A 54,834-nucleotide genomic window follows, 5' to 3' on the forward strand; every position below is an offset into this window, starting at 1 on the left:
ATGCCGCCGTCATGGCCAGATGATGCGTCTTCGAATTGCCCGCGAGCCTTGGCCGGCACGTGCTTGGTCTGGTGCGCATGGTTCGACGTCCACACCAGAAAGCCGACCGACACGCCCAACAGCAGCACCAGAACGCTCAGCACCGATTTCCTCAACGGCCCTCCTCGGCTGCCCAGTCGCGGCCCGAGTCTAAGTTCGGCAGTGCCGGTAGGGGGCGACAATGACGAACGGCGCCTGACCGATGCAACCGTAGGGAGGCCGGGAAGCCCCGAGCTGGTCCCGAGCGGCAAGCACCGACGCGCGGCCACATCGTCCGGCGGGCGTCGCTTTCCTCCCGAATATCTGCCTACGGATGTCAACAGTGCTCCCTAGCGGGTAGTGTGCATCCGCACGAATGTCTATGTTTATGACCGAATCGACTCTATTGGAGGTGGAGTGTTCTCTCGAACGGCCATGAGTTTCATTGGCGCAAGCAGCGCAGGAATCGGGATACTGCTCGCCGCGCCGTGCAACGCCGTGCCATCAACCGGTGCACTTCTGGTTCCGGACGACATCACGCCCGGCTACTACTGGGCAAACCCAACGGACTCGACGGGAGGCTACGTCGAGGTTTGTGCCGACTACACCTGCGATATCGGCGGCGGAATGATCGAGAATTACTCAGTCGACGGTCGGACGATGATCCCGATTCCCGACCACGCGAGAATGGTCAACGTCCACTACGCCACGCTGTCACCCGCTGGTGTCTAGAGCATCAGCAGCGGCCTCCAGGTCCGTGAAAACAAAAGGCGGTGGCGCTGCGGCGGTTGTTGTCGCCGCGGCCCTCCTCGCGGGCTGCGGCAGCCAAGCAGAAAGCTCGACCCCGACCGCGACGATCACACAAAGCGTGACCATTACTCAGGCTCCCGTCACGTCCGATTGGGCGGAAACCACGCCAGCTACCAGCAGGCCCGCGCCCGTCGCAATAGAGGTCACGATTCCTGAGGTGCAAGGCCAGAATGCCCGGATTGCGCGTAGGACTCTCGAACAACTCGGCCTTACCGACGTGTCGCTCTCGTCAGCGAATCCCAAATACCAGAACGTGTTCAACGCGGCAAACTGGACAGTTGTAAGCATCGAGCCTCCACCCGGGAGCGTTGTCGACGCTAATGCGCCGGTAATCATGAAGGTATACAAGGACTGACCAATGCGGCCCAACCGCGTCATACCGCCGTTACGCCTCGGCGCCGATTGGGTTGTCGCTCGGAGGAGAAGTCACCTTGTCTCAACTGAGGGGAATTGGATCATGGCGCTGTTTAGCATGAAGACCGACGAGCAGCGCGCAGCAGACGCCGCAAAAAAGGCCGAGGCCGCGTATTGGGCGTCCCCACAAGGCAAGGCCGCACAAGCGTTTGCGCGAGGCGATGAGTTCTTCCAGATCGAGATACCCCACTCATCGGTCACCGGCTTCACCAATGCGGCGTTCAACTCCGCCACCCAGGGAACGATTCGCCGGAAACTGAGCCGAACTGACCTGCTGGGTCAGATCGAAGAGACTGGCTGGCACCTTCTGCACGCCGACTGGGTCTACATCCAGACCGGACAGAACAGCCGCGACAAATTCCTTGCGTCTGGTCAACACGTGGTTGTGACCGGCGAAGTGATCGGCATATACCTGTTCCGGCGCGACGAGAAACGAGTCGACCGCACCACCTCACCAATGACGCCGGAGCCGCGCATCAGCGACCGCGATGACCTCGGAAGATGACAACGTAGTGCTGCTGAAGTGTTTCAAATGCCAATACTCGCAGGACATTCCCGTTGCGCAGCACTCCTTTGTCTGCGAGCCATGCGGCGAGAGGCTCAAGCGGAAGGTCGTCCCGACCTAGAATTGCGCTCCGCGCTTGTGAGCCTTGCGGAACGGAGCCAATCCTGACGTGCCGATATTCATGTCTGTAGCCCGGCTAGCTCGCTTGCCCAGATTTGTAGGCAGGCGCCAACGGTCCTTGATTCCTGCACGAACCCTGCGTTTACGTGAGCCCAGCCTCCACAGCAAAGGCTCCTGCGGACTTTTGGCGCCGAGTGGGTTGGCCGAGTTGAGCTCAAAATCAATCTGACCTGCTACTGGTGGTGCCCTCGGTGAGATTCGAACTCACACTGCACGGGTTTTGAATCCGTTTCCTCTGCCAGTTGGGATACGAGGGCCCAGCGCTGACGCGCGGCTTCCTACCTTAGACGATGCCCCTCGGGGTTGCCCCAGCCGGCAGCCACGACAGAATAGGGGGATGACCGAGCCCACGTCCGACAGCAGCCCACGCCCAGCCCGACGGGTGCTGATCGCCGAGGATGAGGCGCTGATCCGCCTGGATCTCGCCGAGATGCTGCGCGAAGAGGGCTATGAAGTGGTGGGCGAGGCCGGCGACGGACAAGAAGCCGTCGAGCTGGCCGAGCTGCTGCGACCGGACCTGGTGATCCTGGATGTGAAGATGCCGCGCCGCGACGGCATCGACGCGGCCTCGGAGATTGCCGCCAAGCGGATCGCACCGATCGTCATCCTGACCGCGTTCAGCCAGCGCGATCTGGTGGAACGCGCCCGCGACGCCGGGGCGATGGCCTACCTGGTCAAGCCGTTCACCGCCGGTGACCTGGTCCCAGCGATCGAGCTGGCGCTCAGCCGGGCCGACGAGATCACCGCCCTGGAGCGCGAGGTCAGCAACCTGTCCGACCAGCTGGAAACCCGCAAGCTCGTCGAGCGGGCCAAGGGCGTGCTGCAGACCGCGCACGGCTTCACCGAGCCCGAGGCCTTCAAGTGGATTCAGCGCGCGGCGATGGATAAGCGGACCACCATGCGGCAGGTGGCCGAAGTGGTGCTGGAAAACGTCGAGGCCCCGGTCAACCCACCGGCCTGACCGCCGCGCCACCAGCGCAGCTGAGCCCCGTTGCGCTGGTTCAACCAGTACGCTCGATGACGTGCAGCGCAGAATCATGGGCATTGAGACTGAGTTCGGTGTCACCTGCACCTTCCACGGCCATCGGAGGCTGTCGCCCGACGAGGTGGCGCGCTATCTGTTTCGCCGGGTGGTGTCGTGGGGGCGTAGCTCGAATGTGTTCCTGCGCAACGGCGCTCGGTTGTATCTCGATGTCGGCAGCCATCCCGAGTACGCCACCGCCGAGTGCGACAACCTGATTCAGCTGGTCACCCACGACCGGGCCGGTGAACGCGTACTCGAAGACCTGCTGATCGACGCCGAGCAGCGGCTGGCCGATGAGGGCATCGGCGGCGACATCTACTTGTTCAAGAACAACACCGATTCGGCCGGCAACTCCTACGGCTGCCACGAGAACTACCTGATCGTGCGCGCCGGGGAATTCTCCCGGATCTCCGACGTGCTGCTGCCGTTCCTGGTCACCCGCCAGCTGATCTGCGGCGCCGGCAAGGTGCTGCAGACCCCCAAGGCCGCCACGTTCTGCCTGTCCCAGCGCGCCGAGCACATCTGGGAAGGCGTCTCGAGCGCCACCACCCGGTCCCGGCCGATCATCAACACCCGCGACGAACCGCACGCCGACGCCGAGAAGTACCGGCGCCTGCACGTCATCGTCGGCGACTCCAACATGTCCGAGACCTCGACCCTGCTCAAGGTGGGCAGCGCGGCGCTGGTGCTGGAGATGATCGAGGCCGGGGTGTCCTTCCGGGACTTCTCGCTGGACAATCCGATCCGGGCGATCCGCGAGGTCAGCCACGACGTCACCGGTCGGCGGCCGGTGCGCCTGGCCGGCGGCCGGCAGGCCGGTGCCCTGGACATCCAGCGCGAGTACTACGGGCGGGCCGTGGAGTACGTGCAGACCCGGGCCAGCAATCCGCAACTCGAGCAGGTCATCGATTTGTGGGGCCGCCAACTCGACGCCGTCGAAACCCAGGACTTCGCCAAGGTGGACACCGAGATCGACTGGGTGATCAAGCGAAAGCTGTTCCAGCGCTACCAGGATCGCTACAACATGGAGCTGTCCGATCCCAAGATTGCCCAGTTGGACCTGGCCTATCACGACATCAAGCGCGGGCGCGGGGTGTTCGATCTGCTGCAACGTAAAGGCTTGGCCACCCGCATCACCACCGACGAGGACGTCGACGAAGCCGTCGACACCCCGCCGCAGACCACCCGCGCCAAACTGCGCGGCGAATTCATCAGTGCCGCACAGGCAGCCGGCCGTGACTTCACCGTCGACTGGGTGCACCTCAAGCTCAACGACCAGGCCCAGCGCACCGTGCTGTGCAAGGACCCCTTCCGGTCGGTCGACGAGCGGGTCAAGCGCCTGATCGCCAGCATGTAGCGCACCGGCGATGACTCGGCTCAGTGGCTTGGCCGCGCTTATCGGACTAGGCATCGCGCTGGCCGGGGCACCGGCCGCGCACGCAGACACCGTCGTCATCTGCCAGTTCAGCGTGGCCAAGCCGTTCGTCTACTCGGTCAACGGGGCCGACTACATGGGCAGCCGCGTCGACGTCAGCGATTGCCGGACCGATCTTCCCGGCACGCCATTGACCCTGCAGATGCACCTGACCGCCTCTGGCGCGCCGCTGGAGCTGGCCGGCCCGTCGCACACCCTCACCTACACCGAGACTCGTGCGGTGCACACCGAGGACAGCTTCTCAGTCGCGTTTCCCAACGACGACCGGCTGATGCCGCTGTACCCGGGCGTCTACGGCGCGAAGATGTCGGCGCGCACCGATCTTTCGGGCCAGCCACGCGCCGAAGACCCGGAATTCTCGGACTACCAGTGCAGCACCTGGGACTTCCCGGGGATGACATGCGCGCCGGCGACCCACATCTGAACAAACCCGCAACCTGCGAGCCTTATCCTGTCTTGTCATGGCGACCGCGAAAGTCGAGCGACTACTCAATCTCGTCATCGCGTTGCTGGCCACCCGCAGCTACCTCACCGCCGAGAAGATCCGGACCACCGTTGTCGGCTACGGCGACAGCCCCAGTGACGACGCGTTCTCGCGGATGTTCGAGCGCGACAAGAACGAGCTCCGTGACCTGGGCATTCCGCTGGAGACCGGCAAAGTATCGGGGTTCGACACGGTGGAGGGCTACCGGATCAATCCCGACACCTACGCCCTGCCGGCCATCGACCTGACCCGCGAAGAGGCCGCCGCGGTCGCGGTGGCGGTCCAGCTGTGGCAGTCCCCGGAATTGCGCGCCAACGCCGAGGGCGCGGTCGCCAAACTGCATGCCGCCGGTGTCGAGGTAGACCCGAATCAGGCCGATGTCCTGGTGGCGCCGCCGACGGCGCTGCCGGGCATGCACCGCGCCGAACCGGCGCTGGGTGCCTTGATGGATGCCGTGCAGGCGGGGCAGGCCGTGCAATTCGAGCACCGCCCCTCGCCGGTCGAGCCGTATGTCACCCGCACCATCGAGCCATGGGGAGTGGTCACGCACGCCGGACGCTGGTATGTGGTGGGCCACGATCGCGACCGCAACGCGGTACGCACCTTCCGGATATCGAGGATCGCGCCGCAGGTTCGTCCGATCGGCCCGACCGACGCCGTCACCCGCCCCGACACCGCCGATCTGCGCGCGATCGTCGCCGACGCCGTCGGCGATGCGCCCAGCGGAGTGCAGGCCCGCATCTGGGTCGCCGACGGCCGCGCGGTGGCGCTGCGCCGGGCCGGCACGGTACTGAGCCGAGAGACCCTGGCCGGCCGTGACGGCGACATCATCGGCGTCGACATGGGAACTCATGACCGGCTGGCCCGCGAGATCGCCGGCTACGGGGCCGATGCCGTCGTCGTAGACCCGCCGTCGCTGCGCGACGACGTGGTGGCGCGGCTGAGTGCTCGTGTGGGGGAGGTGCCGGTGTGACGCAGCTGTCGAAACGCCTGGTCCGGCTGCTGAACATGGTGCCGTATCTGAAGGCCCGGCCCGGGATCAGCAAGGAACAGGCCGCCGCCGAGCTCGGCGTGAGCCTGAGCCAGTTGCAGAACGATCTGGAACAGCTGGTGATGTGCGGCCTGCCGGGCTACGGGCCCGGCGAGCTGATCGACGTGACGTTCTACGAAGACCGCCTGGACGTGTTCGAGTCCGCCGGAGTGGATCGGCCGCTGCGCCTGACGTCGCGGGAGGCCACGGCCATGCTGATGGCGTTGCGCACCCTGGTCGATATGCCCGGCATCGTCGACCCGCGGGCCGCCCGCAGCGCGATCGCCAAGGTCGAGGAGGCCGCCGGAGCCGCGGCACCGGCGGCGCCCGCCTCCGCCACGCACGACGAGTCGGCCGCCGACGTGGTCCGCGACGGCGTCCAGCGACACCGCGCGCTGGCCATCGACTACTACGCCGCTTCGCGGGACAGCGTGTCGCAGCGGATCGTCGATCCGATCCGGGTGGTGTTGATCGGCGCGCACAGCTACCTGGAGGCGTGGAGCCGCGAGTCCGAGGGGGTGCGACTGTTCCGGTTCGACCGCATCGACGGCGCCCAGCTGCTCGACGAGCCGTCGGCGCCGCCGGAGCCGGCACGCCAGGCCGAAACCGACACCTCGCTGTTCGACGCCGACCCGTCGCTGCCGGTCGCCATCGTGCGGGTGGCGCCCTCGGCGGCGTGGATGTTCGAGTACTACCCGATGCAGGCCCTCGGCGAGCTGGCCGACGGCTGGCGTGAAGCCCAGTTGACGTACGCCTCGGAGGAGTGGCTGATCCGACTGCTGCTGGGCATGGGCGACGAGGTGCAGGTCATGGCGCCCGAATCGGTGGTGGCCGGGGTACGCCAGGCCTCGATAGCCGCGCTGGCGATGTATGAGCAGGTACGCCCTTGACGCTGTACAGCGTCGGAGCCCTGGTCGCCGACATCGCCTTCCTGGCCCTGATGGCAGGAGTGGTGGTGGGTATCGTTTTCCTGCTCAAGGCCAAGGCGAAGTCCGCTGGTCAATCACCGATCGCGCCGAACTGGTATCCCGACCCGGCTGACCCGGAGCGGCTGCGCTATTTCGATGGGCACAGCTGGACGGGGGCCACCCGGCCACGGGATGAACCGCCGGGTTGATGCGGCGGTTCCAGCTTCGCCTCTCCTTCGTCGAGCCTCGCTGAACCGCCGGGCTAAGGAGCTGCGGTAGCATCGTGGCGACGTCTGGAGGTAACCAAAGTGAACGCTTTAGGACCGTCGCACCTGGCGATCCTCGCCGTCGCCGTGATCATTCTCTTCGGCGCCAAGCGACTGCCCGATGCAGCACGCTCGCTCGGTAAGTCGCTGCGCATCTTCAAGTCCGAGGTCCGCGAGCTGCAGAGCGAGAGCAAGCCGGATTCGACTGCCACCTCGACCACCGTCCAGTCCGAGCGGGTCGATCCGCCGGCGGCCGGCGGCCAGTCGGCGTAACCCGGTCCCGCCGTCGCGGCGACCGCGCCCCATTCGACTGTGCGCACGTTCGGAGTTCTGCGGCGGCTGGATCCCCGTCAGCGGCGCAGCCGCACCAATCCCGACGGGACGATGTCTCTTGTCGATCACCTGCGGGAGTTACGTACCCGGCTGCTGATCTCGATGGCGGCGATCGTGCTGACCACGATCGTCGGCTTCGTCTGGTACACCCAGCCGCTCTTTGGGCTGGAAAGCCTTGGCGAGTGGCTGCGGCACCCCTACTGCGAGCTGCCGGCCTCGGCGCGTGCGTCGATCGCGCCCGACGGGCAGTGCCGGCTGCTGGCCACTGCGCCGTTCGACCAGTTCATGCTGCGGCTCAAGGTGGGGTTGGCCGCCGGAATCGTGCTGGCCTGCCCGGTCTGGTTCTACCAACTGTGGGCGTTCATCACTCCCGGGCTCTACCGCAAGGAACGGCGATTCGCGGTGGTGTTCGTCGTCTCGGCGGCCGTGCTGTTCGTCACCGGCGCCATCCTGGCCTATTTGGTGTTGGCCAAGGCGCTCGGATTTCTGCTGACAGTCGGCAGCGACGTCCAGGTGACCGCCTTGTCCGGCGATCGCTATTTCGGGTTCCTGTTGAACCTGCTGGTGGTGTTCGGGATCAGCTTCGAGTTCCCGCTGCTGATCGTGATGCTCAACATGGTTGGCGTGATCAGTTACGCCCGGCTCAAGGAATGGCGGCGTGGGCTGATCTTCGCGATGTTCGTGTTCGCCGCGTTCTTCACCCCGGGCTCGGACCCGTTCTCGATGATCGTGCTGGGTAGCACGCTGACGCTGTTGCAGGAGTTCGCCATCCAGATCGCCCGGCTGCATGACAGGCGCAAGGCCAAGCGGGAGGCGGCCACCGCGCTCGGCGACGACGAAGCCTCGCCCATCGAAGCGCCCACACCGGTTACCGCGCCGCATGATTAGTCCCGTCTTCCCGCGTGGTTGGGGCGCCCCCCGTTTTCCCGCGAGGGAGCGTGTTTGTACGGCGACACACCGGTGTGGCTGTACAACTGTGCACGCTCACCGGACCTCGGCACGCAACCTCGACGGCTCGCCGGCATGACTGAGCTGAGTCGGTTCACCGCGGAACTGCCCTTCGGGCTGGACGGCTTTCAGCGTCGGGCTTGCGAGGCCCTGCAGGACGGCCGGGGAGTGCTGGTGTGTGCTCCCACCGGCGCCGGCAAGACCGTCGTCGGCGAGTTCGCGGTCCACCTGGCGCTGGCCGGCGGCGGAAAATGCTTCTACACCACGCCGATCAAGGCGCTGAGCAACCAGAAGCACACCGATCTGGTGGCCCGCTACGGCAAGGACCGGGTGGGACTGTTGACCGGCGACCTGTCCATCAATTCGAATGCGCCGGTGGTGGTGATGACCACCGAGGTGCTGCGCAACATGTTGTACGCGAATTCTCCTGCACTGCACGGCCTTTCCCACGTCGTCATGGACGAGGTGCACTTCCTGGCGGACCGGATGCGCGGCGCGGTGTGGGAGGAGGTCATCCTGCACCTGCCCGAGGAGGTGCGGCTGGTCAGCCTGTCGGCGACGGTCAGCAACGCCGAGGAATTCGGCGGCTGGATTCAGACGGTGCGCGGCGACACCTCCGTCGTGGTCGACGAACATCGCCCGGTGCCGTTGTGGCAGCACATGATGGTCGGCAAACGGCTCTTCGATCTGTTCGAATCCCGACCAGATTCCGACGCCCGCGCCGCCGGGGGCCGGCCGCGCGTCGCCCCCGAGTTGCTGCGCCACATCGCCCATCGCCGAGAAGCAGACCGGCTTACTGACTGGGGCAGCACCCGGCGACCACGGCACGGTGGCTCCGGCCGGACAGACCGGCCGACGTACCGACCGCCGATGCGTCCGGACGTGATCGCGGTCCTGAACTCCGCGGGTCTGCTGCCGGTGATCACCTTCGTGTTCTCCCGGGCCGGCTGCGACGCCGCGGTCAAGCAGTGTCTGCGCTCCCCGCTGCGGCTGACCACCGAATCCGAACGGGCCCGCATCGCCGAGGTGATCGACCATCGCTGCGGCGACCTGGCCGACGACGATCTGGACGTGCTGGGTTACTACGAATGGCGCGAGGGGCTGCTGCGTGGCCTGGCCGGCCATCACGCCGGAATGCTGCCGGTGTTTCGCCACACCGTCGAAGAGCTGTTCGCCGCGGGTTTGGTCAAGGCGGTGTTCGCCACTGAAACCCTGGCGCTGGGCATCAACATGCCGGCCCGCACGGTGGTGCTCGAACGGCTGGTGAAGTTCAACGGTGAGCAGCACGCCGCGCTGACACCGGGGGAGTACACCCAGCTGACCGGCCGGGCCGGCCGGCGCGGCATCGACGTCGAGGGCCACGCAGTGGTGCTGTGGCACCCCGGAGAGAGCACCGCCGACCCCGACCAGGTAGCCGGGCTGGCATCCACCCGTACGTTCCCGTTGCGCAGTTCCTTCGCGCCCTCGTACAACATGACGATCAACCTGGTTCAGCACATGGGGCCCGAGCAGGCCCACCAGCTGCTGGAGCAGTCATTCGCCCAGTTCCAGGCCGACCGGTCCGTCGTCGGCCTGGTGCGCAGCGCCGAGCGCGGTGAGCGCACCCTCGATGAGATCGCTGCCGACTTCGGCGGACGCGACTCGGCGGTGCTCGACTACGCCAGGCTGCGGGCGAAGATCTCCGAACGCGAACGCGCCCAGGCCCGAGCCTCGCGCCTGCAGCGGCGGCGGGCGGCCAGTGATGCGTTGGCTGCGCTGCGCCGAGGCGACATCATCAACCTCAGCCACGGCCGCCGTGGAGGATTGGCGGTGGTGCTGCAGGCCGACCGGGACTCCGATGAACCGCGGCCGCTGGTGCTCACCGAGCATCGCTGGGCCGGCCGCATCTCCTCGGCCGACTACTCGGGCGCTGTTCCGCCGATCGGCACTATGAGCTTGCCCAAGCGGGTGGAGCACCGCCAGCCGCGGGTGCGCCGCGACCTGGCCTCGGCACTGCGATCGGCCGCCGCGGGCCTCGATGTACCCAGCTCACGCAAGCGCCGCGGCGACGCAGAAGACGGACCGGTGGATCCGGAGCTGGCGGCACTGCGCCAGCACATGCGCGACCACCCCGTTCACGATGCGCCGGATCGCGAAGCCCAGGTGCGGGTCGCCGAGCGCTACCTGCGGGTGGAGAACGACAACGCACTGTTGCGCAGAAAGGTCGAGGCCGCCACCAATTCGCTGGCGCGTACCTTCGACCGGATCGTCGGGCTGCTGTCTGAACGCGGCTTCATCGCAGACGCCGCGGGCGAGGGCGATCCCAAGGTCACCGACGACGGCCGGATGTTGGCCCGGATCTACAGCGAGAGCGACCTTTTGGTTGCCGAGTGCCTGCGTACTGGGGCGTGGCAGAACCTCAAGCCTCCGGAACTGGCTGCGGTGGTCTCCGCGGTGCTCTACGAGACGCGCGGTGCTGACGGCCCCGGCGGACCGCCGACCCTGCAGGCGCCCACTGAGGCGGTGCGCCGGGCACTGCAACAGACCCGCAAACTCTCGGCGGCATTGCGGGCCGACGAGCGCCGGCATGGCATCAACCCGACCCGGGAACCCGACGATGGGTTCGTCGCCGCGGTCTACCGATGGGCCCGCAGCGGCGACCTGGCTTCGGCACTGGCCGCATCGGACGCCGCCGGCGGGGGCACGCCGCTGTCGGCGGGTGATTTCGTGCGCTGGTGCCGACAGGTACTCGACCTGCTGGATCAGCTGCGCAACGCGGCGCCCAGTCCGGAGTTGCGGGCCACAGCAAAACAGGCGATCGACACGGTTTTGCGCGGGGTCGTTGCCGTAGACGCCGGGTAGGCTGGTCCGGGCGCTACGGTGGAGAGCCGGCGGTGATCAGCACCCGCTACGTGAGAGGACTTGAGGAACAACGATGAGCGGACCGCAGGGATACGACCCGACGCAGCCGTGGCAGCCTCAGCAGCCCGGACAGCCCGAGGACCAGGGCACCGGACAGGGTCCCGCAACCGGCGCTGAGCAGCAGTGGCAGCCTCCGGCCTACACGCCGCAGCAGTACCCTCAGTACCCCCAGCAGGGCGCGTATCCGTCGGCGCCGCAGCAGTATCCCGGCTACCCGCAGCCCGAGCAGTACGGCCAGCCGGGCCAATACGGTCAGCCCGGCCAGTACGGTCAGCCGTCGCCGTATGGTCAGCCCGGCCAGTATGGCCAGCCGGGGCAGTACGGTCAGCCGGGACAGTACGGCCAGTACCCGCAGCAGCCGGGCCAGTACCCGGCGCCGGGCACCGCGACCAAGCGTCCTTCCGGAATGGTCAGTACGGTGCTCGCCGGGTGCGTGGGCATTGCGGTCCTGGTGCTGCTGGTGCTGGGATTCTGGAAGCCTGGCTTCTTCGTGACCACCAAGCTCGACATCGACAAGGCCCAGGAAGGCGTGCAGCAGATCCTGGCCGACCAGACCAATGGCTACGGCGCCAAGAACGTCAAGGACGTCCGCTGCAACAACGGACAGAGCCCGGTGGTCAAGCAGGGCGACACCTTCAACTGCGAGGTCAGCATCGACGGGACCAAGCGTCAGGTGACCGTCACCTTCCAGGACAACTCGGGCACCTACGAGGTCGGCCGGCCCAAGTAGGCCGGGCTGGCCTAATCCGGCAGGGCGTCGAGCGCCCGCTGGAGCCGCGTGATCGAAGAGCCGACGCCCAGGCGCTGCGCCAGTTCGGCGACCCGCGCCGGGTCGGCGGCCACCCGCGGCAGGGTGTCCGACGGTGTCGACAGGGTGACCGGTGCGTCGGTGGCCACGCGTACCACCGGACCGGCAGCCTTGATGTAGTCCTGCCCGGCCTGCAGTTTGGCCCGAACTCCCTTAGCCATAGGCGATCCCGGGTCAGCGGCCGCGGCCAGCGCCGCCGCCAGCGAGCCATACTGGGTCAACAGGCCGGCCGCCGTCTTCTCGCCGATGCCGGCAACCCCGGGCAACCCATCGGAGGGGTCGCCGCGCAGCAACGCCATTTCTGCGTAGGCAGCGCCGGCCCGCTCCGGCGGCAGGCTGTAGCGTTCGGCCACTTCGTCCGGGCCGAACAGCGTCGCTTTGGCCAGGCCCTGGCCCAGGTAAAGCACCGACACCGGGACCGGCTGGTCTGTGACCACCTGAAGCAGGTCGCGGTCGCCGCTGACGACGATCACCGGGTCCTGACGCTCGGCGGCGGCCAAGGTGCCCAGCACGTCGTCGGCCTCGAAGTCGGGCGCCCCGCCCGTGGCGATCCCGAACGCGTCGAGCAACTCGGCGATCATCTCGACCTGCGGACTCAGCTCGTCGGGCACCTCTTCGACATCGGAGTCGTCGGGTACTTCTTCGGCCACCCGGTGGGCCTTGTAGGACGGGATCAGCGCCACGCGCCACTGCGGCCGCCAGTCCAGATCCAGGCAGACCACCAGTCGTCCGGGGCTCTGACGGGTGATCAGGGTGGCCACCGAGTCGAAGAACCCGCGCACCGCGTTCACCGGCCGGCCGTCGGGTGCGGTGATCGAGGACGGCACCCCGAAGTACGAGCGAAACCACATACTGGCACCGTCGAGCAGCAACACGGGAGCAGTCATGGGTGCCAGCCTATTTCCCGCCCGATAGCCTGATGTGCGTGACTTCCCGGTTCGAAAGCAGTGTCTACTCTCACCGATTGAGCGCCGCGGCCGCAGCCGCCGCGAATGCCGGCCTGGCCGGCCTGGTGATCACGCCCGGCTACGACCTGCGCTACCTGATCGGGTCGCGGGCCCAGACTTTCGAGCGCCTCACCGCGCTGGTGCTGCCGGTCACGGGTGCGCCCACCATGGTGGTCCCGCGGCTGGAGCTGGCGGCGCTGCGCGAATCCGCGGTGGCCGACCTGGGGGTGGCGGTGCGCGACTGGGTCGACGGCGAGGACCCCTATCGCATGGTGGGCGAGGCCCTGGGCGGTGCAGCTTCGTCGGCGGTCGCTGTCACCGACTCGATGCCCGCTCTGCACCTCTTACCGCTGGTCGATGTGCTCGGAACAACGCCCGTGTTGGCGACCGGAGTGCTTCGTGATCTGCGAATGATCAAGGACCCCAGCGAGATCGATGCCCTCCGCAAGGCCGGCGCCGCGATAGACCGGGTGCACGCCCGGGTGCCGGAGTTCTTGATCCCGGGCCGCACCGAAGCCGACGTCGCCGCCGATATCGCCGAAGCGATCGTGGCCGAAGGACATTCGGAGGTGGCCTTCATCATCGTGGGTTCGGGGCCACACGGCGCCGACCCGCACCACGAGTGCTCCGAGCGAGTGCTGCAAGCCGGAGACATCGTGGTCGTCGACATCGGCGGCCCGGTCGAGCCCGGATACAATTCCGACTCGACCAGAACCTACAGCCTGGGGGAGCCCAATCCCGAGGTAGCACAACATTATTCGGTGCTGCAGAAGGCGCAGCGCGCCGCGGTTGCCAGTGTTCGCCCGGGCGTGACGGCGCAACAGGTCGATGCGGCGGCGCGCGATGTGCTGGCCGAGGCCGGCCTGGCCGAATACTTTGTGCACCGCACCGGGCACGGCATCGGCCTGTCGGTGCACGAGGAGCCCTATATCGTTGCCGGCAATGACGAGGCGCTCCGCGCGGGGATGGCGTTCTCGGTCGAGCCCGGTATCTACTTCCCCGGCAAGTGGGGCGCCCGGATCGAAGACATCGTGATCGTCACCGCCGACGGCGCGGAGTCACTGAACGACCAGCCGCACGACCTGGTGGTGGTACCGGTCGGCTGACTACCGGTTGCCGCGGTCGAGCAGATCGGCAGAGCCCAGCACGCGTTCCACCTGCACTTCGATCACCACACGCTGCGGATTCACCCGCGGTGTGCGGTAGCGCTGGGCGTAACGCAGCTCGGCGTCACGAACCGCTGCGGGGGTGTCGTTGACGGTGGCGCTGCCTTCCAGCGAGAGCCAGCGCGCCCCGTCGACTTGGCTCAGCACGGCGACCCCGGCTCGTTCGGCGTTGACCGCCTTCTGCGAACCGCCGGTGGTGATCACGCGGGCGATATGGGTCTTCGGGTCGAAGGTGAAACCCACGGCGACCACGTGCGGCGAATTATCGGCCCGCAGCGTGGTCAGCATCGCCAGGTGGCGTTCGGTGAGAAACGCCAACGCGTCACTGGTCAGTCGAGTCGTCGCGTTCGCCATCACCGCCCACGCTAGCGCAGGCGATAATCTCAGCCGTGAACGACACGGTTGACGGGCCGGTAGTGATTTTCGGCGGACGCAGTGAGATCGGCCTCGAACTGGCGCGGCAGCTCGCGCCGGGGGCGACGGTGGTACTGGCGGCACGCTCCGCCGATCGGCTCGACGCCGAGGTCGCCGCGGTGCGCGCCGCGGGCGCTGTCGCGGTGCACGCGAAAGAGTTCGATGCCGACGACTTGGCCGGCCACGGCCCTCTGGTGGCGGCACTGATCGCCGAGCATGGCCCGATAGGTATCGCCGTGTTGGCGTTCGGCGTCCTGGGCGATCAGACCCGCGCGGAGTCGGATGCGGCGCACGCGGTGGCCATCGTGCACACCGACTACGTCGCCCAGATCAGTTTGCTCACTCACCTGGCGGCGGCCATGCGCACCGCCGGCCGGGGCCACATGGTGGTGTTCTCCTCGGTGGCTGGAGTGCGGGTGCGACGGGCCAACTACGTCTACGGTTCGGCCAAGGCCGGTCTCGAGGGTTTCGCCAGCGGACTTGCCGACGCGCTGCACGGCACGGGTGTGGGTCTGCTGATCGTGCGGCCCGGTTTCGTCGTTGGCCGGATGACCACCGGCATGGACCCCGCGCCGCTGGCGAGCACCCCGCAGCAGGTGGCGCTGGCGGCGTCCCGGGCCCTGCGCAAGGGCAGCCGCACGGTGTGGGTGCCGTGGGCCCTGCGCCCGTTGTTCGCCACGCTGAGACTGTTGCCGCAAGCCGTCTGGCGCCGGATGCCGCGTTAACAAGCCAGAGCCCGGCGCAAAGCCACTACGGGGCTTACGTAGGATGTCACGCAACAGGAGATTCCCAGGTTGTGGGAATATCCGAAGAATTTCTGTACAGTTTTCTAACGCCTTCCCGCCCGACAGGACTAGAGTCTAAAACCATGGACGATCGTAAAAAGGATCCGTCGGTCGTGCTGCCCTACCTGGTCGGTAGGCCACTTCCGGCGACCGAGGTATACGAGGCCTTCGGCTACCGAAAGTCGGCCTATTACAAGGCTGCACATGAGGGACGCTTGATCACCGCCGACAACCTGATCCGGGTGGCCACCCACTTCGGCTTGAACGCGGTTGATCTGCTGGTCCGCTACGGCCTGATCACCGTCGATGCCGTGGCCGCCTTCGTCGATGCCGAGCAGCCGAAATCCGAGCTGCCCAAGCTCGCCGACTTGCATCCCATCGCGAGCCGCCCACCGCTGTAGCCGTTCGGCTGTTCGGCGGGCGCACGTTGTGCAGGTACGCAGGCTCCGGGGCTCGGGGCGGGTAGGTTCGCGGTCATGGCCCCCACTTTCGCCCAGATCGCCAAGTCCGACTATTTGCTGCTGACCACGTTCACCAAAGATGGCCGGCCCAAGCCGACACCGGTGTGGGCCGCGGCCGACGGTGACCGACTGCTGGTGATCACCCAGGAGTCGTCCTGGAAGGTCAAGCGAATTCGCAATACCCCGCGGGTGACGCTGGCGGTCTGCGATGTGCGGGGACGCCCCAAAGGCGAGGCGATCGAGGCCGTCGCCACGGTGTTGGACAAGTCGCACAACGGCGCCGTCTACGCGGCGATCGGCAAGCGCTACAAGCTCATTGGCCCGGTGTTCAACTTCTTCAGCAAGCTGCGCGGCGGCATGCGCACCAATGTCGGGCTGGCGTTGACCCCGGCCGACGACGCTGCCGGGGTGTGATCGACTGGGTCACATATAATGGACTTTGCTCATTGAAATGAGCATTGTTGGATCGGAACCTCGACCTCTTAGGAGCCACCATGGCCACCGTCACTTCCGATCAGATCCTGGGTGACATCGTCACCGCCGACCCGTCGTCCACTCGCATCCTGAGCCGGTTCGGGATCGATTTCTGCTGCCACGGTCAACGCACCCTGGGCGCGGCGTGCGCCGCCGACGGCGTCGACGCCGACGAACTGCTGGCCGCGCTCAACGCCACCGCACCCGGCCGGCCGGCCGACTGGGCCGAGTACGACGACACCTCGCTGATCGCCCACATTGTCAGCACCCACCACCGATTCCTGTGGGACGAGTTCCCGCGGTTGGCGGAGTTGGTGGACAAGGTGGCGCGGGTGCACGGTCCCAACCACGCCGAGCTGCTGCGGGTCCGCGACGTGTTCCATCAGCTCCGCGGCGGCATGGAGCCACACCTGCGCACCGAAGAGACGCTGTTGTTCCCCGAGATCAGCCTGCACGCGGGGCGCCCGGACCGCCCGCTGCCCGACGAGGTGCGCACCGAACTGGCCGAGAACCAGCAGGAGCACGACAACGCCGGTCATCTGCTGGCCGAACTGCGTGAGCTCACCGACGGTTACACCGTCCCGGCGGACGCCTGCGCCAGCTACACCGCGATGCTGGCCGGCCTGGCGGACCTGGAGTCCGACATCCATCTGCACGTGCACAAGGAGAACAACGTGCTGTTCCCGCGGGTGCTCGCGGCGGCCGGCGGTCCGGGCTGACCTTTCACGATTCGGCGCGCAAATGCTCGCCGAAGAAGCCGAAGACGCGTTGCCAGGCATCGTCGGTCGCCGCCTCGTTGTAGCCGAAGCCGGCGATGCGGATCAGCGGCTGTGCCGGCAGCTCGTTGGCGAAGCTGTGGCCCGCTCCGGGGTAGACCTTGATGTCGTGTGCGATGGCCTTGTCCTCGACCACCCGGCGTAGCCGGTCGGCGGCACCGCGGCCCATCGGGTCGCGGCCCCCGAAACTGGCCACGATCGGGCAGGCGCCGTCGAGGGTCTGCTCGAGGTGGCGGGGCAGCGGCACACCGTAGAACGGCGCGGAGGCCCCGAATCCCTTGGGCGCCAGGATCAACGCAAATTGGCCGCCCATGCAGAAGCCGGCGATACCGACCGCACCCGAGCACTCCGGCATGCCCAGCAGGTGGTCACGAGCGGCCAGGATGTCATCGAGAGCGCGACCGCGCTGGGTGAGCAGCTCGCGGAACACCCTGGTGATACAGCGCGCCCGGCCGCCCCGGGAGTACAGGTTCGGTGACAGGGCCAGATAGCCCGCTCCCGCGACACGTTCGGAGATGGCCTGCATGTCCCTGCCGTAGCCGATCGCGTCGTGAATCACCACCACTCCGGGCCACGGCCCTGGTCCAGCCGGAACATCGAGAAGCGCATCGATGGGGCCGGCGGGTGCCTCGAGGTGGATCGTCGTCATCGCCTCAGTATTGCCGTTTCGGCACATCACCGCGACGGGCTGGAACCACATCACCGGCCCGAGCGTTGGAGATGGCATGGTGAGCGGTGTGCTGCGGATCTTCGGTCTCTACGCCCTGGTCGAGGTGGCGGCGGTTGCCGCGTTGATCTGGACGATCGGATTCGGCTGGACGACGTTGTTGCTGCTGGGCACCTTCCTGGCCGGACTGGTGCTGGCGAGCGGACAGATCAGGCGCCAGATCCGCCGCCTGCGCAAGCCCGCAGACCCGGGTGTTCTGGCCGACAGCGGGCTGGTCACGGCCGGCACCGTGCTGGTACTCGTTCCGGGACCGGTGACCTCGATGGTGGGTCTGCTGCTGTTGGCGCCCCCGACCCGGGCCGCCGCCCGCCCGCTGCTGGCGGCGGTGGCGGCCACCGCGCTGGGCAGGCATGCCCCGCTGGTGGCTGCGGCGTCGGTCGGCCGGCAGTGGTACACCACCCGACGCGCGCCCGGGAGCGCAGCCGAGTACATCGACGCCGAGTTCATGGATGTCACCGACGTCGGTGACGCAGGGCAGCGCGCTCTTCCGGTCGGCTGACCCGCAGTCTGCGCCAACCCGTACTTTCTACGACGTGACCGTTGTGACCGGCAGGCCTGCCTCCTTACTGTTCGGCGGGCGAATCCACAGCCCGAGTCATCCCGACGCCACCGCGATGGCGGTCCGGGACGGCGTGGTGGCCTGGCTGGGCAGCGACGACGTCGGCCGTGAGCAGTTCCCGCAGGCCGAGGTGGTCGAACTCGACGGCGCGCTGGTGACACCGGCATTCGTGGACAGCCATGTCCACCTCACCGAGACCGGGCTGTGCCGCATCGGGCTGGACCTTCGGCCGGCGACCTCGGCGCAGCACTGCCTGCAACTGATCGCCGACTACGCCGCAGCCCATCCCGGCGAGCCGATCCGCGGACACGGCTGGGATGAATCCGGCTGGCCCGACGGCCGTGCCCCCGACACCGCGGCCATCGACGCTGTGGTGGGGGATCGACCCGCATACCTCTCTCGCGCCGACGTCCACTCCGCGCTGGTCTCGACCGCGTTGCGCAAGCTGGTGCCGGAATTACCGGCCGGAATCGACGCTGCCGCCCCGCTGTCCGGCGACGCCCACCACCGGGTCCGTGCCGTGGCCGGCGGCCTGCTCACCGCCGCGCAGCGCGCCGAGGCCCGGGTGGCTGCGCTGGATGCCGCCGCCGCTGCCGGGATCGTCGCGGTCCACGAATGCGCCGGCCCCGACATCGGGGGCCTCGACGACTGGCGCGAGCTACGAGCCCTCAGCGAAGGCGGTCACGGCGTCGAGATCGTCGGCTACTGGGGCGAAGCGGTCACCAGCGCCGCCCAGGCCCGCGAGTTGATCGCCGACACCGGCGCGCGCGGGCTCGGCGGCGATCTGTTCGTCGATGGGGCGTTGGGTTCGCACACCGCCTGGCTTCACGAGCCCTACGCCGACGCAGCCGGCTGTACCGGGGTGTGCCACTTGGACGTCGACGCGGTCACCGCCCACCTATGGGCCTGCACCGAGGCGGAGGTGACCGCCGGATTCCACGTGATCGGCGACGCCGCGGTCGCTGCGGTGGTTGCGGCACTGGAACAGGTGGTGGAGAGGTTCGGGGTGCCCGCGGTGGCCCGCTGCGGGCACCGGCTGGAGCACGTGGAGATGGTCAGCGCCGAACAGGCCGCCAAGCTGGGCTCGTGGGGCGTGATCGCCAGCATGCAGCCGGCTTTCGATGCGCTGTGGGGCGGCGAAAACGGCATGTACGCCCAGCGCCTGGGCGCCGAGCGAGCCGCCGGGCTGAACCCGTTCGCGCTGTTAGCATCCCAAGGCGTGCCTCTCGCGTTCGGTTCCGACAGTCCGGTGACCGCACTGGATCCGTGGGCTGCCGTGCGCGCAGCCGCACACCACCGCACCCCGGGCAGTGCGATATCGATGCGCGCGGCTTTCGCCGCATCGACGCGCGGTGGCTGGCGAGCCGCGGGTATCAACGACGGCCTCACCGGGACTCTGGTGGCCGGTGCCCCCGCGTCCTACGCGGTCTGGGAGACCAGCACGCTGGCCGTCGAGGCGCCGCGCGACACCGTTCAGCGGTGGTCGACCGATCCGCGGGCACGGGTGCCCGCGCTGCCGGTGCTCGAGCCGGGCGCCGGCCCCCGCTGCCGTCGCACGGTGCACCGTGGGGAGGTCCTGCATGGCTGAGACCACGGACGAACCGGCTGCCGAGACCCCCGCGGACCTGGCCGGCGACCTTCCCACCGAACCGGCCGGTGACGTTCCCACCGACCCGGAGGGTGACGTTCCCACCCACCCGTCCCGCACCGGGCCGAATCGGCTGGAACGGTTGGGCATCGCCGCGGCCGATCGCTGGGCGCAGCTGGCCGCATCGGTGGCTGCGGGCATGTTGTTGCGTTCTAGCTTCCCCCCGCTGAACTGGTGGTGGGCCGCGATTGTGGCGTTCGCGCTGCTGGGCTGGGTGCTCGTTCGCCGAGAGACCACCGTCGCCGGGGGTTTCGGATACGGCCTGCTGTGCGGCCTGGCGTTCTATCTCCCGCTGCTGCCGTGGGTGGGCGGGCTGGTGGGCCCGCTGCCCTGGCTGATGCTGGCGTTGATGTGTGCGCTGTTTCCCGCCCTGTTCGGGTCGGCGGCGGTCGCAGTGCGCTCCTTGGCCGGCTGGCCGATCTGGTTCGCGCTGCTGTGGGCAGCCCAGGAATGGGCCAAATCGGTGTTCCCGTTCGGTGGGTTCCCTTGGGGGGCGGTGGGGTACGGCCAGACCGCTGGACCGTTGCTGCCGTTGGTCGCACTCGGGGGTGTTCCGCTGTTGTCGACCGGAGTCGCACTGATCGGTTTCGCCGGCACCGCTCTGACGATCGAGATCGTGCGGTGGCTGCGGAAACCACCTGCCTCCGACTCAACCGACGGCCCGCCGGCGGTGCTGGTGCCCGGACTCTGTATCTGCCTGGTGATGTTGACCGCGGTCATGGTGTGGCCGGGGGTGCGCCGTTCCGGCGTGGGCGCCGGCAACGAACCGTCGATCACGGTGGCCGCGGTCCAGGGCAATGTGCCGCGTCTCGGGCTCGACTTCAACGCCCAGCGCCGGGAGGTACTGGACTATCACGTCCGCGAAACCCTGCGGTTGGCAGAGGACGTCGCGGCCGGACGCGTCCCGCAACCACTGTTCGTGGTCTGGCCGGAGAACGCCTCGGACATCGACCCGTTGACCAACATCGATGCCGCCCAGCAGATCACCGTCGCCGCACAAGCAGTCGACGCCCCGATCCTGGTGGGCACGGTGCGCGCCGCGCCCGGCTGGAGCCGGGACAATCCGGTCGCCTCGAATTCGGTGCTGGTGTGGGATCCGCGCACCGGGCCGGGGGAGAGCCACGACAAGCGGATCGTGCAACCGTTCGGTGAGTATCTGCCGTGGCGCGACTTCTTCCGCCACCTGTCCGGTTATGCCGACCGGGCCGGGTATTTCGTTCCCGGGCACGGCAACGGGGTGGTTCATGTCGCCGGCGTCCCGGTCGGGGTGACCACCTGCTGGGAAGTGATCTTCGACCGCGCCCCGCGCCAGTCGGTGCTCGCCGGCGCCCAGATGCTGGCGGTGCCGACCAACAACGCCACCTTCGATCAGACGATGAGCGACCAGCAGCTGGCGTTCGCCAAGGTGCGCGCCGTCGAGCACGACCGCTACGTCGTCGTCGCCGGGACCACCGGGATCAGTGCGGTGATCGCCCCCGACGGCCGTGAACTGGCCCGTACCGCCTTCTTCGAGCCCGCCTACCTCGACAGTCACGTACGGCTCAAGACCGCGCTGACACCGGCGACCCGGTGGGCGCCCATCCTGCAGTGGGTGCTGCTGGGAGCGGCCGTTGCGTCCCTGCTGGCCGCCATACGGCAAAATGGAAACTTCATGCGCGGTCCGATTACGCGACGTCATTTCAAGCGGGGCCGCACCGGCGCCGATGCGGAGAATGGGAGGAGCGGCGCCGATGAGTGAGCGTCCCAGCCTGCACACTCTGGTGGTCATCCCCACCTACAACGAGTTGGAAAACCTGCCGATCATCCTGGACCGGTTACAGCAGGCCCGTGCGGGAGTCCACGTCCTCGTCGTCGACGACGGCAGCCCGGACGGTACCGGAAAGCTGGCTGACGAGCGGGCCGCTGCCGATCCCGCGCACATTCACGTGATGCACCGGACCTCCAAGGCCGGACTGGGCGCGGCCTACCTGGCCGGTTTTGCGTGGGGCCTGGAGCGCAACTACGAGGTGATCGTGGAGATGGATGCCGACGGCAGCCACGCGCCCGAACAGCTCTACCGGTTGCTGGATGCCATCGACGCGGGTGCCGATCTGGCGATCGGATCGCGCTACGTCGATGGCGGGACGGTGCGAAATTGGCCGGTGCGCCGGCTGGTGCTGTCCAAGACCGCCAACACCTATGCGCGCCTGCTTCTGGGCGTCGGAATCCACGACATCACCGCCGGCTACCGCGCCTACCGGCGCGGAGTGCTGGAGAAGATCGGCCTGGACGCGGTCGACTCGAAGGGATACTGCTTCCAGGTCGACCTCACTTGGCGGGCGGTCAACAGCGGATTCACCATCACCGAGGTGCCGATCACGTTCACCGAACGTGAGCTGGGCGTGTCGAAGATGAGCGGCTCCAACATCCGCGAAGCGATGGTCAAGGTCGCGCGGTGGGGGATCGGCGGCCGGGTGAACCGGCTCCGGGGCGCCCGCAGCTAAAACACCGCGGCGCCTCCAGTGAGACGCCGCGGTGAAGACAAGCCCGCGGGTTTAGCCGCGCCGCTTCGTCTTGATCAGCTCCAGGCGCTCCTTGAGCAGCTCCTCGAGCTCTTCGACCGAACGGCGCTCCAGCAGCATGTCCCAGTGGGTGCGCGGCGGCTTGACCTTCTTCGGCTCGGGCAGGTCGCCCTCGAGCAGGGTGCCTTCCAGGCCGTTACGGCACATCCAGGTGCCGGGGATCTCCGCGTCGTCGGCGAAGGGCACCTCGAACTCTTCACCGTTGTCGGTGCGGTAGCGCGCCATCCGGCGCGGCGCCAGGTCGTGGTTGCGGTCGGTCTCGTAGCTCACGGCTCCCAGCCGACTGCCCCGCAGAACACGATCAGCCATGACCCACTCTCCTTATGCCTATTGGTGAAAAATGCCTCGCGAGTGTCAACGCGAGCGAACCCTCTGAAGTTCCCGGCGCATATGGCGCGACCTCTCATGATACCGGGAACGTCGCGGTCCTCGGACTAAGGTGTTCAGACGTGCCTCGCAGTCCCCGCCCTCAACCGTGCCGATGGTGCGGTCGTGACGTCGGCGATGCCGGGATCGGTCGGCGGCGGCAATACTGCCGGCAGTCCTGCCGCCAGCGCGCCTACGAGCAGCGCGCCCTGATCAGCAGCGGGAAGACAACCGCGCTGACGCCGGACTCCGTGGTGCTCTCCGCCGACGAAGCGACCGCCCTGTCCGACCGGGTCTATCAGGTGCGATGTGCGGCCGAGGACATCGCGACCGCCCTGTCCGAAGAAGCTCCCCACGATGAGCTGCGGAAGCTGTGCGACACGCTGCTGCAGGCCGTCGATTCGGCCGACCGCTGGCGCTGATCGTCAGCTGGCGCAGCTGAACTGTTCGCCGGCGTCGGCGGGCGGCGGCACCGGGTGCAGGCAGCCGAAAGTCCCGATGCCCGCCGGGCTGAATAGCACCGCCGACCGGTGGGCGTAGTTCACGCAGATCAGCCCCACTTGATCCGCCCGACAGCGGTAGTCGCCGAACGACAAGGCAGACCCGTCCGTCAGCTGCGCCCCGTCGCCGTGCACAAACCGACCCGGATCGCCGTGGGCGGAGCCCACCCGCAGCGTGTTGCCGCCGAAGTCGACCCAGCCGCCCTTCCATTCGCCATAGATGTCGGCGGGCTGCGCGGGCGGGTTCGCCAGATCCACCACGCAGGCCAGGGCGCTGTCGGGGGAACTGGAATCGCTGATGCAGGTGGTGGCGCGGCGGGGCGCAGCCGCCACCGTGAAAGCGACATCATCGATGAGGTCGGTGACTTCGCCGTCACGGGTGGCCTTGTGGTACTCGGCGACGTCGACGGGTTGGCCGGCTTCTATCCAGGCAATGACATCGGCGATCGCTGCGCCCTCAGCAGGGGGAGCGGGCGGCCCCGACGGCTTCGCCGCCGTTGACGTCACCGACGCCGACGGCGGGGCCGTGCTGGCGGGAGACGACCCAGTCGAAGTCGGCTCCGGCGCTTCGACCTTGGCCCCCGAACATCCGGCGATCAACAGCAATACGGCGATCAGCCCGGTGAGACGCATGCCGTTAGGCTAACCGGCGCCGAATTCGCTACCGTTCGCCTCATGCATAACCACCCTGTGCAGGCCCGCATCGCCACCGGCGTTGTGGAGGGTTTCGTCCGCGACGGGGTGCGCAGATGGCGATCCATTCCCTTTGCCCGACCACCGATCGGGCCGCTGCGGTTTCGGGCGCCCCAGCCGGCCGAATCGTGGTCGGGTGTGCGCCATTGCCACGGATTCACCAATTGCGCGCCGCAGGAACGGCTCTACACCGTCCTGGGCCCCGGTCGGTTCCAGCCGACCAGCGAAGACTGCCTGACGCTCAACGTGGTGGCCCCGGAGGACGCCGACGCCGGCCCGCTGCCGGTCATGGTGTTCATCCACGGCGGCGGCTACATCATGGGCAGCTCGGCCACCCCCATCTATGACGGCGCGGCGCTGGCCAGGCGCGGCTGTGTGTACGTGTCGGTCAATTACCGGCTCGGTGCGCTGGGGTGTCTGGACCTGTCGTCGCTGTCGACGTCCGACGTCACCCTGGACAGCAACCTGTACCTGCGCGACCTGGTGCTCGCCCTGCGCTGGGTCCAGGAGAACGTCGCGACGTTCGGTGGCGACCCCGACAACGTCACCATCTTCGGGGAAAGCGCGGGCGCGCACGCGGTGGCCACCCTGTTGGCGGTGCCCGCCGCGCAAGGTCTGTTCACCCGGGCGATCGCCGAAAGCCCGGCCGCCGGGCTGGTGCGCAACACCGACATCGCCGCCGCCTTCGCCGAGCGATTCGCCGCGCTGCTCGGGGTGCGGCCATCCGACGGCGCCCAGACGCTGCTGCGCGTGACGCCGTCGGAGCTGCTGGCCGCCCAGGACCGATTGATCGCCGACGGCAACCGGGACATGCTGGGCGCGTTCCCCATCGGCCCGGTCTGCGGCGACGACGTGCTGCCGGTGGACCCGGTTGAGGCGATGCGGCAGGGCTCAGCCCACCGTGTTCCGCTCATCGTGGGCAGCAACGCCGATGAGGGGCGGCTGTTCACCCGGTTCTTGAGGATGCTGCCGGTCGACGAGCCGATGGTGGAGGCGGTACTGGCCGGCACCGAGGCGGGGGTGCGTGATCGCATCATCGCCGCCTATCCGGACTACCCGAAGCGGGCGGCCTGCGTCCGGCTCGGCGGCGATTTCGCCTTCAACGCTGCGGTGTGGCAGATCGCCGAAGCCCACGGCACCCATGCACCCACCTACGTCTACCGCTACGACTACGCGCCGCGGATGCTGCGCTGGTCGGGCATGGGTGCCACCCACGCGACCGAATTGTTCGCCGTGTTCGATGTGTACCGCAGTGGCGGGTTTGGCCGGCTGTTGACCGCCGGCGCGGACCGCCGGACGGCGTTGCAGGTCAGCAAGCAGGTGCAGCGCCGCTGGGGCGCGTTCAGCCGGGCGGGGGTCCCGGGCGAGGACTGGCCGGCCTACACCGCCGACGATCGCGCCGTCATGGTGTTCGATCGCAAGACCCGTCTGGAGTATGACCCGGCCCCAGAGCGCCGGAAGGCCTGGCAGGGCTTCTCACTAGCCCACTGACGGTCAGGCGCGGGTCACCCGGGTACCGCCGGCCAGCTCGTCATGCTTGCCCTGCTTGGTCGGGCTGCCGCTGATCGTCACGGCGATCACGACGTAGGCCACGAAGGCCAGCAGCGCACCCAGATAGGGGACCACGGCCAGCAAGGTGAACGAGTTGCGGATGGCCGACTGCGAAGCCGTCGGCTTCGACACCCCGTCGGGCCCGTGCACCGCCAGCCCGAGTAGGCGCTTGCCCGGGGTGGCCCCCTGAGTCACCTCGAACAGCACGAAGTAGCCGAACGTCAGCGCCCCGGAGAACAGGCCGGTCACCAGGAACGGGTAATCGTCGGAGAACAGGAAAACCGACAGGAAGAACGCCACGATGCCGACCAGCACACCGTCGAGCACGCGGGCCCAAAAGCGCCTGCCCAGCCCGCCCGGTTGCTGTCCCCATCCGGGCTGCGGACCCCAGCCCTGCGGCGGCGGGTAGCCCCCGGGCTGACCGTATCCGGGTCCATATCCGGGACCGTTCGGGCCGAAATCGCCGGTTGTCATCAGATTTGCTCCTGACCACGTTGGATGTTCGCCAATGTACCGTGACCAACAGGGGCGGAAGCGGTTTCTGCGGAGGGCGAAACGGCGCGCTGATGTACCAGATCTCGGTGGCGCTCATCGTCGCGTCGCACCTTGCGTTCGTCGGCTACGTCGTGGTCGGCGGCTTTCTCGCCGTGCGGTGGCCACGCACCCGGTGGCTGCATGTAGCGGCAGTATTCTGGGCGGTGCTGATAGTCGTAGCGCATCTGGACTGCCCGCTGACCTGGCTGGAGCGCCGGGCTCGCGCCGCCGCCGGAATGGCCGCGCTGCCGGCGGACGGATTCATCGCCCACTATCTGACCGGTGTGCTTTACCCGCCGGCGTGGACCACCGCAGTCGAGGTCGCGGTGCTGGTAACGGTCCTCGCGTCCTGGGCGCTGTGTGGCCGAGAAGCGCTGCGGCGCCGACGATACTGTGGACGGATGCGGGCGCTGGTCATCGTCGATGTGCAGAACGATTTCTGCGATGGGGGAGCGATCCCGGTGGACGGCGCCGTGGCCGTCGCACAGGAGATCAGCCGCTACCTGGACAGCCCCGCCGGCAAGACCCGCTACGCGCACGTGGTGGCCACAAAGGATTGGCACATCGACCCCGGAGCGCATTTCTCCGAGCATCCGGACTGCCAGACGTCCTGGCCGCCGCACTGCGTCGCGGGCAGCCCCGGTGCGCAATTTCATCCCGCACTGAGCACCGACCGGATCGAAGCGGTCTTCAAAAAGGGCGCTTACGACGCCGGATACAGCGGCTTCGAGGGTGTCGATGACCAGGGCACCTCGCTGGGCGATTGGCTGCATCATCGCAAGGTGCGAGATGTCGACGTGGTCGGTGTCGCAACCGATCACTGCGTGGGCGCTACCGCCAAAGACGCTGTGCGCGCGGGGTTTTCCACCTCCGTGTTGTCGCGCCTGACCGCGGGCACCTCCGCCGAGTCGACCGTCGCCGCGCTGGCGGCAATGCGCGGCGCCGGAGTCACTGTGATGGAGGAGGCGATCTGATGACCGACACCCAGGCCACGGAGCTGCTGGCCGCAGTCGAGCAATCGCCGGCCGCGGCGGCCGCCCACGATAGGGCCGGTTGGGCAGGGCTGTTCACTGCCGACGGCCGTGTGGAGGATCCGGTGGGTTCGCGCCCGCACGTCGGCCCCGAGCAGATCGGCCGGTTCTACGACACGTTCATCGGTCCGCGCGACATCACCTTCCATCGTGATCTGGACATTGTGCGCGGGACGACGGTCGTTCGGGATCTGCAGCTCGAAGTCGCGATGGGACCGTCGGTCACCATGCACATTCCCGCGATTCTGCGCTATGACCTGCACGAATCGGCCAGCGGCTGGGAGCTGCAGCGCCTGCGTGCCTACTGGGAACTGCCGGCCATGGTGGGGCAATTCCTCGGCAACGGTGTCGCCGCACTGCCCGCCGGGATCGGGTTGTCCCGATCGCTGCTGCGCAATCAGCGACTGGCCGGCGCCGCCGGATTCGTTTCCGGGTTCCGCCGTCCGGGCAGCAGGGGTAAGAAGTCGGTAGAAACATTCCTGTCGGCGATCGCAGCGGGCAACACCGCTACCGCCAGGGGTCTGCTATCACCCAGTGCCACAGTCACTTACGGTGACGACACCGCTGTGGACCTGGCCGAGCTCGGCACGCAGATCGCCGGCGCACGCCTGACCAAGATGCTGGCCGCCGGCAGCACCGTGGCGGTGTCGATCACCTCGGCGCAGCGACGCGCCGTGCTGTTCTTCGACGTCATCGGCCGCGGCGCGCCGATCAGCAAGGTCCGGTATTTCCCAGGAGCCTGATGAGGCGCGACAGCGGCGATAAACTCACCTACGTGCCGAGCTTTCGAATTGCCGAAGTCGCCGAGCTCCTCGGGGTCAGCGACGACACCGTTCGCCGATGGATCGACTCTGGTCGCCTGTCGCTGACGACGGGCAGTGGGCCCCGCATGGTCGACGGTGCCGAGCTGGCTCGGTTCGCCCAGGAGCGCGCTGCCGTCGAACCGGTGTCACGCAATCCCGTGGTCGGCCAGTCGGCGCGCAACCGGATGGTCGGGTTGGTCACCAAGGTCACCCGCGACACGGTGATGGCACAGGTCGAGGTTCAGGCCGGCCCGTTCCGGTTGGTCTCGCTGGTCAGCAGGGAGGCCGCCGACGAACTGCAGCTGCAGCCCGGCAGCCTGGTCGTCGCCTCGGTCAAGGCCACCAACGTCGTCGTCGAACTGCCACGACGCGCCGGCGCGGCCAGCCACACCGACCCGGCGTCGGAATTCGGATAGGTCACGCCAGCAGGATCGCCAGCGACGCCGTCGACAGCGCCAGGTAGGCGGCCGGGAATCCGATGTTGGACAGCACCCCGGCCCGAATGTGGGTCACGACGGCCCCGATGAAGTAGGCGACCAGCCCGGCCGCGGCGGCGACACCGAGCAGCGGGATTCCTGCCAGGCCGACGAGCAGGCCGGCGCCGCCGGCCAGTTTCAGTCCGCCCAACAGCGGCAACCAGGACCGCGGCACACCCACCCGCGCGGAATTGGCCAGGACGAACTGCGCCGGAATGAAGTCGGGTACGGCAATGGCGATGGTGGTGACCGCGGTGACCACGATGGTCACCAGATAGATCGTCTGTACGCTCATGGTGTTGCTCTTCCTGTCGTCGGTGGATCTGGCTCTATCCCTGTGACGACTCCCGAACGGGAAAGGTGACCCATGGGCAACACCGACGTTTTGGCCCTGCGGTTCGAGGACAACCGCCGACATCTGCATTCGGTGGCGTTTCATCTGCTCGGCTCGGCGGCAGACGCCGACGACGCCGTCCAATCCGCCTGGCTGAAGGCCAGCAGTGCCGACTTCGCCGCGGTGGACAATCTGCCTGGATGGCTCACCACGATCACCGCACGCACCGCGATCGACCAGTTGCGGGCACGCTCACGCCGCATTGAGCAATCACTGTCGGATGCACCCGAGTGGGACAGCGCCCCAGCCTTGGCCGTACCGGCCGCCGACGAGGAGGTGCTGCGTGCCGAGGAGGTCAGCCGCGCGCTGCTGGTGGTGCTGGACCGGCTGTCACCGGCACAGCGCGTTGCCTTCGTGCTGCACGACGTGTTCGACGTGCCGTTCGAGCAGATCGCCGGATTACTCGACCGCTCACCGGATGCCGCCAAGAAACTGGCCAGCCGTGCCCGGGCCCGATTGCAGGCCGGCCCGGCTGAGCAACCGCGACACCGCACCGAACATCTCGAGGTCGTGAGCGCCTTCCTGGCCGCCTCGCGCGGTGGCGACATCCCGGCCCTGTTGGAGTTGTTGGCGCCCGACGTCGTGCGGCGTGTCGACCCGGTGCTGATACCTGCCGGCGCGCCCATCGAGATGCGCGGCGCCGGGGATGTCGCCACCGAGACCCGGCAGTTCACCCGGCGGGCACGAGCCGGTGCCGTGCTGCTCATCGATGGTGCTCCGGGCATCGCGATCGCGCCCGGTGGTCGCCTGCTGGCCCTGTTGCGCATTGGAATCGGCGCCGACGGGCGCATCCACACCATTGATATCGCCGGCGATCCGGAGCGGTTACGCGCCGCGACGCTGCAACTCCCGCAGACCTGATCCGCTGCAAGAACACGTGACGGCCGCCCATGGCGGCGGGTTCTGCTTTGATGGGTCACGCGAACCGATGTGAGGGGGACGTCCGGTGCCAGACGAAACGACGGCCGCAGGGCAGACAACGGCTGCGGGTGAGACAGCAGCAGCGGCGCAGCCACCGGCCGCGGCGGTAGTGGCGCGCGGCATCACGATGACCGGGCCGTGGGGGCGCGTCTTCGGACCGCTCGATTTGGACGTCCCGGCCGGCGGCACCACCGTGCTGGTCGGACCTCCGGGGTCGGGTCGCACCGCCCTGATGATGAACCTGGCCGGCCGGATGAAACCGTCGTCGGGCACGCTCACCGTCCTCGGGCGCAGCAAAGCCCGCGACATCTTCGACGTCGCTGCCCTGGCCGGGATCGAACAGCTCGACGCGATTTTCGAGTCGGTGACGGTCGCGGACCTGATCACCGAACAGATCCGCTGGGATGCACCCTGGTATCAGTTGGTCCGCCGTGCCGGGGATGCCGAACGCGACGCGATCTGCGGCCCGGTCTTCGGCGACCTGCCGGTACCCCAACTGCACGATTACGTCGAGCATCTCGACGAAATGACCGGGCTGTTGTTGCGCATCGCACTGGCCAACACCGCACGTCCACCACTGCTGGTGGTCGGCAGCATCGATGAGATCAAAAACAGCCGCGATCGCGCCATCCTGCTTACGCGGCTGGTCGCGCTGGGGGAGAAGCAGACCGTGATCACCTCGTCGGCCAATCCGATTCCAGACGGGTTCGGGCTCGCCGGGCAGATCACCGTCGACCGTCTGGAGCGCGCGGAGCTCGTTCCCGGCCGACACGAGAAGGGGAACCGCTGACCATGCTCGCCGGAATGTCATTGGGCACCGACCTCAAACGCTATTCGCGCGGCACCATGCCGCGGCTGGCCCTGATCACCATCATTGTGCTGCCGCTGCTCTACGGCGCGATGTATCTGTGGGCGTTCTGGAATCCGTTCGCCGCCATCGACAAGATCCCGGTCGCCCTGGTCAATGAGGACACCGGCGCCGTGGTCTCGGGTGAACAGTTGCATGCCGGTGACGAGGTCACCCGGGCGCTGATCGACTCCAAGCAGCTCGATCTGCATCAGGTGTCGGAAAGCGAGGCCGTCAAAGGAGTTTCCGACGGAACCTATTACTTCTCGATCACCTTGCCGTCCGACTTCAGCACGGCGGTGGTGTCCCCGGCGGGCCCGAACCCGCAGAAAGCGCAGATCCAGTTCCGCTTCAACGACGCCAACAACTACCTGGCCTCGGTCATGGGGCAGAACGCCGCCCGCGAGGTGCTCAACGAGGTGAGCGCCAAGGTCGGCCAACAGGTGATCGGTACCGCGCTGACCCAGGTGACCGAGGAGGTCAAGAAGGCCGCCGACGGCGCGGGCCAACTCGCTGACGGCTCAAAGACGTTGGCCGACAACATGGGAACGGCCCGTGACGGTTCGGCCGCGCTCGCCGACGGAATCCGTCAGCTGTCGAGCGGTGTTCACAACGCCACCGATCCGCTGCTCAAGATGACCGATGACCTGGCCGCTATGGGCTTCGACCCGAACGCCGCCGGCGCGGCCGCCGCCAGCCTCAGCGGCAACCTCAAGACGGTGAGTGACCGGATCGCGTCGCTCAACGTCAACTACCAACAGGCCGCCGGAATCGTCAACCAGGTGGTGGACGGGCTGCGCGCCAACCCCGACCCGGCGGTGCGCGGACTCGGTGACACCCTTGCCGGCGCGCAGCGCCTGCTCGACGTGCAGGGCCTGGACCCGGCCACCGACGAGGGCCTGGCCAACCTCCGCGCCGATACCCAACAGCTGGAGAACGATCTGGCCAATCCCAGCAGCGGACTGCGCACCTTCATGACCCACGCCCTCGACGGCGGCCTCAAAACGGATGTGCTCGCGCTGCGTGACGGGGCCACCGCGCTGGTAGCCGGTGCGAACCAGCTCAGCGACGGCCTGGGCCAATTGACCGACGGCAGTAATCAGCTCAAGGACGGTGCTGGGCAGCTGGCGTCGGGACTGGGCGAGGCCGACCAGCGTGCGTCCACCATCACCGACCAGCAGCGTGTCGAGGTGTCGGCAATCCTGGCCAGCCCGGTCGGGGTGGACATGGACTTCACCCATCACGCCGCCACGTTCGGCACCGGGTTCGCCCCGTTCTTCTTGCCGCTGGCGCTGTTCATCGGCTCGCTGATTGTGTGGATGTTGTTGACTCCGCTGCAGACTCGCGCCATCGTCAACGGTCTTGGAGCGCTGCGGGTGGTGCTCGCGTCCTACTGGCCGGCCCTGCTGCTGGGCGTATGCCAGGTCTTGCTGATGTACACGGTGGTGCACTTCGGGGTGGGGTTGCAGGCCCGGCACGCCCTGGGCATGGTCGCCTTCCTGGCGTTGATCGCCGCGTCATTCCTGGCGATGATCCAGGCGTTCAACGCCGTACTCGGTGTGGCCGTGGGCCGGGTGTTCACCCTGGCCTTCCTGATGTTCCAGCTGGTGTCGTCCGGCGGGGTGTATCCGGTGGAGACGACGGCGAAACCGTTCCAGATACTGCATCCCTACGACCCGATGACCTACGCCGTCAACGGGCTGCGCCAGCTGACCGTCGGCGGCATCGACGAACGACTGTGGACGTCGGTGGCCGTACTGGCGGGGATCCTGGTGGTGTCACTGGTTGCCAGCTCCTGGGCCGCGCGCCGAGATCGCCAGTTCACCCTCGAACGCCTCTACCCGCCGATCGAAGTCTGACGGTTTCGCGGGTGCCGCCCTCCGGTGCACGATCGCTCACGCGACGCAGCCTGCTGCGCGGCGCCGGAGCGATCGGGGCCGCAGCGCTGCTGCCCGCAACGTCGGCCTGCGGCAGCGACGACGACGCACTGACCTTCTTTTTCGCGGCCAACCCCGAAGAGGCCGACGCCCGGATGCGGATCGTCAACGCGTTCGGACGCGAGCACCCCGATATCCGGGTGCGCACGATCCTGGCCGGCGGCGACCCGACCCAACAGATGTCGACGTTCTGCGCCGGTGGGAAATGCCCGGACGTGCTGATGGCCTGGGAGTTCAACTACGCCGGACTTGCCGACCGCGGCGTGCTGGCAGACCTGAACACCCTGCTGGATCGGGATCGGCAGTTCGCGGCGGCGTTGCGCGCCGACAGCATCCCCGCGCTGTATGAGACGTTCGGCTTCAACGGCGGCCAGTACGCGTTCCCGGAGCAGTGGTCGGGTGCGTTCCTGTTCTACAACACCAGGATCTTCGCCGAGGCCGGTGTGCCGCCACCGCCGGGCCGCTGGGACACGCCCTGGACGTTCGACGAGTTCCTGACCACCGCTGCCGCACTCACCGAACGGTCCGGTAATGGCCGAGTCACCCAGTGGGGCTTCGTCGACACCTGGTCGCCGCCGTATTCGGCAGCGCTGTTCGGCATGAACAACGGAGTGCCGTGGGCGGTGCCGCGAGTCAACCCGACCCACCTGAACTTCGACAACGATGACTTTCTCGCCGGGATCCAGTTCTACGCAGACTTATCCAACGTGCATCGCGTGGCGCCCGCCGCCGCGGACACCCAGTCGATCTCCACCATGGGCCTGTTCACCGCGGGCAACGCGGCGATGGCGCTCGGCGGACACTGGCGCTACCAGACCTTTGCGCAAGCCGACGACCTGGATTTCGACGTGGCGGTGCTGCCGACCGGCCCGGCTGCCGCGGCCAAGGGCATCGCGGCCCGATCCGCCATCGGCAGCACCGGTCTGGCCATCGCCGCCGACAGCCGCCACCGGGAACAGGCCTGGGAATTCGTCAAATTCGCGGCGGGGCCGATAGGGCAGTCGCTGATCGGGGAGTCCGGACTGTTCGTACCGGTGCTGCGATCGGCGATCGACTCACCCGGATTCACCGCCGCCCACACCGGAATCCGCAACCTTGCGGTGCTGACCGGCGGCCCGGCGCATTCGGAAGGACTGCCGATCTCCCCGGACTGGCAGAAAGTTCACGCCCTGATGGACCGTGCCATCGGGCCGGTACTGCGCGGCAAGCGGCCCGCGACTTCTCTGAAACGAGGGCTTACGCCGCAGATCGACGAAGTGCTGGCCACCGCATGAACCCCACCCGCAGACGAGCACGCGCAGCACGCTGGTTCATCGCCCCGAACCTCGCGGCGGTGGCGGTGTTCATGGCGTTCCCACTGGCGTTCTCGCTCTACATGAGCTTCCAGCGTTGGGATCTGTTCACTCCGCCGAGCTTTGTCGGCGCCACCAACTACCGCGACCTGTTCACCGGTGATCCGTTGTTCGGCATCGCGGTGCGCAACACGACGGTGTTCACCCTGGGCACCGTGATTCCCACAGTGCTGATCAGTCTGGCAGTGGCGGGACTGCTGAACCGGAAGATCAAGGGTATCGGTCTGTTTCGGGCCATCGCCTTTCTCCCGTTGGCGGTGTCCTCTGTGGTGATCGCGGTGGTGTGGCAGTTCGTGTTCAACACCGACAGTGGACTGCTCAACATCATGCTCAGCTGGTTCGGCATCGCACCGGTGCCGTGGCTGACCGAACCGCACTGGGCGATGGCCTCGTTGTGTCTGGTGAGCATCTGGAAGAGCGTGCCGTTCGCGACGGTGATCCTGTTGGCGGCCATGCAAGGTGTGCCCGACTCCCTGCACGAGGCGGCGCGTATTGACGGCGCCGGGGAGGTGCGGCGCTTCGTGTCGATCACCGTGCCGATGATCCGCGGGGCGGTGTGGTTCGTGGTGGTGATCTCGGTGATCAACGCATTCCAGGCCTTCGATCTGGTCTACGTGCTCACCGGCAGCAGCGGCGGGCCCGAGACCGGCACCTACGTGTTGGCCATCATGTTGTTCCAGCAGGCCTTTGCCTTCCTGGACTTCGGGTACGCGTCCGCGCTGGCCTGGGTGATGTTTGCCGTACTGCTGGTCCTGACCGTCGTCCAGCTGCGCTTGTCGCGACGGAATGCGGTGGACCAGTGACCCGCCCACCGGCGCGGCACCGCATCGCCGGACTGCTGGGCGTCTACGCCGGGTTGGGCGCGGTCACCGCCTGCGCGTTGTTCCCGATCCTGTGGGCGTTGTCGGGCTCCCTGAAGCGCCAGGCTGAGATCAGCCAGCCGCTGTTGTTGCCGGCCCATCCGCAGTGGTCGAACTACGTCGAGGTGTTCACCCGAATGCCGTTCTGGCGGATGCTGTTCAACACCATCCTCTACGCCGGTTGTGTGACGGCCGGACAGGTCTTCTTCTGTTCGCTGGCCGGTTATGCCTTCGCCCGGCTGCCCTTCACCGGCCGTGACACCCTCTTCGTGCTCTATCTGGCGACGCTGATGGTCCCGTTGACGGTCACGGTGATTCCGCAGTTCATCTTGATGCGCGTGTTCGGGTGGACCGACACGATGTGGGCGATGATCATCCCCGGGCTGTTCGGCAGCGCGTTCGGCACCTACCTGATGCGGCAGTTCTTCGCCACCCTGCCCATCGACCTGGAGGAGGCCGCGATCTTGGACGGCTGCTCGCCGTGGACGATCTATCGGCGGATTCTGTTGCCGCACGCCAAACCTGCGGTGATGGTGCTGGCGGTGCTGACCTGGATCAATGTCTGGAATGACTTCCTGTGGCCGCTGCTGATGATTCAGCGCAAGGGCATCGCCACCCTGACCCTCGGATTGGTGTGGATGCAGGGGGAGTATGTCGCCGAATGGCCGGTGCTGATGGCGGCATCCATGCTGATGCTGGCCCCGCTGGTGATCATCTACGCGATCGCCCAGCGGGCCTTCGTCAGCGGGATCGCGGCCACCGGCTTCGGTGGACGGTAGTCAGGAGAACGCATTGGCTTCAGTGACCTTCGACGCGGTGACCCGACGCTACCCGGGTGCCGACCGCCCCGCCCTCGACGCGTTGAGCCTCACGGTCGAAGACGGTGAGTTCATGGTGCTGGTCGGGCCGTCCGGGTGCGGCAAGACGACGACGCTGCGGATGTTGGCCGGCCTGGAACCCGTTGACGCCGGTCAGATCTACATCGGCGATCACGACGTCACCGCCACCGACCCTGGCCATCGCGACATCGCCATGGTGTTCCAGAACTATGCCCTGTATCCGCACATGACTGTGGCGCAGAACATGGGTTTCGCCCTCAAAGTCGCCAAAACCCCCAAGGCCGAGATCCGCGCCCGGGTGGCCGAAGCCGCCCAACTGCTGGGCCTGGCAGAACTTTTGGGGCGCAAGCCCAAGGACCTCTCCGGCGGCGAACGCCAACGAGTCGCGATGGGCCGAGCGATCGTGCGACGGCCGCAGGTCTTCTTGATGGACGAGCCACTGTCGAACCTGGACGCCATGTTGCGGGTGCAGACCCGCAACCAAATCGCCGAGCTGCAGCGGCGGCTGGGGATCACCACGGTCTATGTCACCCACGATCAGGTGGAGGCCATGACGATGGGCGATCGGGTCGCGGTATTGCGCGACGGGGTACTGCAGCAATGCGCGCCGCCGCGTGAGCTCTACCGGACCCCGGCCAACGTGTTCGTCGCCGGATTCATCGGGTCTCCCGCGATGAACCTGTTCACCGTTCCCGTCGTCAACGGCGCGGTGTCGCTGAGCGAGTGTCAGATCGACATTCCGGCGGAGATATTTTCTGCTGCACAACAGGTGGTCGTCGGTATTCGACCCGAGCACCTGCAGATCGCCGATCGCGGGATCGGCGTCGACGTGGACTTCGTCGAAGAACTGGGCGCCGACACCTACCTGTACGGCGCGACGGATGACCCGCAATCCCCGCAATCAGTGGTCGCCCGGGTTCCCGGTAACACCGAGGTGCGGCGAGGCGCCCGGTTGTCGCTGGGCTTCGACGTGACCGATCTGCACTTCTTCGGCACCGACGGCGCCCGGCTCGGGTGAGCGACCGTCCATCAGCTTGACGCCGCGACCGGGCCCGAGGGTGATCACCAGGTGGTGCAGCATCAGGATGAACGTAATGCTCCAGGCGGCCAGCGCGATCCAGCTCTCGACCGATCCGATGTAGTAGACGATCGGTAGATGGTCCGCCTGCCCCAGGTAGTGGCTGCCCACCCCGTACATGCCCAGCGGGAAGATCACGCTCCACCACGGCGCTTCGTAGCGCAGTGGAACCCGATGCACGACGTGGCGCCACACTCCGGCGGCGATCATCGGCGGGATCAGCCAGGTGCCGAACGCCCAGAAGACCACGGACGTGCCAGCGATCAGACCGCGAGTGGCGTGCACCATCGGCGCCTCGGCCATCTCGACGATGTGGGCACCGGCCAGCACGGTGATCGCGGTGGCGCCCATCGCCACCCAGTACTGCGGAACGAGGTCTTCGGGAAGCAGCGGGTAGAGCAGCAGTCGCAGGGCCACAAAGATTCCGGCGGCGCCGTAGAGGAATACGCCGACCGACCAGGACGTCACGGCGAGCAGCGCCAGGCTTTGGCGCCACGGCTCGGACACCTCCACCTCGAGCACCGCGGCCAACACCGCGATGGACTGGCTGGCCACCACCCAGATGAACCAGGTGCCGTTGGCCCGGCGCACCACCGGCCGCTCCGCGGTCCCCAGCACCGCTGTCCACGGAATGAGATAACCCAGCACCAGCCAGGCCAGCGTGCTGACCACCAGCAGGCCGACCGCGACACTGCTGTGTCCGTCGATGACCAGCCGGGCTCCCAGCACATTGGTGGCGGACACGAACGTGAAGAAGCCGAACGCGCGGCCGGAATCGTAGAGATCGGCCAGGAATTCGCGACGGAAGCAGGCGACGCGCACTGTCGATACCACGATCAACACCAGGTAGGAGGCCACTGTCACCCACAGCAGCAGCACCGAAACCCCGTGGGATTTCTGGTGGTACATCGCTGTCGACACCATGCCGCTGGCCATCACCAGTGCGAAGTAGCCCGGGTTGAGCGTGCGGACCGCCTCACGGGTCCCGGTTGTCTGCCCCGTCGTCACTGCGCCACCGGTCCCAGTCCCTCACGTTGCCCACCGAAATCGTGTCTCGGTATACCACCGGGCCAATCCCACGTTGGCGGATTACGGGCAACCAACACCGATCTCTACGCTGCCCAACAGTGGAAGCCCGGCGTCAATCGAGCAATTGCCGCAGCACGTATTGCATGATGCCGCCGTGCCGGTAGTAGTCGGCTTCGCCGGGGGTGTCGATGCGCACCGTCGCATCGAATTCGATATCACCGGCCTGGACATGCACGGTGTCGGGGATGGTGTCGCTCAGTGCGGTGACCCCGGTGATGTCGAAGGTCTCTTCACCGGATAGGCCCAGCGAATCCGCGTCGGCGCCGTCGGGGAACTGCAGGGGGAGCACCCCCATCCCGATCAGGTTGGATCGGTGGATGCGCTCGTAGGACACCGCCAGCACCGCCCGCACGCCGAGCAGCACGGTGCCCTTGGCGGCCCAGTCACGCGAGGAGCCGGATCCGTATTCCTTACCGGCCAGAATCACCAGGGGAGTGCCGGCTCCGAGGTAGTTCACCGACGCGTCGTAGATGGTGCTGACGGGGCCGTCGGCCCGCGTGAAGTCGCGGGTGAAGCCCCCTTCGGTACCGGGCGCCAATTCGTTGCGCAGCCGTACATTGGCGAACGTGCCGCGGATCATCACCTCGTGGTTGCCGCGCCGCGAGCCGTAGGAGTTGAAGTCCTTGCGTTCGATTCCATGCTCCGACAGGTATTTTCCGGCGGGCGAGTCGTAGCGGATGGATCCGGCCGGGCTGATGTGGTCGGTGGTGACCGAGTCACCGAGCTTGGCCAGCACCCGGGCGCCGGTGATATCGGTGAGCGGCGCCGGGTCGCGGGTCATGCCGTCGAAGTACGGGGGCTGGCGCACGTAGGTGGAATCCGGTGCCCAAGAGAAGGTGTCGGTGTCGGGGACGTCCAGGGAACGCCAGCGCTCGTCGCCGGTGAAAACGTCGGCGTAGCTGGAGGTGAACATCTCGGCCTGCAGGTTGTCGTCGACCACGGCGGCAATCTCGTCGGTGGTGGGCCAGATGTCGCGCAGGTACACCGGTTCCCCGTCACTGCCGGTGCCCAGCGGATCGGTCAGCAGGTTGACGCGCAGTGTTCCGGCCAGGGCGTAGGCGACCACCAGGGGCGGGGAGGCCAGGAAGTTCATTCGGACCTCGGGGTGGATGCGGCCCTCGAAGTTGCGGTTTCCCGACAGCACCGAGCACACGGTCAGGTCGTTGTCGATGACGGCCTTACTCACCTCGGGGATCAGCGGTCCTGAATTGCCGATGCAGGTGGTGCAGCCGTAGCCGACCAGGTTGAAACCGAGCTTGTCCAGGTAGGGGGTCAGGCCCGCCCGCTCGTAGTAGTCGGTGACCACCCGCGACCCGGGCGCCAGGGTGGTCTTCACCCACGGCTTACGCGACAGCCCCTTGTCGACGGCGTTGCGCGCCAGCAGTGCCGCGCCGACCATCACCGAGGGGTTCGAGGTGTTGGTGCACGAGGTGATCGCGGCGATCACCACGTCACCGTTGTCGATCTCGGTGCGGGTGCCGTCGGCGAGTTCGATCGGCTTGGCATCGGTCCGCCAGGGGAGCTTGTCGCCACCGGCCCACTGCTCCCGCGGCTTGCCTTCGGATTGCGATTCACCGAACGCGATTGGGTCGCTGGCCGGGAACGACGCCGCCGACGCCTTGTCCAGGTCGGACAGGGCCTGAGCGGTGGTTTCGGCGCCGTCGAGCAGCGCAGCGACGGTGTGCGGGGCCAACCGCAGCGGAATGCGGTCCTGTGGGCGTTTGGGGCCGGCGATCGACGGCTCAACACTGCTCAGATCCAGTTCCAGCGTCTGCGAATAGACCGGTTCGCGATCCGGGTCATGCCACATGCCCTGCTCTTTGGTGTAGGCCTCCACCAGCTTGATCTGATGCTCGGAGCGGCCGGTCAGGCGCAGGTAATCGCAGGTGACGCGGTCGACCGGGAAGATCGCGCAGGTGGCCCCGTACTCCGGGCTCATATTGCCGATCGTGGCCCGATTCGCCAGCGGGACATTGGCCACGCCAGGGCCGAAGAACTCGACGAACTTACCGACCACCCCGGTGGCGCGCAGCAGCTCTGCGACCGTCAAGACCAGGTCGGTGGCGGTGGTGCCGGGCTGCAGTTCCCCGGAAAGTTTCAGTCCGACCACCGGTGGGATCAGCATGCTCATCGGTTGGCCGAGCATGGCCGCTTCGGCCTCGATCCCGCCCACACCCCAACCCAGCACGCCAAGGCCGTTGACCATCGGGGTGTGCGAGTCGGTGCCGACCAGGGTGTCCGGGTAAGCCAGCGGCCCGTCGGCACTGTCGCGAGTGAAGACCACCCGCGCCAGGTACTCCAGATTCACCTGATGGCAGATACCGGTGTCGGGTGGAACCACGGAGAAGTCATCGAACGCCTGCTGGCCCCAGCGCAGCAGCTGATAGCGCTCGGCATTGCGCTCGAACTCCAGCTCGGCATTGATCGCGAACGCGTCGGTGCGGCCGAAGACGTCGGCGATTACCGAGTGGTCGATCACCAGCTCGGTGGGGCACAGCGGGTTGATACGGGTGGTCTTGCCGCCCAGCTCGGCGATCGCGTCGCGCATCGCGACCAGGTCGACCACACACGGCACCCCGGTGAAGTCCTGCATCAACACCCGCGCCGGCGTGTAGGCGATCTCGCGGCCGTGCGCGGCGCTCGGGTCCCAGGCGGCCATCGCGCTGACCTGCTCGGCCGTCACCAGCCGGCCGTCTTCGTTGCGCAGCAGGTTCTCCAGCAGAACCTTGAGACTGTAGGGAAGTCGCGCCGAGCCATCGACGCGATCGAGCCGCCGGATCTGATAGGCGGTGTCGTTAACGGTCAGCCGGCCTCGGGTTCCGAAGCTGTCGAGGTTACGGTCTGCGGCCATCGTGGGCCCCTCTCACCAGGCGGATCGGTTACCACCGACCCTAGTCCGCATTACCGCCGGGACCAGGGGGAGAGGGCTCTCAATCAGCCTTGCTGTGCCGCACGCTCCAACACCGGCCGCTTGTCCGGGCAGTAGGTGTTGACCGAGGCGCCGAGGAACTGCCAGGCCTGCGCCTGGTTGGTCCCCTTCTGGAGGTTGGGAGTGATGAAGCGGACCGACTTGGCCGCGTCGCCGTCGACGCCCTTGTCCAACCGCTCGCAGACGATCTTGCCCAGCCAGGCGTTGTAGTCCCGCGGGCCGTAGATGCCATAGGTGTGCAGTTCTCGGGCGAAATCGGTGTCGGGGTCGGCGTGGGCGGGTGCTGCCAGGGTCACGGCCAAGCCCAAGACCGCTGCGGCGAGGGTCGTCGATTTCATGAGATGCAGTGTAGACCCATCTGCTTAGGTGGTCTTCCTTTGCAAGCGGGGGAGGCCGGCGCCAGGCCGCGCTCACCTGCGCGAATCATGCGCAATGTGGCGCCCGTCGCCCATTCAGATGTGACGAGCAAGACAATAAGGAATTTATGAGGTTTATAAATTTGTGACTATTAGCCAAATTTCTCGTATTGTGTCTCCCCGTGGGCCGACACGAGTTAGCCAGCCAGCGCAAACGATCATCGGTATTGATGGCTGCAGTCCTCGCACCAGCTGCATTGTTCTTTGCTGTGGGAGGTAGCGCCAATCCTGCGGTGCCGAAAGAATCCATTGCCGTGGTTGCTGAAGACAATTCACCAGGCGGTTTGCAGCTGGTAGCCGCACCCGTAGCGAACCCGGAAGCGGGCCCGCCCGCGCGGTTTGCCGTGGCATCACGAACGAGGGCCGTACCGCGGTTTCTGCCCGCGGGAGTCGCCCCGGAGCGGGGCCTGCAGGTTCGCACGATCCAGGCCGCTCGCAGCATCAGCGACGCCTTTCCTCAGATCATGCAGATCGGTGGCGTACGGGCCGACGCGCTGCGCTGGCACCCCAACGGGCTGGCGCTCGATGTGATGGTCCCCAACCCGGGCAGCGCCGAGGGCATCGCGCTCGGCGATTCGATCGTGGCCTACGTCATGGAGAACGCCGGCCGCTTCGGCCTGCAGGACGCCATCTGGCGCGGCGTCTACTACACGCCCGGCGGCGGGGCTCAGCGCGGCGGCTACGGCCACTACGACCACGTCCATGTCACCACCACCGGTGGCGGATATCCCAGCGGCAGCGAGGTTTACCTGCGCTGACGACCGACCTGACGGTCAGCGTCGCGGACGGCGTCGCGCTGCTCACGCTGAATCGGCCACAGGCCCGCAACGCCTACACCGCACAGATGGGGCAGCTACTGAGCCAGGCCTACCTCGACTGCGACGCTGACAACGCAGTTCGCGCGATCGTGCTGACCGGCTCCGGCGACGCCTTCTGCGCCGGAGCCGACCTGTCATCACCGACAAGTCCGTTCGATGCACCCGAGGACGAGGACGCGTTCACCGCCTCGCCGATAAGCCCGGCGGCATTTGAGTTGAACACACCCGTCATTGCTGCAGTCAATGGTCACGCAATCGGAATCGGGTTGACCATCGCTTTGCAGACCGATATCCGGATCATGGCCACAGACGCAAAATACGCTGTGCCGCAGGTCCGCCGAGGCGTCGTTCCGGACTGCATGGCGCATTGGACGCTGCCCCGACTGGCGGGCACCGCCGTCGCCGCCGACGTGCTGCTGACCGGGCGCACGTTCGACGGGCACGAGGCCGCTCAGATGGGCATTGCCAGCCGCTGCCTGCCGGCCGCGGAAGTCCTCGACCATGCGCTGACGATCGCCCGCGACATTGCCGTCAATGTGGCACCCACGTCGGCGGCGTTGAGCAAGCGGTTGCTGTGGGACACGGTGATCAACGGCTATGGCCCGCGGCAGGTCGCCGAGCTGGAAACCGAACTTCATCACCAGGTGATGGGGAGCCCCGACGCGCGCGAAGGCGTCGAGGCGTATCTCCAACGTCGCGCACCCCGCTGGAGCACAACGCCTTAGCGCGCGTCGACCCCGGCGCCCAGCGGCCGGTCGACGAAGAAGTCCATCAGCGGTTCTGGTCCACCCCCGTAGCTGGAGAAGTCCGTCACGCCGGCCTCCGCCAATACGTCGGCGTCGATGTAGCACTGACCGCTGGCCTCGGCGGCCGGGCGCCGCAGAATCTCCACGGCAGCATCCGCCATGATCTGCGGGCTGCGCGCCTTCTCCAGTAACTCGCCGCCATCGGGGGAGTTGGCCACCGCAGAGGTCGAGATGTAGGTCTCCGGCCACAGGCAGTTGCACGCGATTCCGGCGTCGGCGTATTCAGCGGCCCACCCCAGCGTCAACAACGTCATCCCGTATTTGGACAGCGTGTAGGACGGGTGCACGCCCAGCCAGTACGGGTTCATGTTGATCGGGGGAGCGATCGTCAGCACGTGCGGCGCCGCGGACTTGCGAAGGTACGGCAGGCACGCCTTGGTCAGCAGGAACGTCCCGCGCACGTTGATGTCCTGCATGAGGTCAAACTTCTTGGCGGACAAATGTTCTGACGGGTCGGTCGCGATGGAGCTGGCATTGTTGACGCAGATATCGATGCCGCCGAATCGGTCCACCGCGGCGTCGACGGCGCGCTGCACGTCCTCCTCGCTGCGCACGTCGCCCACGACTGCCAGAGCCTTACCGCCGGCTTCCTCGATCTCGGCGGCCGCGGTGTGCACGGTGCCGGGCAGGCGTGGATGCGGCTCGGCAGTCTTGGCCAGCAGTACGACGTTGGCGCCCAGTCGTGCCGCACCCAGTCCGATGGCCAGTCCGATACCGCGGCTTGCGCCGGACACCACCATGGTGCGGCCGGAGAATTCGGTGCCTGCCACCTGCTGACTCCTCGTCGTCGATGCGGGGGAGTAGCGGACCTTCCGATTGGATTCGGCCACCCCACGTCCGGCCGCAAGCGTGACAGTTCAGGGCATATTTGTAAAGCCGATCAGGCGGCCCCGGGAGCCTTGAGTGCGGCGGCCAGCATGGTCGCGGTCAGCCGGACCATCACGTCGCGATCCGCGGTGGCGGGCCGCTGCAATGCGATGCGCAGGCATGCGCTCGACGTCACGCCCATGGTCACGAACACCAGATCGTCCAACTCTGCGGGCGACAGGTCCGGGCGGGATCTGCTCGGGATCACGCTGCCCAGCGGCAGCAGGCTGCGTTCGATCTCATCCATCGCAGTGTGGTTGAGGTAGGGCGGCAGGTCGAAAGATGAGGATGTCAGCGCTGCCAGCAGGATCGGGGCGTGCTGCTCATAGGCGGTCGTCAGGGTGTCGATCACCAACAGGGCCGCTTGATCCACCTCGAGGTCGATGGCCTGTCCGACGCTGCGCACCAGCTGGAACGAGATATCGCGGGTCGCGGCATCCACCAACTCGGCGATGATGGCGGCGCGGTCCGGAAAGTACCGATAGACAGTGCCGATACTGACGTGCGCGGCGTCGGCGATGGTCTGCGTGGTCAGCGATTCCACACCGCGGCGCGCGATCAGCTGACGGGCGGTCTCGAGCAGGCGGCTGCGCATCTCGCGGGCTCGCTGCTGCTGCGGCCGCGACCGTGCCTGCGTGGGCATGGCACCCCCTATGAAAGTGAGTAGTAAGTGAGGCATTCTCATGTTTCCATATCTGTATGGCAAATGTGCCCACTACCCCCAATACCGACCTGGCCGTCGCGCGATACGGCCAAGCCGGCCGCGACTGGATCGCCGGGACGCAGATCGGCGATCCGTTGGCCGACGCCGTCGTCGCCGACTTCGCCACGTTGCCTCGCGGCGCGGGGATGGCCATGCTGCGGACCGCGGTCCAGCACGGCATCGACGCTGTCGAGTCGCCGCCGGAGTCGTTGCGGGCCTTGTTCGCCGAGGTCGACCACGAGCCCGACTGGCTCGACCACGACCGCCTGGACCGTGCTGCGGGTCATATCGTGCGCCACACCGCGTCCTACGGCATCGTCTTGGGTGCGGCCTCGTTGACGGCCGGCGCCATGAACGCCGTCGCCGGGATGCCGTTGGTGCTGACCGGTCGCTACACCAGCCAGGCGGCGGTACGGTCCATCGAGGTCGGCGCGTGGCTGGAGGAGATCCTGACTCCCGGCGGGCTGCGGCGCGACGGCGCCGGCCTGGCGACGACGTTGCGGGTCCGAATGATTCACGCGTTCGTCCGGCGTCACCTGCTGACCGACGGCGACTGGGACAGCGACGCGTGGGGTGCACCCATTCCGCAGAGCTACATGGCGTTCACCATCGTCGAGTTCGGTCGGATCGCCCTGGCGGCGATGCACCAACTGGGCGTTCGTTATACCCGAGCCGAACTCGATGACATCTACCACTTCTGGCGCTATGTGGGCCGGCTCAACGGTGTTACGGATGAACTGAACCCGGCCACCGAAGCCGATCAGATCCGCATCGCCGAGCTGTATGCGCTGACCGCGGTGGAACCCGACGACGGCGACCGTGACTTCGTCCGCGCGTTGACGCACGACTATCTGGCGCGCGAGATCGCCGAGCTGATGCCCTTCGGCGGCTCCTGGAAGCACCGGGTGGGCGTGAACATCATCAACGGCATGACCCGGGCATTTCTCGGTGATGCCGACGCCAGCCGGCTCGGCGTGGCGGACACACCGTTCAAATACCTGCCGCGGGTGATCGGCCCGGCCATCGGCGGCGTCAACGAGGTGCTTGCGCGCATTCCCGGCGTGAACGAACGGCGGACCCGACGCGCCTTGGCCAACTATCCGCGCCTGATGGCCGAGCAACGGCAGCGCTACGGGGTGCACCACGACTTGGTGGATGCCGCGCCGGACAGTGGTGGCCATCCGGCGGCGGTGCACGCCGTCTAGGGAAGCGTGCCCAGCGCGGCGGGACTAATGCGTCCGGCACGCACACCATTGGCAATGACGACCACTTCAGCAAGTTCGTGAACCACTACCACCGCGGTCAGCCCGAGAGTCCCGAAGACTGCTAGCGGCATCAGCACCGTGATGATGCCCAGCGACAGACCGACGTTTTGCAGCATGATCTGCCGGGAGCGACGGGCATGGCGCAGTGCGTGGGGGAGATGGCGCAGGTCTTGGCCCATCAGGGCAACATCGGCGGTCTCAATCGCGACGTCGGTTCCCATGGCGCCCATCGCGATTCCCAGGTCCGCGGCGGCCAGGGCCGGAGCGTCGTTGACGCCGTCACCGACCATCGCCGTCGGGCGGTCGGCGCGCATTTGTGCGATCAAGCGGGCTTTGTCTTCGGGTCGCAGTTCGGCGAAAACGTACCCAATTCCGGCTTGATCAGCCAGCGCCGCGGCAGTGGCGTGGTTGTCACCGGTGAGCATCGATACCCGGTAGCCGCCGTCGTGTAGCGCGGAGATGACCTCGGCGGCCTCAGGGCGCAGTTCGTCGCGCACAGCGATAGCACCCAGTAACTGATCGTCACGTTCGACCAGAACCGCGGTGGCCCCGCCCTTTTGCATACGTGCCACCCGTTCTCCGAGCTCGCCCGCCTCGAGCCAGCCGGGCCGGCCTAGGCGAACGGCGTGGCCATCCAGAGTGCCGGTCAGCCCGGCCCCAGGGAAAGCCTGCACATCGCTGGCGACGGGCCCGCCCGGTTCCGACGCAGCGAGAATCGCTGCCGCCAGCGGATGCTCACTGCGCGCTTCCAGTGCAGCGGCGACCACGAGCACGTCGCCTTGGGAAACGCCGTTGGCGGTGGCAACTTCGATGACCGCGGGCCGGTTCGCTGTCAAGGTCCCGGTCTTGTCCAGGGCAATCCCGCCGATGGTGCCGAGGGCTTCGAGCGCGGCTCCGCCCTTGATCAGGACACCGATCTTGGCTGCCGCGCCGATAGCCGCCACCACGGTCACCGGTACCGCGATGGCGAGCGCACAGGGCGAGGCCGCCACCAGCACAACCAGTGCGCGCTCGATCCATACCGCCGGGCTGCCCAGGATGCTGCCTACACCGGCGATCAGCGCTCCACCAATCATGATGCTGGGCACCAAGGGTCGCGCAATGCGGTCGGCCAGCCGCTGACTCGCGCCCTTGCGGGCTTGCTCGGCTTCCACGATATGCACGATGCGGGCCAGTGAGTTGTTGTCGGCAGTCGCGGTGACCTGAATCTGCAAGACGCCGGTGCCGTTGATCGATCCGGCAAACACCTCGTCGCCACGGCCGGCCTCGACCGGAACGGACTCGCCGGTAATCGCGGACATGTCGAGCGCAGTGCGGCCGGCAACGATGATGCCGTCTGTGGCCAGTCGCTCGCCGGGTTTGACGATCATCAGATCACCGACACGAAGCTCATGTGCGGCCACCACCGTTTCAGTGCCGGAGCGCACGACGGTAGCCTGCTCCGGGACCAGCGAGAGCAGAGCGCGCAGGCCGCGGCGGGTACGAGCCACCGCGTATTCTTCCAAACCCTCGCTGATCGAGAACAGGAACGCCAGCGCCGCGGCCTCGCCGACCTGCCCCAGTCCGACTGCCCCGGCCGCGGCGATGGTCATCAGCGAGCCCACGCCGATACGGCCCTGCGCCAGGTGCTTGAGGCTGGAAGGCACAAATGTCGAGGCCCCTACTGCCAGCGCGGTGACTTTGAGCCCGAAGGCAATCGGGCCCAGGGGAGTGACCCAGGCGCTGATCGCCGAGGCTGTCAGCAGCGCTCCCGACAGCGCTGCCCGCCGCACCTTCACGACGTCCCAAAGCCGGTGCGGTTCGGGTCCATTGGCGTCGTGATCACAACAGCCGTCGTTCACCAGCTGCCTGGGTGACGCGTCGCTGCCAGCGCCTGACCGGATCCGGGCGCTCCAGTCAATAACCCGCTGCCCAAGACTGCCCTCGCGCCTTTCGGTCCAATGCGGGGCCCGAGCGGGCACAGCTGCTACCGGGGTTCGCTGGGCGGTGGCGATGGCCGACAGTATTGCTGGGCGGTCGCATTGCTCGACTGAATACCAGATCACCACCGATGCGGTGCGTGGATAGGCATGCACCGCACGTACCCCAGGCACTTGAGACACCGCGTCCTCAATCGCCACAGCCGTCAGGGGGCCATTGCGAAAGCTGCTGGCCTGAACTCGCATTCGGCCGGCGGCAGCAGAGATGACGACCGGTGCGTGTTCTCGATCGGCGCAGATAGCTGCGGTCACCCTTAGCCCTTTCAGTTCAGCAGCAGTCGTCGCTTTCAGTGGTGGCGACCGGCAGCGGAACTTCTTCACCGAGGCGGTCACGCGCTTCTGCGACCACATCAGCGACTCTCAGCCGAGCCGCCTCGGCCGCCACCTCGGCTCGTCGGGTGCCACGCAGCCCCCACTCCGTGGCGGTTACCGCGGCGCGGTGAACCGGAGCCGCACCCGCCGCCCTGCGTAGCAATTCAAAGGCGCTCACCCCGACCAGACCGGTGACCACCGTTTCGGCCGCTTTGACCAAAAATGCCTGCGGAACCACTGCGACATCTCCTCATTGTTGTTTTATGCCAAGACAGCTCGGAGCGTCTGGCTATGTTTCAGCCGCTACGTCGACTGCCCTGGAGGTCAGGCAGTCGTCGATGCAGGGTTCGTCGGTGTCGACCGCCAGAACCACCTGGACCAGCTCACCCAACGCGCGTGCCAGATGCGGGTCCGCCAACCCGTAGCGAACTTGGCGACCTTCATACGTTGCGATCACCAGACCGCATCCGCGCAGACACGACAGGTGGTTGGAGACGTTCGACCGCGTCAGCCCCAGATGCGATGCCAGCTGCCCGGGATAGGCGACACCGTCCAGGAGAGCCACCAGGATTCGGCATCGCGTTGGATCAGCCAGCGCTCGACCGAGCCGCGCAAGGGCCGACTCTCGCATCTCACACGTCAGCATTTGCTGAACAGTACAGTAGTTGCTGACCTATTATCAACAGCTGGCCGATTCGGCGAATCCCGCAAGCGGTCTCAGGGGGCACCGCCGGTGCATCACTTCATCACAGCGACATACTGTTTCGCGCCTGTGATTGCGAGACCGCCGGAAGGGGTAGTGCTAGTAGATCGACACCCAGCCTGAGGGTCTGGGCACTTCCGAAGGAGGGACCGATGAACGTGTTCCTACGCCGCATGACATGCGCCGTCGCGATTGCCTTGGCGCCCATGTCGTACGTGGCAGCAGTATCGCCTGGCGTGGCCGTGGCTCAGCCCCCTGATTGCGGCCCAGGTAACTGGTGGAACCCGGGCGCCAATGCGTGCCAACCCACCGCACCGCCGAACTGCGGCCCCGGTAACTGGTGGAATCCGGCAGTCAATGCGTGCCAGCCGGTAGCGCCGCCACCGCCCGGCTAGCGGCGGGTCAAGCGGCCATGGCGGTCAGCTGCCCCCAGCGGTGGCCGCCATGGCTCGATAGCGTTGTCGCACACTTCGAAAGCGACTCTCACTCTCACTGTATGGCCAACAGGGCCGCAACGGCCCTAGACGCCGGGGCCTAACCGGCTTTCGCTTCCTGGTTGCGGGCGTCCCGGGCCAGACGACGGTCGCGTTGTTCCTCGAACCTGATCACCTGGCGCTCAAGACTTTCGAGGTACTTTGCAAGCTGTTCCCGGCGTTGTTCTCCGCGCGAAGTGAAGTCATCGCGCTCGAAGATCCGCCACTTACGCAAATTCGGCCGCACGACTTCGTCCAGATGCTGCCGCGGGTCGTAGATCCCGTGTTTAGCCATCAACACCCCGTTGCGCCGAAAGTTCGGCATGCCCTGGCCGGGCATCCGGAAATTCTCCACGACGTCGGCGACCGCTTCCAGTGCTTGATCAGGAACCAGATCCAATGCTGCACCGCACATGTTGCGGTAGAAGATCATGTGCAGGTTCTCGTCGGCAGCAACGCGCTGCAGCATCCGGTCGGCAACCGGGTCATTGCACACCTTGCCGGTGTTTCGGTGACTGATACGCGTGGCCAATTCCTGAAAGGTCACATAGGCGACCGACAGCAGGAAGTCGGTCTTGTGTTGCGACTCCTCCTCAGCGGTGGCTCCGAAGCCGTTGCTCACGTGCTGCATTCGTGCTTGTTCCAGCGCCACCGGGTCGACTCCGCGGGTCACCAGGAGATAGTCGCGGATCACGATGCCATGGCGGTTTTCCTCGGCGGTCCACCGGCCCACCCACGCCGCCCAGGCGCCATCATGGGAAAAATACTTGGCCGCCTGACGATGGTAGGACGGCAAATTGTCCTCGGTAAGCAGGTTAGTGATCATCGCCGCCTTCGCGACATCACTGAGTTGCGACTGCTCCGGTGACCAGTCGAGGCCGCCGATCCGCGCGAAATCACGGCCACGGTCCCAGGGCACATAGTCATGGGGATTCCACTCGGCCGCCACCAACTCGTGCCTATTTACATTGGTTGCCGCAACGGGCTCCAACTCGCGCAGTATCTCCAGATCGGTCAACTGCCTCGGCATCGCATCCCCTTCTACGGCTCTCGGGATGGCCCCCCAGCCCGACGAACCATACCCCGCCCGGACACTGCAAGCCGACGCCGACAGACCAGTTGGGCGAAATCACAGGCAGAACATCAGTGGGACACAGAGTCGCGCCAATACATCACGTGCATGTTATTCGGCGACGTCGACAACCAGGAGTCGGTATCCAAGGTCAAGTTGTGTCGATCGGAGCAGCTCGGCGTGTCGCCGCTGCCATGCGCCAGTTGCGACATCAGCGCGCAGGCGGGACAAGCCGTCCTCCAGTTGACCCTTCGACGTCAGCGTGAACAACGACATTCCGTTCCGCACGGCAGCATCGAGGTACAACTCCGGGCGGCACCAGTAGGCCCCTCCGAACCCATCCCGACAGTCATGCGGCACAGGTACGGGAGCCACTGAGACTCGTTCCCCGCCAAGGCATTCGATCAACATGTCCATCGGGACAGCCAGCCGGGCATCGGTCTCCGCGGCAGCCGGAAGATAGTCGCGCAACAGCCAGAACTGACCAAAAATGAGATGATCCCAGGTGAATACGACTACGCGTCGACGCGCGATACGAATCATCTCAGCCAGGCCGGCCGCGAGGTCGGTCCAGTGATGAACCGTCAGCAGAGCCATCGCGGCATCGACGGCGCCCGTCCTGATAGGCAGGTTTTCAGCGGCTGCCTGAACCGCCGGAGCGCCAAACGAGGGCCTTTGGTTGATCATCACCCGGCTGGGTTCGACGGCCACAACGGTGGATGCCGTCTCGTAGGACCCGGTGCCGGCACCGATGTTCGCCACCGATGCCGCGCCACGCAGAGCCTCGTCGATGACTGCCGCAATACGGGGATCGGCGACACGGGTCACCGAGTAGGCGGCTCCAGTTCGGTCGTAAGTGCTCATGCCATGCCCAACTCGTCAACGTCGGTAGGCCAATCAGAGTAGGCCAGCGCGTGCCCGAGCGGCCCCTCATCCGGTGTCCATTCTCATCCGGCCTGGCGTAGCCGCAGCCCGCTCAAACGGCTGGAGTCACCCGACGTCGTCGAATCGCTGGCCGGAAGGGGGATCGTCTCAATTCGTCACCCTGACGTATCTATTGGATGGCGAGAGGGGAGTAGCGAAGAGCGCAGCGTGATTCTCCACTTGGAGAACCGATTTCGGATCGATTTCCGTTTGGGACATCTCACCCGGCGCTGCCGGTCAGGTAGCTGCAGAGCATCACGACAATCGCGTCTTCGGTCACGTCTGCGGCAACCGGCGTGGGTGTCGCGATAAGTCGGTGGACGAGCGATTCGATGGTCGCGACGATGATCTGTGCGGCGGTCGCGGAATCGCCGACATTCACTTCTGGGTACTGAGCCAGTAGCTTTGCGGTCGACGCAACTGCCATGCGTTCGAGTTGATGTAGGTGGTCGAGGAATTCGGGGGATCGCGGAGCTTCTTCGAAGAGCACACGATGCAGCCCAGGGTCTTCGCGATGGTTGTCGATGGCCGATCGGACGAAGATTCGGAGCGTGTCCTCAAGGCGGTCGGGCAGACCATCGGCGGTACGTCGGACCAACAGCGCCATGCTGGCCTCGACGTGCTGGTCCATCAGGGCCCGCAGGATCGCATCCTTGTTGGGGAAGTACTGATACAGCGAGCCGATGGACAGCTCCGCATATTCAGCGATGCGGTTCGTGCTCGCCGAATACCCCCGCTCGGAGAAAACTTGAGCGGCAGCGTCGAGCACCCGTTGCCGAGTCTCCTTGGCACGGTCCTGTTTCGGCTGCTTACGGGGGCGATACCGGTCTGGTGGAGCGATTGCTGAACTCCTGCCGAAATGCGAGTAGTCAAACCAAGGAATTCCCCTCAGTATTGAGGTGATCCTAACAACGGCGAGGGTTGCTCAAGCGTCTACAACAGCCCTGTGTGCATCCCAGATCAAACCAGCCAACCAAGCCAATCAAGGGAACGACATGAGATCGGTCCGTACCGATGAACAGGTAATCCGCAAAGCCAGCGTGATCGACGCTCCGATTGACTCGGTGTGGCGGGGGATCACCTCGCAAGACGGGATCAACGACGAGATGGGTCCGTATCTCAAGATGACCATGCCGCGCAGGTTCCGCGGCAGGTCCATAGGCGACGTGACACCTGGCACCCGGATCGGCAAAAGTTACCTGTTGCTCTTCGGGGTCATCCCGGTCGGTTTCGACGACATCACCATCGCCAAGATCGAGCCGGGCCGGATGTTCCGCGAAGAGTCCCGAATGACGGGGATGCGCATCTGGGTTCATCACCGCACCTTGGAACCCACGAACGGTACCGCTGGTGAGCAGACCCTCGTCACCGACGAGATCACGGTAGCCCCGCGGGCGCTGCTTGGACTCATCCCTGGAGCCAGGACACTGGTGAGCACCATCCTTGGGCACTTCTTCGCTCATCGTCACCGGCGGCTGGCGCGGACGATGCGTACCCTTAGTGGCACTATGCCACCTCAGAGCTGATTCGCCACTCCGAGAAGCGATTTCGCGTCGACAGGCCCATCCGGGCTGCGCAGTCATTTCGTCACTGTGACGTATTGCCTTTGCGCAGTGCGAGGTGAGGCAGGGGCGACTCGGGGCCAGGCGCGGCCGGCGCCGCGCCGTGAATAGCGGCGAGCGTACCGGAGGCGACGACGTACCTGCACGGGATCCTTGCCGGCGCGGCCGGCGCCGCGAACGCCTGCGCGGTTTGCACACCCGAGACGGGTGATGGTTGGTGATGGTGCCACTCCGGGGGCCGACTCCGCATACCAGGCGAAGGAAACGTTGATACAGATCCGGCCCGGCCCACTTCCAGCAGGTATCGCTAACGCCGATAACGTACATTATGTCAGATTAAGCTGGCCGTTTTCACCAGATGAAACCCCCGCCGAACCGGACCATGTTGCGCTGCACCCCAATTGTTTTCGTCCGACGATGCGATGCCGATAGCCGAGCATCACAGATCGAGGACAAAGCACAGAGCTTGGTCGATGGCCTGCATCTGATCTGGACCGATCACCCCCTGGCGAGATGACAGCCGTTCGATCGAGACGACTCGCAGTTGGTCGCAGCACGCGTACGAGGTGTGGTCCAGCCCGCTGGACTCAGGCTCCAGTTCGACATGGCTTCGCAGGCCGCAACCGGCCATGGTGATCGGAACGACGACCACCAAGCCACCCGGTCCGTTGTTGAGAATGTCGACCGACACCACCACCGCCCTTGGCCCTATCCTCCTCGATTCCGAGGTAGCGACTGCGGATCGCCACCTCAAGCCCCTTCATGGGTGGGGCCTCCTGCGACGCTGCGATGGCACCCCCGATAGTAACCGGTGCGCCGGTTTGTAACATGTAGTACTGTTTGTAAACGTATCAATTTTCGGCAGTGCTGTACCGGTGACATCCGATGGGAGAATCCGCGATGCCGACTCATCCGCTATTGCACTCGCGCCGCGTAATCGTGCTTCTCGGAATCACTTTCGGCACCGGTCTTGGTGTGGCCCTGGCTGCGAGTCCAGTCGCCGGCGCTGACGCCATCGACGACGCCTGGCCCTATCTCTCGATGTCGTCAACGCCATATCCGGTGGCGACACTCCCCGGCGAACTAACCATATTGCCGACAGCCTCTAACGGAAACGTCGCGACATACACACACCATCTCGATCCCGTTGGCGTACCGGTGACTGATGGGTGGTACACGGCCCACGCGACTATTTCCTATATGCCGTCGTACGACATACCGATTCTGGGAAGCGTGAGTCATTCAGAAGTTACCGCACTGCTGGACGACTCGACGTTCCCCCACATCGGGACCACTGAAGATGTGTTGGCACTATTCCCGTTCACCCCTGTGCAGCTCGGGCTGAGCGGTGTGGAGCCGATGTTCGTTAATTCCTATCTGAACGACCCGATAGTCGGGTTCGCTGACGCATTCACCGTGCAGGGGTTCTTCGGCAACGGGGTCGGACTGACCAACACCTTCATCAGCGACGCGGCGGGCTTCAAAGACGTGCTCAGTTTTGACGGGCAGCCGCCATTTTTGACGCTGTTTGAGTTTCCCACGGTTGAACCTGCCTCTGCCGCATCAGATTTTAGTCAGCTGATGACCGATTTCACTGCGCTGTTCTGATCGACGACAGCTACAGCACCGAGAGGGCGCACTGAATCAGTGATCCGGGTGCGCGACCACACGCAGATCTAGCGCGGCCCGACTGCCCCGGGCGACACCACCTGGGTGGACACTATGGACGTGGCCCTTTCTGCAACAGTCTTCAAAGTCGAACTTGGCGTCTCCGATATCGATCACGGTTACTACGCCGATCACACGCTGACCGTGGCCCGCCATCCCAGTGAGAACGATGAGCGGATGGTCGTGCGATTGTTGACTTTTGGGCTTCGCGCGCACCGACTCAGCGACATCGACGGTGAGTTGGCGTTCGGGCCGGGCCTGTCCACCCCTGGCGTACCGGACTTGGCGCTCACCGACTACACCGGCCGAATCCTTGAGTGGATCAACGTCGGCCAGCCCGACGAACGCGCCTTGGGCAAGGCCGCCAGCCAGGCCGACCAGGTGCTGCTCTTCCCGTTCGCCGCCGGCGTGGCCACCTGGTGGCGCACCGTCGGCCCCAAAGTGGCGGCGCTACCGAATCTGTCGGTGGTGCAGATACCGCACG

The 54,834-nt window shown here is 66.6% G+C and carries 60 protein-coding genes, 1 tRNA gene and 1 pseudogene (2 of these 62 only partly in view); 41 read left to right on the forward strand and 21 right to left on the reverse strand.

Annotation, left to right across the window (positions count from 1 at the left end; genetic code table 11):
• Positions 1 to 155 carry the start of a hypothetical protein gene (locus ACJH5R_RS06180; RefSeq protein ID WP_406757007.1) on the reverse strand. The gene continues 409 nt to the left of window position 1, outside the view, so the window shows 155 of its 564 coding nt (coding positions 1–155); its start codon is at positions 153 to 155; its stop codon lies off the left edge, out of view.
• A gap of 298 nt (positions 156 to 453) precedes the next feature.
• On the opposite strand from ACJH5R_RS06180, the gene ACJH5R_RS06185 reads away from it, so the two are divergent.
• The 3 genes from ACJH5R_RS06185 to ACJH5R_RS06195 all read left to right on the forward strand — a co-directional run bounded on the left by ACJH5R_RS06185 (position 454) and on the right by ACJH5R_RS06195 (position 1,747).
• On the forward strand, positions 454 to 750 hold the full coding sequence (locus tag ACJH5R_RS06185) for a hypothetical protein (protein WP_406781495.1): 297 nt from the start codon (positions 454 to 456) through the stop codon (positions 748 to 750).
• A gap of 25 nt (positions 751 to 775) precedes the next feature.
• The gene (locus ACJH5R_RS06190; RefSeq protein WP_406757009.1) at positions 776 to 1,183 is read left to right on the forward strand and encodes a PASTA domain-containing protein; all 408 of its coding nucleotides are present in this window, start codon (positions 776 to 778) and stop codon (positions 1,181 to 1,183) included.
• Between the two features lie 102 nt (positions 1,184 to 1,285).
• Positions 1,286 to 1,747, forward strand: coding sequence for a hypothetical protein (locus ACJH5R_RS06195; RefSeq protein WP_406757010.1), 462 nt, complete (start codon positions 1,286 to 1,288; stop codon positions 1,745 to 1,747).
• A 360-nt stretch (positions 1,748 to 2,107) separates the two neighbouring features.
• On the opposite strand, the gene ACJH5R_RS06200 is transcribed toward ACJH5R_RS06195, so the two are convergent.
• Positions 2,108 to 2,184 (reverse strand) — tRNA-Leu (locus ACJH5R_RS06200).
• 80 nt (positions 2,185 to 2,264) lie between these two features.
• Here ACJH5R_RS06200 and ACJH5R_RS06205 point away from each other — a divergent pair.
• From ACJH5R_RS06205 to ACJH5R_RS06250, 10 genes are all read left to right on the forward strand, one after another.
• Positions 2,265 to 2,888, forward strand: a complete 624-nt coding sequence (locus tag ACJH5R_RS06205) for an ANTAR domain-containing response regulator (protein ID WP_406757011.1) — start codon at positions 2,265 to 2,267, stop codon at positions 2,886 to 2,888.
• 61 nt (positions 2,889 to 2,949) lie between these two features.
• Positions 2,950 to 4,308, forward strand: a complete 1,359-nt coding sequence (gene pafA / locus ACJH5R_RS06210) for a Pup--protein ligase (RefSeq protein ID WP_406757012.1) — start codon at positions 2,950 to 2,952, stop codon at positions 4,306 to 4,308.
• A 10-nt stretch (positions 4,309 to 4,318) separates the two neighbouring features.
• Positions 4,319 to 4,810 (forward strand): hypothetical protein, encoded by a 492-nt coding sequence (locus ACJH5R_RS06215; protein WP_406757013.1) that lies wholly within the window; start codon positions 4,319 to 4,321, stop codon positions 4,808 to 4,810.
• Between the two features lie 37 nt (positions 4,811 to 4,847).
• Positions 4,848 to 5,843: a helix-turn-helix transcriptional regulator gene (locus ACJH5R_RS06220; RefSeq protein ID WP_406781496.1), complete on the forward strand. Its 996-nt coding sequence runs from the start codon at positions 4,848 to 4,850 to the stop codon at positions 5,841 to 5,843.
• On the forward strand, positions 5,840 to 6,790 hold the full coding sequence (locus ACJH5R_RS06225) for a helix-turn-helix transcriptional regulator (RefSeq protein ID WP_406757015.1): 951 nt from the start codon (positions 5,840 to 5,842) through the stop codon (positions 6,788 to 6,790). Before ACJH5R_RS06220 ends, ACJH5R_RS06225 begins: the two co-directional genes overlap by 4 nt.
• A complete protein-coding gene (locus ACJH5R_RS06230; protein WP_406757016.1) occupies positions 6,787 to 7,017 on the forward strand; it encodes a DUF2510 domain-containing protein in 231 nt (76 codons plus the stop codon). The genes ACJH5R_RS06225 and ACJH5R_RS06230 overlap by 4 nt, the downstream gene beginning before the upstream one ends.
• 99 nt (positions 7,018 to 7,116) lie before the next feature.
• Positions 7,117 to 7,347 (forward strand): Sec-independent protein translocase subunit TatA, encoded by a 231-nt coding sequence (tatA, locus tag ACJH5R_RS06235; RefSeq protein ID WP_406757017.1) that lies wholly within the window; start codon positions 7,117 to 7,119, stop codon positions 7,345 to 7,347.
• 39 nt (positions 7,348 to 7,386) lie between these two features.
• On the forward strand, positions 7,387 to 8,295 hold the full coding sequence (tatC, locus tag ACJH5R_RS06240) for a twin-arginine translocase subunit TatC (protein ID WP_406757018.1): 909 nt from the start codon (positions 7,387 to 7,389) through the stop codon (positions 8,293 to 8,295).
• A 135-nt stretch (positions 8,296 to 8,430) separates the two neighbouring features.
• Positions 8,431 to 11,196 (forward strand): DEAD/DEAH box helicase, encoded by a 2,766-nt coding sequence (locus ACJH5R_RS06245; RefSeq protein ID WP_406757019.1) that lies wholly within the window; start codon positions 8,431 to 8,433, stop codon positions 11,194 to 11,196.
• 73 nt (positions 11,197 to 11,269) lie between these two features.
• Positions 11,270 to 11,986, forward strand: coding sequence for a DUF4333 domain-containing protein (locus tag ACJH5R_RS06250; protein ID WP_406757020.1), 717 nt, complete (start codon positions 11,270 to 11,272; stop codon positions 11,984 to 11,986).
• Positions 11,987 to 11,997: 11 nt separating this feature from the next.
• Here ACJH5R_RS06250 and ACJH5R_RS06255 read toward each other — a convergent pair whose 3' ends face one another.
• On the reverse strand, positions 11,998 to 12,951 hold the full coding sequence (locus ACJH5R_RS06255) for a 5'-3' exonuclease H3TH domain-containing protein (protein ID WP_406757021.1): 954 nt from the start codon (positions 12,949 to 12,951) through the stop codon (positions 11,998 to 12,000).
• Positions 12,952 to 12,983: 32 nt separating this feature from the next.
• Here ACJH5R_RS06255 and ACJH5R_RS06260 point away from each other — a divergent pair, with 32 nt between their 5' ends.
• Positions 12,984 to 14,117 carry a M24 family metallopeptidase gene (locus tag ACJH5R_RS06260; protein ID WP_406757255.1) on the forward strand — a complete coding sequence of 378 codons (1,134 nt, stop codon included), beginning with the start codon at positions 12,984 to 12,986 and terminating at the stop codon, positions 14,115 to 14,117.
• Here ACJH5R_RS06260 and ACJH5R_RS06265 read toward each other — a convergent pair whose 3' ends face one another.
• A complete protein-coding gene (locus ACJH5R_RS06265) occupies positions 14,118 to 14,531 on the reverse strand; it encodes a F420-dependent biliverdin reductase (RefSeq protein WP_406757022.1) in 414 nt (137 codons plus the stop codon).
• Positions 14,532 to 14,566: 35 nt separating this feature from the next.
• Here ACJH5R_RS06265 and ACJH5R_RS06270 point away from each other — a divergent pair, with 35 nt between their 5' ends.
• The 4 genes from ACJH5R_RS06270 to ric all read left to right on the forward strand — a co-directional run bounded on the left by ACJH5R_RS06270 (position 14,567) and on the right by ric (position 17,030).
• Positions 14,567 to 15,316 (forward strand): SDR family NAD(P)-dependent oxidoreductase, encoded by a 750-nt coding sequence (locus ACJH5R_RS06270; RefSeq protein ID WP_406757023.1) that lies wholly within the window; start codon positions 14,567 to 14,569, stop codon positions 15,314 to 15,316.
• Positions 15,317 to 15,459: 143 nt separating this feature from the next.
• Complete coding sequence (locus ACJH5R_RS06275; protein WP_406757024.1) at positions 15,460 to 15,777, forward strand: hypothetical protein; 318 nt, start codon at positions 15,460 to 15,462, stop codon at positions 15,775 to 15,777.
• A 75-nt stretch (positions 15,778 to 15,852) separates the two neighbouring features.
• Positions 15,853 to 16,251, forward strand: coding sequence for a PPOX class F420-dependent oxidoreductase (locus ACJH5R_RS06280; RefSeq protein ID WP_406757025.1), 399 nt, complete (start codon positions 15,853 to 15,855; stop codon positions 16,249 to 16,251).
• An 80-nt stretch (positions 16,252 to 16,331) separates the two neighbouring features.
• Positions 16,332 to 17,030 carry an iron-sulfur cluster repair di-iron protein gene (gene ric / locus ACJH5R_RS06285; protein ID WP_406757026.1) on the forward strand — a complete coding sequence of 233 codons (699 nt, stop codon included), beginning with the start codon at positions 16,332 to 16,334 and terminating at the stop codon, positions 17,028 to 17,030.
• Positions 17,031 to 17,034: 4 nt separating this feature from the next.
• Here ric and ACJH5R_RS06290 read toward each other — a convergent pair whose 3' ends face one another.
• On the reverse strand, positions 17,035 to 17,736 hold the full coding sequence (locus ACJH5R_RS06290) for a dienelactone hydrolase family protein (RefSeq protein ID WP_406757256.1): 702 nt from the start codon (positions 17,734 to 17,736) through the stop codon (positions 17,035 to 17,037).
• A 76-nt stretch (positions 17,737 to 17,812) separates the two neighbouring features.
• On the opposite strand from ACJH5R_RS06290, the gene ACJH5R_RS06295 reads away from it, so the two are divergent.
• The 4 genes from ACJH5R_RS06295 (at position 17,813) to ACJH5R_RS06310 (ending at position 22,504) form a co-directional block, all read left to right on the forward strand.
• A complete protein-coding gene (locus tag ACJH5R_RS06295) occupies positions 17,813 to 18,313 on the forward strand; it encodes an FxsA family protein (RefSeq protein WP_406757027.1) in 501 nt (166 codons plus the stop codon).
• A gap of 115 nt (positions 18,314 to 18,428) precedes the next feature.
• Positions 18,429 to 19,961: an amidohydrolase gene (locus tag ACJH5R_RS06300; protein ID WP_406757257.1), complete on the forward strand. Its 1,533-nt coding sequence runs from the start codon at positions 18,429 to 18,431 to the stop codon at positions 19,959 to 19,961.
• On the forward strand, positions 19,954 to 21,759 hold the full coding sequence (gene lnt, locus ACJH5R_RS06305; RefSeq protein WP_406757028.1) for an apolipoprotein N-acyltransferase: 1,806 nt from the start codon (positions 19,954 to 19,956) through the stop codon (positions 21,757 to 21,759). Before ACJH5R_RS06300 ends, lnt begins: the two co-directional genes overlap by 8 nt.
• Positions 21,752 to 22,504 carry a polyprenol monophosphomannose synthase gene (locus tag ACJH5R_RS06310; RefSeq protein WP_406757029.1) on the forward strand — a complete coding sequence of 251 codons (753 nt, stop codon included), beginning with the start codon at positions 21,752 to 21,754 and terminating at the stop codon, positions 22,502 to 22,504. The genes lnt and ACJH5R_RS06310 overlap by 8 nt, the downstream gene beginning before the upstream one ends.
• Positions 22,505 to 22,555: 51 nt before the next feature.
• On the opposite strand, the gene ACJH5R_RS06315 is transcribed toward ACJH5R_RS06310, so the two are convergent.
• On the reverse strand, positions 22,556 to 22,891 hold the full coding sequence (locus ACJH5R_RS06315) for an RNA polymerase-binding protein RbpA (RefSeq protein ID WP_046284032.1): 336 nt from the start codon (positions 22,889 to 22,891) through the stop codon (positions 22,556 to 22,558).
• A gap of 140 nt (positions 22,892 to 23,031) precedes the next feature.
• Here ACJH5R_RS06315 and ACJH5R_RS06320 point away from each other — a divergent pair, with 140 nt between their 5' ends.
• Complete coding sequence (locus ACJH5R_RS06320; protein WP_406757030.1) at positions 23,032 to 23,370, forward strand: hypothetical protein; 339 nt, start codon at positions 23,032 to 23,034, stop codon at positions 23,368 to 23,370.
• A gap of 3 nt (positions 23,371 to 23,373) precedes the next feature.
• Here the strand turns inward: ACJH5R_RS06320 and ACJH5R_RS06325 are convergent, their stop codons facing one another.
• Positions 23,374 to 24,081 carry a hypothetical protein gene (locus ACJH5R_RS06325; protein WP_406757031.1) on the reverse strand — a complete coding sequence of 236 codons (708 nt, stop codon included), beginning with the start codon at positions 24,079 to 24,081 and terminating at the stop codon, positions 23,374 to 23,376.
• 42 nt (positions 24,082 to 24,123) lie between these two features.
• On the opposite strand from ACJH5R_RS06325, the gene ACJH5R_RS06330 reads away from it, so the two are divergent.
• Positions 24,124 to 25,632: a carboxylesterase/lipase family protein gene (locus tag ACJH5R_RS06330; protein WP_406757032.1), complete on the forward strand. Its 1,509-nt coding sequence runs from the start codon at positions 24,124 to 24,126 to the stop codon at positions 25,630 to 25,632.
• A 3-nt stretch (positions 25,633 to 25,635) separates the two neighbouring features.
• Here ACJH5R_RS06330 and ACJH5R_RS06335 read toward each other — a convergent pair whose 3' ends face one another.
• Positions 25,636 to 26,166, reverse strand: coding sequence for an RDD family protein (locus tag ACJH5R_RS06335; protein ID WP_406757033.1), 531 nt, complete (start codon positions 26,164 to 26,166; stop codon positions 25,636 to 25,638).
• A gap of 92 nt (positions 26,167 to 26,258) precedes the next feature.
• Between ACJH5R_RS06335 and ACJH5R_RS06340 the strand changes: the two are divergent.
• From ACJH5R_RS06340 to ACJH5R_RS06355, 4 genes and pseudogenes are all read left to right on the forward strand, one after another.
• Positions 26,259 to 26,573, forward strand: a pseudogene (locus ACJH5R_RS06340) (DUF2784 domain-containing protein); the annotation flags it as partial.
• A 54-nt stretch (positions 26,574 to 26,627) separates the two neighbouring features.
• On the forward strand, positions 26,628 to 27,200 hold the full coding sequence (locus ACJH5R_RS06345; RefSeq protein WP_406781622.1) for an isochorismatase family protein: 573 nt from the start codon (positions 26,628 to 26,630) through the stop codon (positions 27,198 to 27,200).
• Entirely contained in the window at positions 27,200 to 28,000 is an 801-nt protein-coding gene (locus tag ACJH5R_RS06350) for a nuclear transport factor 2 family protein (RefSeq protein WP_406781497.1), read from the forward strand. Before ACJH5R_RS06345 ends, ACJH5R_RS06350 begins: the two co-directional genes overlap by 1 nt.
• Positions 28,001 to 28,032: 32 nt before the next feature.
• Positions 28,033 to 28,476: a molybdopterin-binding protein gene (locus tag ACJH5R_RS06355; protein WP_406757035.1), complete on the forward strand. Its 444-nt coding sequence runs from the start codon at positions 28,033 to 28,035 to the stop codon at positions 28,474 to 28,476.
• Between the two features lies 1 nt (position 28,477).
• Here ACJH5R_RS06355 and ACJH5R_RS06360 read toward each other — a convergent pair whose 3' ends face one another.
• Complete coding sequence (locus ACJH5R_RS06360) at positions 28,478 to 28,831, reverse strand: DoxX family protein (protein WP_406757036.1); 354 nt, start codon at positions 28,829 to 28,831, stop codon at positions 28,478 to 28,480.
• A 72-nt stretch (positions 28,832 to 28,903) separates the two neighbouring features.
• Here ACJH5R_RS06360 and ACJH5R_RS06365 point away from each other — a divergent pair, with 72 nt between their 5' ends.
• From ACJH5R_RS06365 to ACJH5R_RS06395, 7 genes are all read left to right on the forward strand, one after another.
• A complete protein-coding gene (locus ACJH5R_RS06365) occupies positions 28,904 to 29,791 on the forward strand; it encodes a sigma-70 family RNA polymerase sigma factor (protein ID WP_406757037.1) in 888 nt (295 codons plus the stop codon).
• A 187-nt stretch (positions 29,792 to 29,978) separates the two neighbouring features.
• Positions 29,979 to 30,641: an ATP-binding cassette domain-containing protein gene (locus ACJH5R_RS06370; protein ID WP_406757259.1), complete on the forward strand. Its 663-nt coding sequence runs from the start codon at positions 29,979 to 29,981 to the stop codon at positions 30,639 to 30,641.
• A gap of 2 nt (positions 30,642 to 30,643) precedes the next feature.
• Positions 30,644 to 32,557 (forward strand): YhgE/Pip family protein, encoded by a 1,914-nt coding sequence (locus ACJH5R_RS06375; protein ID WP_406757038.1) that lies wholly within the window; start codon positions 30,644 to 30,646, stop codon positions 32,555 to 32,557.
• 11 nt (positions 32,558 to 32,568) lie between these two features.
• Positions 32,569 to 33,909, forward strand: coding sequence for an ABC transporter substrate-binding protein (locus ACJH5R_RS06380; protein ID WP_406757039.1), 1,341 nt, complete (start codon positions 32,569 to 32,571; stop codon positions 33,907 to 33,909).
• Positions 33,906 to 34,790 (forward strand): carbohydrate ABC transporter permease, encoded by an 885-nt coding sequence (locus ACJH5R_RS06385; RefSeq protein ID WP_406757040.1) that lies wholly within the window; start codon positions 33,906 to 33,908, stop codon positions 34,788 to 34,790. Before ACJH5R_RS06380 ends, ACJH5R_RS06385 begins: the two co-directional genes overlap by 4 nt.
• On the forward strand, positions 34,787 to 35,626 hold the full coding sequence (locus ACJH5R_RS06390; RefSeq protein ID WP_406757041.1) for a carbohydrate ABC transporter permease: 840 nt from the start codon (positions 34,787 to 34,789) through the stop codon (positions 35,624 to 35,626). Before ACJH5R_RS06385 ends, ACJH5R_RS06390 begins: the two co-directional genes overlap by 4 nt.
• A 13-nt stretch (positions 35,627 to 35,639) precedes the next feature.
• Positions 35,640 to 36,704, forward strand: coding sequence for an ABC transporter ATP-binding protein (locus ACJH5R_RS06395; RefSeq protein WP_406757042.1), 1,065 nt, complete (start codon positions 35,640 to 35,642; stop codon positions 36,702 to 36,704).
• Here the strand turns inward: ACJH5R_RS06395 and ACJH5R_RS06400 are convergent.
• From ACJH5R_RS06400 to ACJH5R_RS06410, 3 genes are all read right to left on the reverse strand, one after another.
• Positions 36,588 to 37,700, reverse strand: coding sequence for a tellurite resistance/C4-dicarboxylate transporter family protein (locus tag ACJH5R_RS06400; RefSeq protein ID WP_406757260.1), 1,113 nt, complete (start codon positions 37,698 to 37,700; stop codon positions 36,588 to 36,590). The two genes, ACJH5R_RS06395 and ACJH5R_RS06400, sit on opposite strands and share 117 nt — an antisense overlap.
• Before the next feature lie 205 nt (positions 37,701 to 37,905).
• Complete coding sequence (acnA, locus tag ACJH5R_RS06405) at positions 37,906 to 40,704, reverse strand: aconitate hydratase AcnA (protein WP_406757043.1); 2,799 nt, start codon at positions 40,702 to 40,704, stop codon at positions 37,906 to 37,908.
• Between the two features lie 83 nt (positions 40,705 to 40,787).
• The gene (locus ACJH5R_RS06410) at positions 40,788 to 41,120 is read right to left on the reverse strand and encodes a DUF732 domain-containing protein (protein ID WP_065041259.1); all 333 of its coding nucleotides are present in this window, start codon (positions 41,118 to 41,120) and stop codon (positions 40,788 to 40,790) included.
• A gap of 200 nt (positions 41,121 to 41,320) precedes the next feature.
• Between ACJH5R_RS06410 and ACJH5R_RS06415 the strand changes: the two genes are divergently transcribed.
• Positions 41,321 to 41,956, forward strand: coding sequence for a hypothetical protein (locus ACJH5R_RS06415; RefSeq protein WP_406757044.1), 636 nt, complete (start codon positions 41,321 to 41,323; stop codon positions 41,954 to 41,956).
• Positions 41,953 to 42,741 (forward strand): enoyl-CoA hydratase/isomerase family protein, encoded by a 789-nt coding sequence (locus ACJH5R_RS06420; protein ID WP_406757261.1) that lies wholly within the window; start codon positions 41,953 to 41,955, stop codon positions 42,739 to 42,741. The genes ACJH5R_RS06415 and ACJH5R_RS06420 overlap by 4 nt, the downstream gene beginning before the upstream one ends.
• On the opposite strand, the gene ACJH5R_RS06425 is transcribed toward ACJH5R_RS06420, so the two are convergent.
• On the reverse strand, positions 42,738 to 43,562 hold the full coding sequence (locus ACJH5R_RS06425; protein WP_406757262.1) for an SDR family oxidoreductase: 825 nt from the start codon (positions 43,560 to 43,562) through the stop codon (positions 42,738 to 42,740). The two genes, ACJH5R_RS06420 and ACJH5R_RS06425, sit on opposite strands and share 4 nt — an antisense overlap.
• A gap of 140 nt (positions 43,563 to 43,702) precedes the next feature.
• Positions 43,703 to 44,332 carry a TetR/AcrR family transcriptional regulator gene (locus ACJH5R_RS06430; RefSeq protein WP_406757045.1) on the reverse strand — a complete coding sequence of 210 codons (630 nt, stop codon included), beginning with the start codon at positions 44,330 to 44,332 and terminating at the stop codon, positions 43,703 to 43,705.
• A gap of 56 nt (positions 44,333 to 44,388) precedes the next feature.
• Between ACJH5R_RS06430 and ACJH5R_RS06435 the strand changes: the two genes are divergently transcribed.
• Positions 44,389 to 45,597: an oxygenase MpaB family protein gene (locus ACJH5R_RS06435; protein ID WP_406757046.1), complete on the forward strand. Its 1,209-nt coding sequence runs from the start codon at positions 44,389 to 44,391 to the stop codon at positions 45,595 to 45,597.
• Here ACJH5R_RS06435 and ACJH5R_RS06440 read toward each other — a convergent pair.
• The 6 genes from ACJH5R_RS06440 to ACJH5R_RS06465 form a co-directional block, all read right to left on the reverse strand.
• The gene (locus tag ACJH5R_RS06440) at positions 45,594 to 47,822 is read right to left on the reverse strand and encodes a heavy metal translocating P-type ATPase (RefSeq protein WP_406757263.1); all 2,229 of its coding nucleotides are present in this window, start codon (positions 47,820 to 47,822) and stop codon (positions 45,594 to 45,596) included. The two genes, ACJH5R_RS06435 and ACJH5R_RS06440, sit on opposite strands and share 4 nt — an antisense overlap.
• A gap of 82 nt (positions 47,823 to 47,904) precedes the next feature.
• A complete protein-coding gene (locus tag ACJH5R_RS06445; RefSeq protein WP_406757047.1) occupies positions 47,905 to 48,186 on the reverse strand; it encodes a DUF1490 family protein in 282 nt (93 codons plus the stop codon).
• 51 nt (positions 48,187 to 48,237) lie between these two features.
• On the reverse strand, positions 48,238 to 48,594 hold the full coding sequence (locus ACJH5R_RS06450) for an ArsR/SmtB family transcription factor (RefSeq protein WP_406757048.1): 357 nt from the start codon (positions 48,592 to 48,594) through the stop codon (positions 48,238 to 48,240).
• 591 nt (positions 48,595 to 49,185) lie between these two features.
• Positions 49,186 to 50,154 carry an acyl-ACP desaturase gene (locus tag ACJH5R_RS06455; RefSeq protein ID WP_406757049.1) on the reverse strand — a complete coding sequence of 323 codons (969 nt, stop codon included), beginning with the start codon at positions 50,152 to 50,154 and terminating at the stop codon, positions 49,186 to 49,188.
• 153 nt (positions 50,155 to 50,307) lie between these two features.
• Positions 50,308 to 51,060, reverse strand: coding sequence for a class I SAM-dependent methyltransferase (locus tag ACJH5R_RS06460; protein WP_406781498.1), 753 nt, complete (start codon positions 51,058 to 51,060; stop codon positions 50,308 to 50,310).
• Between the two features lie 280 nt (positions 51,061 to 51,340).
• Entirely contained in the window at positions 51,341 to 51,961 is a 621-nt protein-coding gene (locus ACJH5R_RS06465; RefSeq protein WP_406781623.1) for a TetR/AcrR family transcriptional regulator, read from the reverse strand.
• A 154-nt stretch (positions 51,962 to 52,115) separates the two neighbouring features.
• Here ACJH5R_RS06465 and ACJH5R_RS06470 point away from each other — a divergent pair, with 154 nt between their 5' ends.
• Positions 52,116 to 52,646, forward strand: coding sequence for a hypothetical protein (locus tag ACJH5R_RS06470; protein WP_406781499.1), 531 nt, complete (start codon positions 52,116 to 52,118; stop codon positions 52,644 to 52,646).
• A 475-nt stretch (positions 52,647 to 53,121) separates the two neighbouring features.
• Here ACJH5R_RS06470 and ACJH5R_RS06475 read toward each other — a convergent pair whose 3' ends face one another.
• Positions 53,122 to 53,373 (reverse strand): type II toxin-antitoxin system PemK/MazF family toxin, encoded by a 252-nt coding sequence (locus tag ACJH5R_RS06475; protein ID WP_406781500.1) that lies wholly within the window; start codon positions 53,371 to 53,373, stop codon positions 53,122 to 53,124.
• Between the two features lie 194 nt (positions 53,374 to 53,567).
• Between ACJH5R_RS06475 and ACJH5R_RS06480 the strand changes: the two genes are divergently transcribed.
• Complete coding sequence (locus tag ACJH5R_RS06480) at positions 53,568 to 54,290, forward strand: hypothetical protein (RefSeq protein WP_406781501.1); 723 nt, start codon at positions 53,568 to 53,570, stop codon at positions 54,288 to 54,290.
• 120 nt (positions 54,291 to 54,410) lie between these two features.
• Positions 54,411 to 54,834, forward strand: the 5' portion of a protein-coding gene (locus ACJH5R_RS06485; protein ID WP_406781502.1) for a YaeQ family protein. Its footprint extends 128 nt past the window's final position; 424 of the gene's 552 nt are visible here — the first part of the coding sequence; the start codon lies at positions 54,411 to 54,413; its stop codon lies off the right edge, out of view.

The sequence above is a fragment of the Mycobacterium sp. SMC-19 genome, from assembly GCF_045310815.1.
GTDB lineage: Bacteria > Actinomycetota > Actinomycetes > Mycobacteriales > Mycobacteriaceae > Mycobacterium.

Coding starts and splice junctions, on each gene's coding strand:
- acnA (WP_406757043.1), bottom strand. CDS start 40,704: ATGGCCGCAGACCGTAACCTCGACAGCTTCGGAACCCGAGGCCGGCTG.
- ACJH5R_RS06290 (WP_406757256.1), bottom strand. CDS start 17,736: ATGACGACGATCCACCTCGAGGCACCCGCCGGCCCCATCGATGCGCTT.
- ACJH5R_RS06310 (WP_406757029.1), top strand. CDS start 21,752: ATGAGTGAGCGTCCCAGCCTGCACACTCTGGTGGTCATCCCCACCTAC.
- ACJH5R_RS06350 (WP_406781497.1), top strand. CDS start 27,200: ATGACCGACACCCAGGCCACGGAGCTGCTGGCCGCAGTCGAGCAATCG.
- ACJH5R_RS06455 (WP_406757049.1), bottom strand. CDS start 50,154: ATGCCGAGGCAGTTGACCGATCTGGAGATACTGCGCGAGTTGGAGCCC.
- ACJH5R_RS06300 (WP_406757257.1), top strand. CDS start 18,429: ATGGCGGTCCGGGACGGCGTGGTGGCCTGGCTGGGCAGCGACGACGTC.
- ACJH5R_RS06275 (WP_406757024.1), top strand. CDS start 15,460: ATGGACGATCGTAAAAAGGATCCGTCGGTCGTGCTGCCCTACCTGGTC.
- ACJH5R_RS06185 (WP_406781495.1), top strand. CDS start 454: ATGAGTTTCATTGGCGCAAGCAGCGCAGGAATCGGGATACTGCTCGCC.
- ACJH5R_RS06385 (WP_406757040.1), top strand. CDS start 33,906: ATGAACCCCACCCGCAGACGAGCACGCGCAGCACGCTGGTTCATCGCC.
- ACJH5R_RS06370 (WP_406757259.1), top strand. CDS start 29,979: ATGACCGGGCCGTGGGGGCGCGTCTTCGGACCGCTCGATTTGGACGTC.
- ACJH5R_RS06425 (WP_406757262.1), bottom strand. CDS start 43,562: ATGGTGGTGTCCGGCGCAAGCCGCGGTATCGGACTGGCCATCGGACTG.
- ACJH5R_RS06360 (WP_406757036.1), bottom strand. CDS start 28,831: ATGAGCGTACAGACGATCTATCTGGTGACCATCGTGGTCACCGCGGTC.
- ACJH5R_RS06345 (WP_406781622.1), top strand. CDS start 26,628: ATGCGGGCGCTGGTCATCGTCGATGTGCAGAACGATTTCTGCGATGGG.
- ACJH5R_RS06440 (WP_406757263.1), bottom strand. CDS start 47,822: ATGCGAGTTCAGGCCAGCAGCTTTCGCAATGGCCCCCTGACGGCTGTG.
- ACJH5R_RS06470 (WP_406781499.1), top strand. CDS start 52,116: ATGAGATCGGTCCGTACCGATGAACAGGTAATCCGCAAAGCCAGCGTG.
- ACJH5R_RS06220 (WP_406781496.1), top strand. CDS start 4,848: ATGGCGACCGCGAAAGTCGAGCGACTACTCAATCTCGTCATCGCGTTG.
- ACJH5R_RS06195 (WP_406757010.1), top strand. CDS start 1,286: ATGGCGCTGTTTAGCATGAAGACCGACGAGCAGCGCGCAGCAGACGCC.
- ACJH5R_RS06295 (WP_406757027.1), top strand. CDS start 17,813: ATGGTGAGCGGTGTGCTGCGGATCTTCGGTCTCTACGCCCTGGTCGAG.
- ACJH5R_RS06315 (WP_046284032.1), bottom strand. CDS start 22,891: ATGGCTGATCGTGTTCTGCGGGGCAGTCGGCTGGGAGCCGTGAGCTAC.
- ACJH5R_RS06255 (WP_406757021.1), bottom strand. CDS start 12,951: ATGACTGCTCCCGTGTTGCTGCTCGACGGTGCCAGTATGTGGTTTCGC.
- ACJH5R_RS06365 (WP_406757037.1), top strand. CDS start 28,904: ATGGGCAACACCGACGTTTTGGCCCTGCGGTTCGAGGACAACCGCCGA.
- ACJH5R_RS06335 (WP_406757033.1), bottom strand. CDS start 26,166: ATGACAACCGGCGATTTCGGCCCGAACGGTCCCGGATATGGACCCGGA.
- ACJH5R_RS06215 (WP_406757013.1), top strand. CDS start 4,319: ATGACTCGGCTCAGTGGCTTGGCCGCGCTTATCGGACTAGGCATCGCG.
- ric (WP_406757026.1), top strand. CDS start 16,332: ATGGCCACCGTCACTTCCGATCAGATCCTGGGTGACATCGTCACCGCC.
- ACJH5R_RS06450 (WP_406757048.1), bottom strand. CDS start 48,594: ATGCTGACGTGTGAGATGCGAGAGTCGGCCCTTGCGCGGCTCGGTCGA.
- ACJH5R_RS06330 (WP_406757032.1), top strand. CDS start 24,124: ATGCATAACCACCCTGTGCAGGCCCGCATCGCCACCGGCGTTGTGGAG.
- ACJH5R_RS06250 (WP_406757020.1), top strand. CDS start 11,270: ATGAGCGGACCGCAGGGATACGACCCGACGCAGCCGTGGCAGCCTCAG.
- ACJH5R_RS06280 (WP_406757025.1), top strand. CDS start 15,853: ATGGCCCCCACTTTCGCCCAGATCGCCAAGTCCGACTATTTGCTGCTG.
- ACJH5R_RS06325 (WP_406757031.1), bottom strand. CDS start 24,081: ATGCGTCTCACCGGGCTGATCGCCGTATTGCTGTTGATCGCCGGATGT.
- ACJH5R_RS06430 (WP_406757045.1), bottom strand. CDS start 44,332: ATGCCCACGCAGGCACGGTCGCGGCCGCAGCAGCAGCGAGCCCGCGAG.
- ACJH5R_RS06205 (WP_406757011.1), top strand. CDS start 2,265: ATGACCGAGCCCACGTCCGACAGCAGCCCACGCCCAGCCCGACGGGTG.
- lnt (WP_406757028.1), top strand. CDS start 19,954: ATGGCTGAGACCACGGACGAACCGGCTGCCGAGACCCCCGCGGACCTG.
- ACJH5R_RS06265 (WP_406757022.1), bottom strand. CDS start 14,531: ATGGCGAACGCGACGACTCGACTGACCAGTGACGCGTTGGCGTTTCTC.
- ACJH5R_RS06435 (WP_406757046.1), top strand. CDS start 44,389: ATGGCAAATGTGCCCACTACCCCCAATACCGACCTGGCCGTCGCGCGA.
- ACJH5R_RS06480 (WP_406781501.1), top strand. CDS start 53,568: ATGGGAGAATCCGCGATGCCGACTCATCCGCTATTGCACTCGCGCCGC.
- ACJH5R_RS06245 (WP_406757019.1), top strand. CDS start 8,431: ATGACTGAGCTGAGTCGGTTCACCGCGGAACTGCCCTTCGGGCTGGAC.
- ACJH5R_RS06375 (WP_406757038.1), top strand. CDS start 30,644: ATGCTCGCCGGAATGTCATTGGGCACCGACCTCAAACGCTATTCGCGC.
- ACJH5R_RS06400 (WP_406757260.1), bottom strand. CDS start 37,700: ATGGCCAGCGGCATGGTGTCGACAGCGATGTACCACCAGAAATCCCAC.
- ACJH5R_RS06260 (WP_406757255.1), top strand. CDS start 12,984: ATGTGCGTGACTTCCCGGTTCGAAAGCAGTGTCTACTCTCACCGATTG.
- ACJH5R_RS06410 (WP_065041259.1), bottom strand. CDS start 41,120: ATGAAATCGACGACCCTCGCCGCAGCGGTCTTGGGCTTGGCCGTGACC.
- ACJH5R_RS06460 (WP_406781498.1), bottom strand. CDS start 51,060: ATGAGCACTTACGACCGAACTGGAGCCGCCTACTCGGTGACCCGTGTC.